This is a genomic window from Ruminococcus sp. J1101004sp1_RTP21198st1_B9_RTP21198_201120 (assembly GCF_040924245.1).
Classification (GTDB): Bacteria; Bacillota; Clostridia; order Lachnospirales; family Lachnospiraceae; genus Blautia_A; species Blautia_A faecis.
This window is the reverse complement of the sequence record NZ_JBCOMI010000021.1, coordinates 19,626-66,473: the sequence shown is the minus strand read 5'-3', so window position 1 is coordinate 66,473 and position 46,848 is coordinate 19,626. Positions and strand designations below refer to the sequence as shown.

The window sequence follows — 46,848 nt, the reverse complement described above, 5'->3', positions numbered from 1 at the left end:
GTCAGCGTCTGCTTCATCAAATTTACAACTGAGGATTGTACTCCATCCAATTCTCCGACTTCTTTTTCAATTTTTGCGGAGCAGTTCGGACAGTCCAAGCCCTTTAACAAATAACTCTTTGTAACGGGGATAATTGTTTCTTCCTGAACCTCCACACTCGGCTCATGGCTGTGGACAATCGTTTCAATCTGACTGGCTATTGTATTTGCGGCAACTGGAGCAACATTGATTGTCAGCGTCTGCTTCATCAAATTTACAACTGAGGATTGTACTCCATCCAATTCTCCGACTTCTTTTTCAATTTTTGCAGAACAATTCGGACAATCCAATCCTTTTAACGAATAACTCTTTGTAACATTCATAACGGTTTCTTCCTGAACTTCCACATCGGGCTCATGACTATGAACAATCGTTTCAATCTGACTGGCTATCGTATCTGCGGCTGTCTGAGTAACATTGATTGTAAGCGTCTGCTTCATCAGATTTACCACTGAGGATTGCACTCCATCCAACTCTCCGATTTCTTTTTCAATTTTTGCGGAACAATTTGGACAGTCCAACCCTTTTAATAGAAATATGCGTTTCATGATAATCTCCTTATAATTTGTTTAATTGTTCAATTACTCAACTATAATATTAAAAAATATTATTTCTGCCAAAGATGCTCAAATCCCTTGTCAATAATCTCTTTCACATGATCATCTGCCAGCGAGTAGTAAACTATCTGTGCTTCTTTACGGAATTTTACCAGATTCGCTAGGCGTAATGCCTTTAACTGATGCGAAATTGCAGATTTTGTTACCCCCAGTAGCACTGCAAGATCACATACACACATCTCACTCTGTTCTAGAGCGTGTAAGATTTGTACTCTAGTTCCATCTCCAAATAGCTTAAACAAAGAAGCCAACTGGATATAATCATCTTTTGGCTGCATCTTGGATTTCACATCATTCACAATATCCTCATGAATTACATCGCAATTACAAATATAAGACGTTTTTGACATATATTCACCTCCAAATAATAATAGTTGAACAATTACTCAACTATTATTATACTTATTTTTAAATTAATGTCAATAAGCTGATGTTAGTTCCCCATAAATTTTACAATTAAAACCAGCTCTTTATTCTTTTCTTAATCTTTTTTTCCCAGTATACCGTTTTGGCTTTCTTGTCACACTTCCTGTAAATTCCGATTGAGCTTTCCCTTATTGTTTCCCTTGTGTTATATCGTCCCGCCAGTGTTTACGAACTCTGATAAGGGAAAATACAAGACCAAGAAAATTATGTAAAACAGTATAACACAAAATAAAAGTGACATGGTGAACTGATTGAAATGCTTCTGATTTTTGTAGCAAATAATTGATTGAACGATAAGAAGATAAAATACGATGAGAACAATATTTGCAGAATATAATCCCGGACGAAACAGCATTGATGTTTATATCAGTGCAGGCTATATGCTTCGCATTGACTGCTGGAAAGCAGAAAAGAATTTGAGAACCACACCCGGATCAGATTGTGCATTAAACACACTTGCCATTGATGAACCACTAGAATATGCGAGACTGTATCTTGATGGAAATTTACAGATGTGGGGTAGATGCAGAAGATTCCTTGACATTATAGTAATGTTCAAAAAACGCTGAGAATAATTTCTTCTCAGCGTTTCTGACGACTATTCGGACTTATTTTTTCCAGTAATTCTATTGTTTATGTTATTCCTGCTATATTGGAAGAAGATATCAAAGCACTGATTTATTGATTGTAATTATATTTTTTTCACTCTGCAAACCCGGAAGTTATATCATCACTTTGCTGCCAGATACTATAGATCTGATACAACATTGATCGGATTTCCTTCCATAAACTGCTTTATATTATCCGCCAGAATAGAAACCAACCGCTGTCTTGTCTCAAGTCCTTTCCATCCCATATGTGGCGTCAAAAGGACTTGATCCATAGTATAAAGAGGGTTTGTTTCTTCAGGTGGTTCAGTTTCCTGAACATCAAGTCCGGCTCCTGCAATCATACCATTTTCTAATGCTTCTATAAGAGCAGCCTCATCAATAAGCGCACCTCTTGAAGTATTAATAATAAACGCTGATGGCTTCATAAGCGATAGAGTTTCTTTATTGATCATATGTTTTGTACTTTCTGTCAATGGACAGTGCATGGAAACATAATCACTATTCTTAAGCAGCTCCTCAAGCGATACATAGCAGATCCCCTTCTCATCCTCTTTCGGTGTCCTGGCATATACAAGTATGTTCATATCCAAAGCCTGTGCGATCTGGATAACTTTCCTGCCAATGTGTCCTGCACCTATAACACCAAGTGTTTTTCCATTTACCTCAACATGCGGAACCTGAAGATTTCTGGTAAAATTGTCATGATTTCCGCATGCCAGCATCTTCATCTGTACCTGCATTGCAGAACTCAGATTCAATATCATCATGATCGCAGTATGTGCCACACGTTCTGTGCTGTATGCCGGGATATTGCAGACTGTAATCCCCTTCTTTCGTGCTGCTTCAAGATCAATATTATTATATCCTGTACCTGCCTCGCAGATCAGTTTAACAGATTCCGGAAATTTCTGTATCATTTCTGCACTCACAGGCATCTCCTTTGTTACAATGATATCTGCACCCTGAATACGCTCTGACAGCTGCTGTTCTGTTGTATCATCATATACTGTAACATCAGAAGATAAAACGGAAAAATCCAGCTTCCCATCAAAATTCATTTTCTTTGCATTCAATACCACACATTTATCGTTCATACTATAAATTTCTCCTTTTAAATTACTTTAGGCTATCGAGATTGCACCTCTTTATCAGTCGGCCATGATCTCCGAAGAGCCACATAGGATATTAAAAAGTTTGCAAACCAACCTGCTGGTACAGCAAGCCAGACAAACACAATGCCAAAACGCGGTGCACAAATCAAAGCAACCGACAGACGGATCGCCAGATTCACCATATTTGCAATAAGGAACGGGCGCATGATTCCAAGACCACGAAGGACCCCATCGGTTGCCATTTTGATTCCCATAAAGATGAAGAAGTAACCGAGCCATCTCATATAACCCTCGGATACCTGATAAGCCAGGGCAGTTCCATCTTTACCAAGGAATAGTGAGGAAATCTGAGTATGCAATGTTTCAATGACTATAAAAGCAAGAACTGCAAAACATACATCTAACACCAGTGCAGCGTGATATCCTTTTTTGATCCGTTCAATTTTCTTTGCACCAAGATTCTGGGAAACATATGGGGAAACCGCATTGCCAATGGATACAAAAATCAATGAAAAAACATTCTCTACCCGCATCGTCGCCGCATAACCCGCAAGTGCCTGTGTACCGAAAGGATTTACAACAGCCTGTACGATCATCATACCGATGGACACTGTAGACTGCTGAAGAACCGAAGGTACAGCAATTTGAAGCATGGAATATAACTCCTGCCTGTCAAACCAGTCAAAGCGACTTTTATATCGACGCATCCGGCTAAGGAAAAGAAAAAGTGAAAACACCGCAGAAATCCCCTGTGCTATAAGAGTCGCAAGGGCTGCACCAAACACACCGAGACCAAGTCCTGCCACCATCCAAAGATCCATAAAAATATTTAAGATTGACGAGAATACCAGGAGCCCCAGTGGGATTTTTGATTCACCAATGGAAGTGAACATGTTGGAAAGAATGTTATACATAAACAGAAACGGAAAGCCCACAAAATAGACCCGCAGATATAACACTGCATCATTCAGTATATCGCCAGGGGTTTGTAATACTCTCATCATCGAGTGGGAAAAGCAAAAGCCAAAAACACCAAGGACTATGCTTAAAATTAAAAAGCTAAACAAGGACGTTGACACGATGGTCTTCATTTTTCCATACTCCCTGGCACCGAAATAGCGGCTCACGAGCACACCGGCACCGACACCTGCCCCCAGTGCCACACAAATGAAAACATTGGTCAGCGCTGCGCAGGCCCCGACAGCTGCAAGTGCAGAGGAGCCAACAAATTGGCCGACGATGATAGAGTCAGCCATATTGTATATTTGCTGAAAAAAACTGCCCAAAATCATTGGCATTGCAAAAACCGTCAACGCTTTAAGAGGCGTATCTGTGAGCAAATATTCATCTTTTGACATTATCATATTCCTCCAAAGCCTTTATAATTTCGCTTATTCTTTCCTTCACCAGAATCTATTCCATACATTCAAAACGCAAGTTTTAAATTACGTTATGAAACAATTATATGTAGCTACAGCTGCTAAGTCAAGCCCGCGTTTACTTTCAGCTAAATAAATGATATGATATTTAATATCCGGAGGATATTATTTTACAGGAGGGACACTTATGTACCTGAACGGTTTAGATGAACTGGATCAGAAAATCATCCAGTTGCTTATAGAAAATGCACGTATTTCTTACTCTGATATCGGTAAAGAAACCGGTATTTCCAGAGTGGCAGTAAAAGCCCGGATTCAGGCTCTGGAGAAACAAGGCATAATTGAAGAATATACAACTATAATAAACCCTCAAAAGATCAGCGGTGCTGTTTCATGCTATTTTGAAATCGAGATAAAACCAGACCATCTGTCGCAGGTGACAGATATATTACATAATAATGATACTGTCACGCAGATTTACCGTGTCACAGGAAGAGACAAGCTGCATGTACATGCCGTTGCTTCATCAAATGATGAAATGGAACACTTCCTGCACACAGTCATTGATACACTTCCCGGCGTTATCAGCTGCAGCTGCAATACGATCTTATCACGTATTAAAGATATTAAAGGATTACGGCTATAGAAGCCGACATAAAAGGCAATGATTTTTGCTAAGAAAATGCCGGTTTTGACTGGCAAATTTATAAGCTACTTTCATATTTTTAAACACGGACATAACCAGTAGATGGACCTGCACCAACTTTTGCGATATACCCACTCTTAACCAGATTCGTCAAAGTCCTTTCCACGGTAATTTTGCTTATATCAGGACAAAGCTCCATGATTTCTTTCTTTGTAATTTTGCCAACCTTGTTATCAATAACCGCTTTAATTCTATCAGGCTTAGAAAGACTCCGATGCTTCAAATACTCTACACGGCTTTCGAATTCATTGTATGCTTTCAACATGATACCCAGATAATATTTAACAAAAGGCTCATAGCTGTTTTCGCCCTCATGCCAGCCAGTAGAACTTGCTTGAAGGGCTTCATAATATGTTTCTTTTGTCTTTTCAATCAGCATTTCCATACTGACATATTTTCCAACGATGTATCCCGCCTTGTAAAAAAGCAGTAAAGTGAGCAAACGGCTCATCCTACCATTTCCGTCATTGAAAGGATGAATGCACAGAAAGTCCAGAATGAACATGGGAATCAAAACCAGTTTATCAATGCGGTCAGCTTCCCATGCTTCAAGGAAGCGAGCGCAAAGTTCTTCCATCGCTTCAGCAGTCTGAAATGCGGGAACTGGAATAAAACGTGCCTTCTGATGACCCTCGGCATCTGTTTCTGCAATTACATTATCGGAATTCTTATAACTTCCACCAGCAGATCCCTGTGAATAGGAGTACAGATCTCGATGTAACTGCAAAATAATGTTCGGTCTTGGGTTGATATATTCATAACCTTCGTAAATTGTGGAAAGTACTTCACGATAACCAGCAATTTCCTGCTCAGATCGGTTGCGGGGTTCTGCTTTTTGACTTACCAATTCTTCCAAACGCTTATCGCTTGTAAATATACCTTCGATTCGGTTGGATGCTCCCGTACTCTGAACCAATGCAACTTCTAAGAGTGTTTTCAATTCATCTACATTGGCTTCGAGAAATAATTCCTGTTTGCCTTTATGTTCATGAATGCTGCTAACCATCTGAACAATTTCAGGTGTTAACAATTTTTCAGGACTTACAATAAAATCAAAGTCTCTCATAGGAATCTCCTTCACTTCAGATTTATTTCCATCATTCTATCAACAAATGATGGAGATTTCAATAGATTTGATGGAGATAGAATATCCATATACACAATAAATATCCTCATTTCATCCATATATTATATCGTTTTATGGATTGTTTTTTCATTAAAATTACACTATTTTTTCACTATTTTTCATTACTTCATCGTTTTCGCCAACGAATTGAGCAACGCCCGCCTCTCTGGATTCAGATTCTTTTTCTCATAAAATGCTTCTTTAAAAAGCTCTGCATTTTTCCTTTGGTCATCATCCGGAATATGAGAGTACGCATCCGTAATCATATTGACCTGTGCATGGCCGGAATCACCCTGTACTGCTTTGATATCAGATAATGGTACACACAAGCACGGAAAACACTTTATGCAAAATCTTCCACAGTAAAATCTATAAATGATCCGCAAAGGCAAAGGAAACCGACAGTTTACCATGTTTGGAATTATGGCAGTTCTTTTAGGAAGTGGAGATGCATTCCATCTGGTTCCCCGTGCAGTAGCGCTTTGTACAACTGGACTTGAGAACTTTACTGTACAGATGGGGTTAGAAAAGTGGATTACCTCTATCACTATGACTATCCTAAAATCATCCCCGCCTCAGAATTTGCAACAAGTTGTTGCAAATTTTCTATATCCTTTTATTTTACAGAAGTACTTATTTTTAACTTTTTTCCTTCAGATTTTTATATTGCAAAAATCATATCACCATCTGCAGTATATCCTCTATATGTTCTGCATAATAATCAGCCCCATTCAGTTCCCCTTTCTCACCATATCCATACAGGCATCCTATAAAAGGGCTTTTGCAGGACCTGGCACATTCCAGATCCTGTCTCCTGTCTCCGACTACCAGATAAGGGCCACTATATTCCCGGATGATTTCCTGCACAATTTCTGTCTTTGGACGGAATCTGTATGATTCACAGTCATAAAAACGATCAAACCATCGTTCCATCCCAAATTCCTTCCAGTGTGCCTCACGATATGAAGCTTTACAGTTACTTAAGATCACAAGGTGATATCCCCGGTTCTTCAAAGCTGTTAGCATCTCCTCTGCTCCCGGATACCACACTGCCTTATGTTTCCTGATCTGTCTTACCATCAGATCTCCTACCATCCTGCTTGCCTGCTCTTTATAGCTCTGATCCAGTTCCGGCAAAAATGTATTCCACATCTCCTTACTGTTAAGTCCCAGCCAGCCGGCAATTTCCACCGAGCCTATCTCCCGTTCTTCGGTAACCTTCTGTTCTGTCAGCCACTGATAGGTTTCACGAAATGCCGGTTCATAGATTCCAAGGGTATGATGGATCGTTCCATCATAATCGAATATGATCGTTTTTGTCATCATTTATTTTCCTGTCTTTTAGAGCTGCTTCATCAGATTGACCATCTCAATCGCAGATAATGCACAATCATAGCCTTTATTTCCCGCTTTGCTTCCTGCACGCGCAATAGCCTGCTCGATATTTTCAGTCGTGATCACTCCGAATAAAACCGGGATTCCTGTTGCAAGTTCAACCTGTGCGATTCCCTTGGCAGATTCATTACACACCAGATCATAATGTGAAGTATCTCCACGGATGACAGCTCCAACGCAGATAATTGCATCATATTTTCCTGACTGTGCCATCTTCTGTGCTGTAATCGGAATCTCAAATGCTCCCGGTACCCATGCTGCAGTAATGTTCTCTTCTTCTACTCCATGTCTTACCAGTCCGTCGACTGCCCCTCCCAATAATTTATTCACAATAATTTCATTGAATCTCGCTGCCACGATACCAACCTTCATTCCCTCCGGTGCTACTACTTTTCCTTCTACTAAATTGATCTGTCTCATTTTTTCTTCCTCCTGATATTTGCTGTTTTTTATAAATTTATTTCTTTAAAAATATGACCCATCTTTTCCTGCTTCGTCTTCATATACTTCCGGTCATACTTTTGTGCCGGAATCTCCAGAGGTACTCTCTCATTGATCTTCAGTCCGAATTCGCCAAGTCCATAGACTTTATCCGGATTATTTGTCAGTAATCTTAATGATTTCACACCAAGGTCTGACAGTATCTGTGCCCCGACCCAGTACTCTCTGAGATCCGGTGCAAACCCTAACTTCACATTAGCCTCCACAGTATCGTATCCCTGCTCCTGAAGCGCATATGCTTTGATCTTATTGATCAGTCCGATTCCTCGGCCTTCTTGTCTCATATACAGAATAATTCCTCGGCCTTCTGCTTCTACCTGGCGCATCGCTGTCTGCAGCTGCAGGCCACAGTCACATCTGAGCGATCCGAATGCATCCCCTGTCAGACACTCCGAATGTACCCGGCAAAGCACATCCTCACCATCTCCCAGATCACCTTTTACCAGTGCCAGATGATGCTCTCCTGTAATATCATTGATATAACCATACATTTTAAAATCACCGTACTGCGTTGGGAGGTTTGCAACGGCTTCCTCCTTTACATGCTTTTCATGTATTCTTATATAATCCTGCAGATCACGGATCGTAATAAATGTAAGGTTATGCTCTTTTGCCATTTCCCATAGCTGTGATGTACGCATCATAGTTCCATCTTCTTTCATAACTTCACAGCACACGCCGCATTCTTTCAGTCCGGCAAGTCTCATAAGATCTGTTGTTGCCTCTGTATGGCCATTTCGTACCAAAACCCCGCCTTTTCTGGAAATAAGCGGAAACACATGTCCCGGTCTTCTGAAATCCTCCGGTTTTGACTGATCATCCACACACTTCATGATAGTATAGGAGCGCTCTTCCGCAGAGATACCTGTGGTTGTATCTGCGTGATCTACTGCCACGGTAAATGCTGTACTGTGATTGTCCGTGTTCTCCGCAACCATCGGCGGAAAGTTCAATCTCGCCGCAATTTCTGCACTCATCGGTGTACAGATAAGACCCTTTGCATAGGTCGCCATGAAATTAATATTTTCCCTGGTCGCAAACTCTGCCGCACATATCAGATCTCCCTCATTTTCTCTGTCCGGATCATCTGTGACCAGAACTATTTTTCCTTCCTTAAGATCCCTAAGTGCTTCTTCAATTGTGTTGTACTGATAATTTTGTGACATAGTGTATATCCTCCTGTTCTAAAACCCGAATTCTTCAAGAAACTCCATCGTAATTCCGGATTCTTTTTTCTCTTCTTCGTTTTTTCTGATGCCAAGCAGTTTTTCTACGTATTTTCCGATCACATCATTTTCCAGATTAACCAGATCCCCCGGCACCTTTTCCAAAAGAGTGGTTTCTTCTCCTGTATGTGGAATGACCGACACCTGAAAACCAGCTTCATCAACCCTTGCAACTGTCAGGCTGATCCCATCAATACAGACGGATCCTTTTTCCACGATCAGATGCAAAATCTGTGGCGATGTCTCAATTGATACCCAGATGGCATTTTCTTCCCGGAGCATGGAACGTATCACGCCAGTCCCATCAATATGGCCGCTTACTATGTGTCCCCCGAACCTGCCGTCTGCAGCCATTGCACGTTCCAGGTTTACCTGGCTTCCGGCCTTGCAGCTGCCAAGACTGCTTCTTCTGATCGTCTCTGCCATCACATCGGCAGTAAATCCGTCCGGCTGAATCGACGTAACTGTCAGACACACACCATTCACAGCGATACTGTCACCGATCCTTGTCCCTTCCAGGACTTTCCGGGCTTTCACTGCCAGGATCCCTGATTCCCCTGTCAGCTGTATATAACGGACTTTTCCTTTCTCTTCTACGATTCCTGTAAACATGATTCCTCCTGTTTTTTATCACACACCTGACATTTTATCCGGATATCCTTACCGATCTGACAGATATCTGTATATTTCAGTTCCACTGCTTCAGACGGCAGTTCAACTCCAATACCCTCTACCGGTGTCTTCCCAGCCACACCGCCAAACAGCTTTGGTGCCACAAAAGCCTGTACTTCCTTTACAATTCCAGCTCGCAGTGCACTGTCATTTAACGTACCTCCTCCCTCCAGGAGGATGCTGTCAATGCCTCTGTTTCCAAGATCTGCCATCAGCTTCTTAAGGTCTATCTGATTCTTTTCGTCGGGACAGTAAATGGTTTCAACTCCCATGGTATGTAATATTTTTATTTTCTCTTTTGCATTTTTCTGTTCTGCATAAGCCACGATCGTCCGGTACTTTTCCGCACTTTTTACAATCTGACTGCCCGGCGGGATCCTGAGCTTACTGTCACACACAATCCTAACAGGACTTTTCCAGCCTTCTACCCGGACGTTTAACATCGGATCATCTGCAAGCACAGTTCCAATACCAGCCATGATTCCCATGTACTGATGCCGCATATGCTGTACTTCTTTTCGTGCAGATTCTCCGGTGATCCATTTTGATGCTCCTGTTTTCGTTGCGATCTTCCCATCCAGTGTCATGGCATACTTCATTACCACATAAGGGGTCTTCGTAGTAATATAATGGAAAAACACCGGGTTCAGCTGATCACATTCTTCTCTCATAAAATCTTCAACTACTGTTACACCGGCTTCCCTTAACATCTGTACACCTTTTCCTGCCACTTTCGGATTCGGATCTCTGGAACCGATCACCACTTTTCTGATCTTCTGTTCAATGATCGCTTCCGTACATGGAGGTGTTTTACCATGATGACAGCAAGGCTCCAACGTGACATAAATCACCGCACCTTCTGCTGATTCTGTAAGAGAAGCAATTGCATTACGTTCCGCGTGAAGTTCTCCATACTTTTTATGATAGCCTTCCCCGATGATCTTTCCGTCTTTTACGATCACTGCCCCTACCATAGGATTGGGATTCGTCCAGCCTTCTCCTTTTTTGGCCAGTTGAATAGCCCGAAGCATATATTCCTGATCCGTCATTTCTATTCCTTCTTTCTTATTCCTGTTCTTTGCCTGGGCTACGCCGAGGCTTTTAAACATGTGCAATCGGATTCACAGACAAGTGAATGGTATAGTTATTTCGAAAACGATGTACCAGATACAAAAAAGCCTGCAGAAATATCTGCAGGGTGGAATTGATCTGTTACATATGATTGATAAATGAATGTCTGATTTTCCTATATAAAAAGCTCTGAAATGGATCATCATCTCAGAGCTCTGATACTACATTCATTCATACAAAAAATCAACTGTACTATCATCTTCTTCCATCCAGACTGTACTGTCGGCCCCGGAATCTCACCGGATCATGCCTCTCGGCTCGCGGGCTTTACCGCCGGTAGGGAATCTCACCCTGCCCTGAAGATATCTTTTTGTTTATTTTAATACTTTATCTGTTGTTTGTAAAGCAGAATTTTTATTTTACTTAGTTTACTGATGGAGATAGAATATCCATATACACAATAAATATCCTCATTTTATCCATATATTATATCGTTTTATGAATTGTTTTTTTATTAAAATTACACTATTTTTTCACTATTTTTCATTACTTCATCGTTTTCGCCAGTGAATTGAGCAATGCCCACATCTCTGGATTAGCCAATACTTTTGCCAGAAGTTCCGGATCGACTTCATCAGCAACAGAACCGTCACAAGCAACCAAACGATAACGGTTTCTGTATAGAGTTGGTTGAAGCTTCTGGTTAAAGATTTGCAAAAGTTCCCATAGTGCATTATCTTTTAATTTTGCACGCTGGTGATAGAAAGCGGCTTTTGATGGTGTTTCATCAGTGCGTCCGAAAAAATGATAAAGTTCTCTCTCTCTGATATTGTATATCCACTATAGTTTTAGATGTATCATCTTTACCATCTTGAATTGATCAGAAACTGTCATACTGACCTTTGTGGATAGCTTTAAGCCATTTTTAGGGATGTAACGATAGTATGGTTCCTCCGCAATCACCTTCACATTACCCCCGATCTTTGCTGCCAGTTCTTCCGCTGAATCCACATAAAAGAACATTTGTGCATCGGCATGGCCGACCTGTTTCATATATTTTTTCTTCATCATGGTCATTCCTCTTTTGTTCACCGTATCAAAAACAACTTCCATATTTCCAAATTGCCCAATCATACGCAGAAGGGCAATGACCTTATGTTCCTCAAAATAATGAAATAACCCGCCTGCAGTAACGAGAATAGGAGCATCAAGTACATCATTGCGAACTTTTTTGATCCAATCCTTTGCAAAGGCATCCCCGGAAATATATAATTCCCTCTCTGGTTCGGGAAGAAGTCCCCGCCGGTATTCGATTACATGAGGCAGATCCACGGCATACCAGTGTGTCTTCCCGTTATCACATCGGTGATAGGTTGTCTCCAGACCACAGCCCAGTTGGACAATCACACCGTCCGGTCTGCGTTCCAGAAAAGACCGAATAATCCGATCCATATTAGCAGACCGGGAAGCAGAGGCCAAAAGCGTATACTGGTTCTGCATATTCTGTTCAATCAAGTCTAACGGCAGCCTATTTTTCAATTCCAATGCCTTTTTATCATATAAAATTTGCGAGCAATGCTCACTAGCATAAATTCTTCCCAGCATAGGGACAAACAGGGTATCCTCCACGACTCCTAACTTGGACATAGCCAAACCTCCTGTTTTGATACATTACTTTCTGCCGACAAGCAGCCGGGAAGACCCCAGCATCATCATGGCAGCCCGACGGTGGGAGCCAAAAGCTTCCTGTGCAGTGTCAACGAGTCGTACTTCCTCATACCCCATATCCCGCAGTTTCTGCGCAAAATCTTCCATGTCACCGTACATCTTTTGTTTCATATCATCGTTAAGTGCAAAGACGCCGCCTTTTTTCAATACCCGCAGGCTTTCCAGCAGCAGTTTCTGCATATCAGCACCCATAACATTGTGATAGACATAGTTGCTGATGACTACATCAAAACTCTCATCAGGAAAATCCAGCTGCTTCGCATCACCGTGCTGAAATACACAGCGGGAAGCCACGCCCTCACTGGCAGCATTCTTCTCGCAGAGTGCTTTGCTGTAATTGTACACAGCGCCCCAGTAATCAACACCGATCACTTTTGCTTTCGGCCATGTCAGAGCTGAACGGATTGTCAATGCTCCGGAGCCGCAGCCTACTTCCAGAATCTTCCCCTCGCCGTCATAGTCCAGATGAGAAAGAACGACTCGATGAACCTGTTCCATGATTCCGCCACCGCCAAAGGCATACTGCCGCCTGATCCATGTGATCCAGATCAGCAAAACCAAAAGTGCGATTGTGATAACAGTAAACAGAACACCAAGAACAGCGACATGTAATACATAAAAAGAGAGGACAGCCAGCACAGCGGTCAAAACTCCGATTCCGCCAATGATGTAAAAGACAGGGTTGGACATCCAGCTTCCATAGTCTTCTCCGTGGGTACCAAGTCGGATATTTTCCTGCTTACAATGGTTCTTGTTCATTACATTTCCTCCTTCTTTACCCAAGTTTCCAATTCTGGCTTTCTGTCTGCAGTTTTACCATATGGGCATATACACCATTCTTTTCTTCCAGATCCTTTGGTGATCCTTCTTCTGCAACTGTACCATCAGAAAGGACAACGATCTTATCTGCTCCGGCTACGGTACGCATCCTGTGGGCGATAACCAGAACGGTTTTATCTGCGATCAGACGGGAAAGGGCTGTCTGTATCAGAGTTTCATTCTCCACATCCAGGGAAGCAGTAGCTTCATCCAAAAGAATGATCGGCGCATTTTTCAGAAATGCACGGGCAATAGAGATGCGCTGGCGCTCTCCGCCGGAAAGTTCACAGCCATTTTCCCCGATATTGGTATGCCATCCATCTGGTAATTTTTCTGCAAATTCATCTACATTGGCAAGTTTCGCAGCCGCAATGACCTGTTCATCTGTGGCGTCTTTGTTTCCGATTCGGATATTTTCCAGAATCGTATTGTCAAACAGCGTAACATCCTGGAATACGATGGAATACAGAGAAAGCAGTGTTTCCGGGTCTATTCGGGATACATCCATGCCTCCCACGGTAATCTTTCCTCTGTTAATATCCCAGAACCTTGCTGCCAGCCGGGATACGGTTGTTTTTCCGCCGCCGGACGGGCCCACCAGAGCCGTAACCTCTCCCTGCTTTGCCGTAAAGGAGACATCTTTCAATACAGTTTCTCCGGTATTATAGGCAAACCCGACATGGTCAAAGACAATATCATACCCCTGATTGGAAAGCCTATCACTGCCCTGCTGGATGGGATGATCGAGAATTTCATTCATACGGGCAATGTTGGTTCGTGTACTGATGACTGCCGCAAGATTCTGGAGTGCGCCCTGCAGAGGGTCATATAAACGGGATACTACCAGAAGGAACATAAAGAATGTAAGCACGGAGAGGCTCCCTTGCATGAGCAGAACAGCTCCCACCAGTGCAACCGTTGCAATACCAAGCTTCAGCACCAGTGACGCGGAAACCACAAAAGCAGCAAGACCAAATTCATTGAGAATGGAACGATACTCCACAGCACGGATTTTCTTTTCCAGACCTTTTAAATATGCCTGCTCCGCATTGTTCGCTTTCAGGTCACGAACTGTTTCAATACACTCCTGTATCCCGTCTGCGCAGGCCATCTTCACATCCATGGCTTTCTGATTCAGATTTTCCTGAATCTTTGCGGAAAATCCCACAATCGCAAAGGCAACCGGCAGAACCCATAAGGCAGCCAGTGACATTCTCCAGTCCGTAAAGAGCAGACCGATGGAAATCAGGATCGTAGAAATGATTGAACCTGCAAGCTCAGGGATAAAATGTGAAAAACTCTGCTCCAGGAAGGTGCAGTCCGCCATAATGGTACTGGTAAGATCGGCTAAATCCTTTTTCCCGAAAAAAGAAAGGGGGATTTTGCGCAGATGCTCTGCCAGAGTAATACGGCGGATGCCGCTTTCTTTGTAAGTGGCAAAATAGGTGGCATTGTATTGAAAGAAAGTGGTCAGCAGTATCAGGCCGATACACACCACGCAGCCTGCCACATAAAATGGAATTTTCCCACCGGGAACACCCCCGTTCATCAGATCGCTGACCAGGTAATATAAAAGTCCCACCGGGAACATAAAAGACAGATTCTGAAGGACACAGGCCAGGCAGCCTTTGATTAGGTCTTTTGCTCCCTGTTCAGACAGGGCATATTTTTTCTGCAGTTTTTTGATCATATCACTGCACCTCCTTTGTTACCTTCCATTGTACGGAAGTCTGGTAATTTTTCCACATACGGCTGAAAATGCCGTCTTTTGCAAGCAATTCACGGCTGTTCCCGCACTCGGCAACCTGTCCGTCGCAAATGACAAAGATCTGATCCACATTTGTTACGGTAGAAAGCCTGTGGGCAATCATAATCACCGTCTTTCCCTCGGAAAGTCTTGAAAAAGCAGCCTGTACGCGCTTTCGTTATCCGGGTCAGCAAAGGCAGTGGCTTCATCCAGAATGATGATTGGTGCATTTTTCAGCATTACACGGGCAATGGCAATTCGCTGCTGCTCGCCGCCGGAAAGATAGACACCTTTTGTACCGATGACCGTATCCACACCCTGTGGGAGTTTTTCCAGAATATCATCGCATTGGGCGTGATGAAGGGCAGCCAGAACTTCCTCACGGGTAGCTTCCGGTTTCCCCATACGCACATTTTCCAGAATGGATGCCTTGATCAGACGGCTGTTCTGAAATACGAAAGACACTGTGTTCATGAGTTCCTCTTTCGGGATGTCTTTCACATTAACACCACCGATTTTTACCATTCCGCTCTGTGGATCAAAGAATCGGGAAATCAGGTTGGCAAGGGTTGTTTTTCCACCGCCGGATGGGCCTACAAAAGCTACCGTCTGTCCTGCAGGAATGGTGAGTGAAATATCTTTTAATACTTCTTTTTCTCCATCATAGCTGAAATGAATCGATTTCAGTTCCACGGAAGCATTTTGCGGATGCATAGGATGTCTGGTTTCCTCCAGAGGCTTCAAATGCAAAACGCTGTCAATTCTCTGTAAAGCGTCATCTACGATCATGGCATTTTCACTTTGGAACATGATGCGTGTCAGTGTAACAGAAATAACCGGTGTAATGATAATATAGAAAATGAGATCCAGTAAAAAACTGGAAGTCACACCCTCTTGCGTAAGCAACAGTCCTCCGGCGATCAGTGTGGCAAAAACTCCGTTAATTGCAGCTGTATAGAACATCATCGGTGTCCGAAGCTGCTTAGTATAAGCAATCACCCATACTTTATACCGGTCAATGGAGTCTTTAAACTTCTTAAAGGAAAAGATCGTCTGGCCAAAAGTTTTTACCACCGGAATCCCGCGGACATACTCTACCGCTTCATTGGACATATCATCCAGCGCATTCTGGTATTCTTTCATCTTTTCCTGCATCTGCTTTCCGGTCATTGCCATCATGATCAGAAACCCCAGCACAACCGGAACAAGGCTCAATAGTCCCAGTCTCCAGTCAAACACGAACAACAGCACCAAAAGACCGCAGGGGGTTGCAATGGCATTGGCTCTGTCGGGAAGCTGATGGGCGAGATAGGTTTCGGTGGCTGCGCTGGATTCGTTGACAATCTTGCGCAGTTTTCCGCTGCCAAAACTCTCGGCAAACCCAAGAGGAAGCTTAACAATATGCTCCATGGTCTGGATACGCAGGTTTGTGGCGATACGAAATGCTCCCAAATGGGAACACATCAGCCCTGCTATGTAGACAAGCACCGCTATAACCGCAAACAATACTGCCATCCAGCCATTACCGGTCAGGTTCTGTGCCTGGCCAAAATTCGGTGCCACCTCCAATACTTCCTTGATCATTTTCCAGATGTAATAGAAGGGTACCAGAGCAATCAGGGCACTGATTGCAGAAAGCACCCAGGAAGCATAGGTCAGGTACTTATGGCTGCCTGCAATTTCCAGCAGGCGTGATAAATTGGATTGTTTTTTCAAAAAAATTCCTCCTTTTCTTTGTGTTTATGATAAAGAGAACACGTCTATGTTCTTACAATATCCGAATTTAGGTTAGCAGTAGCTAACTGTCAAACAAAAATTATAAGGCATTACTGCCCCATAATTTTCATCCATCCTGCTGTATAAAAGGCGCGCATTTCTCTAACGTAGTTTTCGGCATCTTTTAGCGGCATTTCATGAATGATCAATTCAAAAAAAGTATGAAACATGCCGGTGATCAGAATATGCTCCAGCGAAGGATCGATATGGGGAGAGGGCCTTCCAAGCTTCCTTAAAACCTCCTGATAGGCATGAGTCCCTTCCACTTCAATCTCCACCATTTCATCAATTAGCCCGGCAAATTTTGTTCCTTCCGAACAGACAAGGATCAGTTTACATTCCTCTAAATGCTCATACGCATAATGAAGAATATCGTACATGCAGATTCCCGAAATATCACTCATGACTTCCGGCTGTCTGGCAGCTGGAAGTTCAGCAAACTCCTGCTGTGCCTTTATAAAACGGTTGCGAATATATTCATAATGCTCACCAACGATGGCTTCAAAAAGTTCTTCTTTACTTTTGTAATATCCGTAAAAGGCTCCGGTAGTCATTCCCACGGATTTCACAATATTCCGCAGGGAAGCGTCTTTATATCCTTTTTCTAAAAATTCTGCTTTCGCTGCCCGATGGATATTTTCTAAAGTCGTTCCATTTCCGTTTATTTTGCACACCTCCTATATAACAGTGCTATATAACACTGTTATAATTTTAATCTTTAAAAAAGATTTTGTCAAGAGCAACAAGAAATAGTTGCATAAAAACAGCAATCCAAACATCATTCTGCACTTTATTACTGATAAAATTTTTAAATACTGGTTTTGACAAAAGTTTTATTTTTTCTAACTAAAATGATAAGCAGGGTGGAGTTTGTTATCACACCCTGCTTTGTGATTATAATGAATTATTCAAAGATCTTCTTCACTTTTTCTTTCAGCCTGTCCATGCGTCTGTAAACCGCCTTTTCGGTAATCTTCAGATACCTGGCAATTTCATGAGTGCTATACCCCTGGATCTTCATCAGAACGATCTGCAGGGTAAGCCTGTCCACTGTGATCAGTACATGATACAATTCCTGATTTTCAATATGATCCAAAAAATCCTGTACTGTTTTCGGTTCTGCCTGATCTGTGGATGCTGCAACAGTATCAAGGTATGTACCTGTTTCCTGCACACGTTCATAATATCGTCTGTCTGAATTAAATGCCTGACGGTCATAAAGACGGATTACTTCAATTATATCTTCAGAAACACCGCTGTCTCTTAAAATCTTTTCTTCTTTCTCTTTCCAGAGCTTCCATTTGCGCTCTGCTTTTCCATGGTTATATGCCATTTTCCTTACCTCCAATCTGATTTGTTTGAACATTCAGATTGGAAAGGGTGGAGAACGGCAGCCAATACCGGAAGAAGCCTTGTCCTTTTTCCCAACAAATATCGACAAACAAAAAACCGCAAAGGCTGTTAAACCTTTGCGGCAGTGAGAAAAATAAGAACTACGTTGTAGATATAAAACTTCTACATTAGGGGCGTGAGAGTGCCACCAACAGCAGAAGATTTTTTTGACAGGCTATCCTCATTCCTGTATGAAATTATGTAGGTAGTTGCTGCTGTGGATAAGCAGCGGGGCGGCTGAAGCAGACCAGCACATAAAAAATCCCTCCAAACTCAAAACGGGTTCAGAGGGAAGATGTGTAATAAGGCATGATGAAGCCGCCCACCGAAACACCGTTTTTTTATTCGGTGGGCTTATCCTTTATCTCTTTTGACCGGGCAGAAATCTCGTTTTCCTGCTTTCTAAAAACCGCCTCTTTCAACCTTTCAAAACTTTCATTACTGATCACATGTTCTATCCGGCAGGCATCGACTTCTACAGTTTCAGGATCAACACTTGCTGCGATAAGCTGTTCCGTAAAGAAGCAATGACGTTCATAAATCTTTTCGGCCACCTCCCGGCCTACATCGGTCAAATGGAGAAAGTGATCTTCATCCATTGTGAGAAAGCCGCCATCCTTCAGAGTGTTGACCGCCACACAAACACTCGGTTTTGACACTCTCATGTGCCGGGCAACATCTACGGAGCGCACCATGCCAAGTTTCTTATGGAGAACAAGGATGGTTTCCAGATAGTCCTCCCCGGACGCATGAAGTTTCATCGCTACCTCCTTTACTGCACCAGTTTCCAGCCGATGGCCTCCTGTCTGGCCGTCACAAAGTCGGCATACAAGCCCTTCTGCTGGATCAGCTCCGCATGAGTGCCGCTCTGGACAATGTGAGCATTGTTTAACACGAGGATTTGATCAGCGCTGCGAACGGTTTTCAGGCGATGGGCAATCATAATAATGGTCTTGTCATGAGTCAGTGCCTCGATAGCCCGCTGCAATTCGTCCTCATTCTCCGGGTCAACGCTGCTAGTTGCCTCGTCCAAAATAATGATAGGCGTATTTTTCAGCATGGCGCGAGCGATGGAGATGCGCTGCTTTTCACCACCAGACAAAGTGCCGCCGCCCTCGCCGATCACAGTATCATAACCCTCCGGCAGAGCAGAAATAAAGTCATGGCAGCAAGCCTTTTTCGCCGCTTCAACCACCTGCTCATGGGTGGCGTCCGGGCAGCCAAACTTGATATTATTTTCAATCGTATCTGCAAACAGGTACACGCTCTGGAACACCATCGAGATATTCTTCATCAGACTGTCCAGTTTGAAATCCCGTACATCTTTGCCGCCAACCGTAATTCTCCCGGCGTCTACATCCCAAAACCGGGCAATCAGGTTGCACATAGTCGTCTTGCCAGAACCGGACGGGCCGACAATGGCAGTGGTCGTTCCGGCAGGGATCGTAAAGCTGACATGATCCAGAATTTTTCGGTCTGCATAGGAAAAGTCCACATTATCAAATATAATTTCCGAGGATGCCGGAACCACATCCGCCCCCTTTTCATCCATGACCGGCGTATCGTCAATAGAGTTTGCCGTATCCATAGAAGCCGCCAGCATTTGCAGCAGGGAGGCCATGTTTCCGGCGTTTTCCAGATCATTGAATACCATAAAGGAAGCGACCACCAAAATCACGCCATAGGCCAATGACAGGGAACCGTTCAGCCAGAAGTAAATGGAGGCCAGGGGCAGCAAAACACTGAACACCCGGACAACAACCTGTTTCAGGGCATCATAGGGGACACTGGCTTTTGTCAGTTTCAAATTGTCCCGGCAGCTTGCCTTGATTGCGCTGTCAATGGACTGTGTGCTGTCCTTCTCCATACCGAAGGCTTTCACGATCCCCATCCCCTGGATATACTCCAGGACGGATTCCACAAGGCTTTCCTGTGTATGCTGCCGTACTCCGCTTAAGCATGCAGATTTACGGAGCGCAAGCTCCGCCGCTGCAAGATAAAGCAGGACGCCGATAGCGGCAATCAGACCGATCCTCCAGTCAAAAACCAGCAGGACGATGACAAGCGCCACCGAATTGAAAAATCCGCCCAACACAGATACCAGCACACGCGCCGCCGAATTTTCCACATCCCCTAACGTGGTGGTAACGATAGCGGTAATGTTCCCGATACTGTTCTTGTTAAAATATCCCATCGGGATGTAACGCAGCCGGTCTCCGATGTGGATACGCTTTTCCGCCACCATACAGTAGCCGGTTTCCGTCTGCTCCATCGTGGAGAAATATGTCGTGATGATCCTTCCAACCAGGGAAACAGCCATGATGCCCAAAGAAATCCAGATAAACCGGCTGTCCCGGTTATCGGATACCAGCGCCTCCACCACGATAAAGAGGGCGGCAAACTGTAAAGCCGCAAACAGGCCGGAGAGGAACGCAAACAGCAGGGATTTTTTCAGCAGTCCCTCTTTGCTGCCAGCAAACGCAATAATTTTTTTCAATGTTCCATACATTTGACACCCCCCCTTACATCTGATCCTTTGCGCCGATATGCGCCTGCCACATATCCCGGTAAAGAGGACAGGTTTCCAGTAACTTATCATGCGTTCCCTGGGCATGGATAGTTCCATCCTTGACCACCACAATATTGTCCGAACCGATAATGGTAGACAGGCGATGGGCAATCACGATCAGCGTTTTACCCACTGTCAGGGCAGAGATTGCTTTCTGCACAACTGCCTCATTCTCTGGATCGATATATGCAGTCGCCTCGTCCAAAATGACCACAGGGGCGTCCTTCAGCATGGCGCGGGCAATGGCAATCCTCTGCCGCTCACCGCCGGAAAGATGGGAACCGGCGCTGCCGACAACGGTATCATACCCTTGATCCAACTTGCGGATAAAGGTGTCACAGCCACTTTGTTTTGCTGCCTGCTCCACCTCCGCATCTGTGGCGTCCGGCCTGCCCATGCGGATATTTTCCCGGATGCTGCGGTTAAACAGGTAATTATCCTGCGATACATAGGAAATCTGGGCGGCAATTTCAGACAGCGGTATCTCCTTCAGTTCATGGCCGCCCAGGGTAATACTGCCAGACGTAACATCCCAATACCCAGCGATCAGCTTCGCCACGGTAGATTTGCCGGAACCGGACGGTCCTACAAGGGCGGTCATGGTTCCCGGCTGGATGGAAAGGCTCACATCATGCAACACTTCGTTTTCCCCATCATAGGAAAAGGAAACATGGTCGAGTCCGATACTGGTATCTGCCAGATTTACCGGCGTATCTTTATGATCCAGTTCTTCCGCGTTCAATAGCTGGCTGATTTCCTCCACATTGGTTCCCAGTACAGCCAGGTCATCCGTAAAAGTAAAGACGGACATGATCGGCCCCACAAGCCCCAGGGAGAAAATCACAATGGAGAGGAACGCAGATAATTCCAGGCTGCCGGACAGCCAGAAGGCAAACCCACAAGGCAGCACACAGATCAGCACTGAGGGAAGGATCGCATTGTAGGCACTCATGGTTTTCTGGTTTTCCCGCATCCATTCCACATAGTAATTCGCATTGTAATTCACGGCGTCCGAATATTTCTTGTATGAACCGGCCGACTGGCTGAACGCCTTGACAACTTCAATCCCGCCGATATATTCCACAATGGCGTTCGCCATATCTTTCCCGGCTTTGACCGCGCCCTCCCATTTCTTTGGGTAACTCATCATACCGACAGACATTACGGCAAGACCGACTACCAGCGTAACAAGGGACAACAGCGCCATGCGCCAGTCCATAATGAAAAGATACACGACAATTACCACCGGAACCAGGATGTTTGCGGTCATCTGCGGGATGAGATGTGCAAACGTGGATTCCATCCCTTCCACCCGGTCAACAATCGTTGTTTTATACTGACCGGACGGAGTATCCAGGATCGTCCCCATCGGAACGCGGGCCATTTTCCCTGTCAGCCTCCCCCGGATATCCCGCAGCGTGTAATAGGCCGCTGTATGGGAAATAGTCGTTGACAGACTGGAAAACAGCACTTTCCCCAGGTAGCCGCAAAGTGCGACCATGCAAGCTGTCACATAACGGGAAAAATCCTGCTCCCCGTCCAACATCATTGTGACGATATGCGCCACACAGAAATAAGGCACCATCTGACAGGCAATGCCCAAAACCGCAAGGACGACGCTGCCGATGAATTTCCCGTGATACGGTTTGCCCCAGCCCAATAAAACACTTATTGGCGACGCTTTCTTTTCTTCCTTCATTTTTCAGATCCCCCCTTTATGAAGTATTCTCTTATTTTTCTGAGGCCATCTTCATCCATTCCGTACTGGTCGATAATCGAACCATCCTCAAGATGAATGATGTCCGTACAGCAATCTAAAATCAGTTCCAGGTCATGGGTAATGACATACACAGTGATTCCGGCATCCCTGACCTGCCGCAATACATTTGCAACCTCTTTCATATGCCTGTAATCAAGGCCGCTGGTCGGTTCATCAAAAAACAGGATCGAGCGTTTTGAAGCGATTACCGAAGCAATCGCAACCCTTTGTTTCTGGCCACCGGACAGGGACATGGGATGCCTGTCCTTAAAATCCAGTAAATCTAACCGACTTAGGATTTCTTCTGCTCGCTTCTGGTTTGCTTCCTCCATACTGATCAGCACTTCATCAAGGACCGACTCGGTGAAAAGCTGATGATTTACCTCCTGCATGACCATATAGCAGGTATTCAGCCGGTCTTTCGGACGGTATTTCTTTCCGTTCCAGACAATCTCCCCACAGCGCTTCTCCAAGCCGCAGAAACAGCGTGAAAAAGTGGATTTCCCGGCGCCGTTATTCCCGATAATTCCAACGATCCGGTTCGTAGGGATTTCACAATCCATGATATGTAAGGTTTCCGGTTCGTTTTTATAGGCAAAGTGGAAATTACGAAGCGCAAGGGCGGTCTTTGCCTGCTGCGGTAAAAACGGAGGCAGGAGACGCCCCAAAGCAAACGTGCGCAGTCCCATATCGGAACGCTGCTGCTCCGTGAGCTGCTCAAATTCTGCCGCAGAATAATCATGACTCACCTGCCCGTCTGCCAGATAGATAAACCGATCCGCTAGACCGCGAAGATAATAAAGCCGATGTTCCGATACAATGATTGTTTTCCCCTGCGATTTCCAAAACGCAAGAATCTTTCTCAGATCAAGGATGGAAGCCGCATCCAGGTTAGATGAGGGTTCGTCCATAACGAGAACATCCGGTTCCATAATGGATACCCCGGCACAGGCAATCTTTTGTTTCTCCCCGCCAGATAAGTGGAAGATATTACGGTCCATCAGCTTCTCCAGCCGGAAGTCCCGAACCGTTTTTGCCAGCCGTTCCCGGATGTCTTTTTCTGGCTGTCCAAGATTTTCGCAGCCAAATGTAATTTCACTGGTGGTATCCACATTGAAAAACTGGGACCGGGGGTTTTGAAACACGCTGCCCACAACTGCAGCTGTATCGTAAAGGGGCTGTTCGGAAACCTTGGCTCCATTTACCCATACTTCTCCCGTCATCTTTCCCTCATAATAATGGGGGATCAGTCCATTAATCAGGCGGGTGACCGTAGTTTTTCCACACCCACTTTCACCGCAAAGGACAACAAACTGACCATCCTCTATATTTAGATCAATATCCCGAACACCGCCGGTATTTTCATTCTCTTCTCCATAAGAAAATGAAATATGGTCAATCTTTATCATAAGCTCACCCCCTTAAAAAGAAAAATACTGTCCCAGCAAAAACAGAGCGAAACATAAAGCACAGAGCAGGATCGCAATCATGTCCTGAACATGAAAACCAATCTGACATACGTTAGTCCGTTTGACCGGAGCGCCAAGCCCCCGCGTCAGTGCAGCGGCGGAAAGTTCATCTCCGATTTTCACAACAGACACCATCAGCGGTACAAGACGGTATTCCACCATCAAAAATGGATTTTTCCCTCCAAACCGGATACCCCTCATTTTCATTGCATCACTGATCGCCTGGTATTCTTCGCTGATCGTAGGGAAAAAACGAAAAATAACAGACAAAGGGATGACGATTTTCTCTGTCAGGTGCATACGTTCCATCGAACCGATAAACTCACTGACTGAGGTGGAGGAAAGCAGCCAGGCCCCCGTCATAATACCAGGGGCAAACCGCGTCATAATGGATGTCATCGCCAAAACCACAAAGGACAGCAGATCGCTTAATGTCGTCAGCGCTATGCGTTCCAGTGCAAAGCAGGCGAGATATAAAAGCAGGTATTTGCCTGCCGTTTTGAAGCGGCGTTCCGACAGGATCAGCACAAAGGGGATTAGGCTTAACACAGGTTTTACAAAATTCATAATCCCTTCGTTGCCGGTGCTGAACATCAATGTAGTAACCGTCAACAGCAAAATCAACTTCGTACGCGGGTCGAGCCGGATTCCTTTCCTTTTGTCCGTTGTGGCGGAAAAGGATACCCCCTCCATTATGCGATGCCCGCTTTCGCAAAATGTTTTTTCAGAAGCGTTTTTCCAAGCAGTCCGCCCAAAATGGCAAAGACAAAAATCCCGGCAACCACAAGGATAATGCTCCACATCGGCATAACCGCCATTACCCGGTCGGCATATTCCTCCCCGAAGCTGGCGGCAAAGCTGGCCCAGGAGTCCTCGACCATAAAATACATCGGAATATATGTACCTACCATCCACAGGCTAAATACAGCATAACCAAGGATGCTTTTCTTTGCACTTTTATAGTCGCCGGATTTCAAAATGAGATCCCCAAGCAGGCCGAAAATCAGTCCCACAGGAACACCCCAAAATCCCATGCCGGTAAGTCCCATCAGCAGGCCGCTCAAAACACCCATGATTGTAACCATGCCGAATTTCTTAACCCTTGTTAGGAACAGCATGAAAGGGATACCGGTAATCAGCGACCACAGGCTTCCGAGAACAGGAAGAAAGATCGGGACAAACCCAATCGGAATGGCGACACAGCAACCAATGACAAAGTAAAGAACCGTGAACAGACCAAGGTTAATGAGGTCTTTTGCTTGTAACTTGTTATTCATGATGAATACCTCCACATTCGTTTTTTAGTTAGCATCTTCTAACCTTTTATAGGATAGCATAGTACCGGCTGATTCTCTACAACCAATCATCTTTTTAGCTCCAAACAGCACCGAGTTTTTCTGTTGACTGACTTTGACTGTGATCTTATAATAGAAGTGCAAGGCTCAAACAGAGCGGTTAACAGACCAAATGACAGGAGTTAGAAAATGAAGATAGATGAAATTATCAAGAAAAGCATTGAAATTCCAGGTATATCTATAAAACGGGGCGAATTTAGCGCAGAACTCATTTTAAAGGAGAGAGACGGGAAAGGTTCCATGACTTTTTTCCCTCTGTTCCCAGGAGTTACATTGGCTTATATTTTTGTGAACTCTCCTGCCTGGACAGCCCCAGACTTTCACGATAATGGCTCCATGGAAACAGGACCTTTGCTCTTAAATTACTGTGTAACAGGACGATGCGAACTCATCCTGAATAACGGAAACTTTGTGTATGTGAAAGATGGGGAGATATCCTTAACCGAACGATTCGCCAGACAGCAATACGTTTATCCCCGCCGAATCTATGAAGGAATTGAGTTTTTTGTGGATATGGATACCGTAAATGCTCAAAGCTCCTGGGTAGAGGCTGAATTTGATATTGATTTCCACAGACTCAGAGATCTTTACTGCCCGGATGGGGGTACTTATATTGCGTCGGTTACGACTGAGATAGAAGAAGTCTTAAAAAAGCTGTGGTCATTACTGGATATTTCTGTTCCGCTGGCAATCCCACAAATGAAAATCTATACCCTTGCCCTGTTTTCACTGCTTCAAAATCTGAAAGAAATACCACCTTCCCAAGCCTGCACATTCTTCACAGAAACACAGGTAGACATTGCAAAACGTGTGGAAAAAATCATCACTTCTGATCTGCGCCAACACCATCCCGCGTGGGAACTGGCTGCACAGTTTTCCGTCAGTGAAACCAGCCTGAAGAACTACTTTCGGGGAGTTTATGGTCAAAATATATCAATTTATTTACGTGAAGTTCGTATGCAACGAGCTGCTGAATTACTCACTACTACAAACCTATCTGTATCGGAAATTGCAGAACAAGTTGGTTATTTGAATCAAAGCAAGTTTTCTTCGGCATTTAAGAAGCAGTTCAACGCTTCGCCATTAGAATTTAAGCGCCGCAAAAATTTAGAGAGAAATACTTCCAACTGACGGGTTCTAACATTTTTCACAATAAATAGTTTTATTAGAAACTCATGACAAATGAAGTCAGAGTCATTTCTTATGTTATAGGAAGTGACTCTGATTATTATAATTTACACCACTTTACAACTTTTTCATAAAAAAATATCGCACAGGGCTTTCTGATGTATAATGAATTTGCTGAAAACATTACAAAGGAAAGTGACCCTGTACAACAAAAGCATTATACAACGAAAAAACTCTGATTGGTAGACTTCATCAATATTTTTTGATTTATTTTGAAACTTTTTCTGTTCCGACAGCAGATACCTTATTTTTGCTGATATTATCCATACTGGCCTTAGAATCCGCACATTCCATCCGGTTTCTATATCAGCATTTTTTATCCAGAATAACGGAGAAATCACTGAATGTATTTTATTATGCGTGTTCCTATGCAAAGGTTGATTATTCCAGATTTATGAATACTACTGTCAGGATTGTTTTGAAGCTGATACCGGATTCATTGCAGACGCAGCCTGTATTTCTGTGCGTGGATGATACGATGGTATCTAAATTTGGCACAAAATTTGAAAATGTTTCAAAACTGTTTGACCATGCCGCACACAACGGTTCCAACTATCTGAATGGACACTGCTTTGTGAGTGTCATGCTCTGCGTACCTGTCTGGAATGGGGATAAAGTATATTATCTTTCCGTTCCTCTTGGCTATCGTATATGGCAGAAAAAAGAGTCTAAACTGGAACTGGCAGCCTCCATGATCCGGCAGGTTATGCCTGAATTTCACAGCAAAGATCATGTCATCATCCTTTGTGACAGCTGGTATACAAAACAGAACCTGATATCCATCGTTGATGAATATCCGAATCTGGATCTGATTGGCAGTGCAAGGATTGATTCTGTCATGTATGATCTTGCACCTGCACGGACCGGTCATCGGGGATGTCCTGCCAAACATGGAAAACGTCTTTCTGTTGAAACAGAGTTTACGTTTTCCAATGAAAAGACCGGTGATTATTATACCGGTGTCCGCCGGGTTCTCACTAAGATCTTCGGCAACAAGGAAGTCCTTGCCTATGTCACTGCCACAGAAAAAGAACATGGTACAAAACGACTGTTTTTCAGTACCATTTTCCCGGAAGATCTGCAGATTTTCTGTGCATGGCAGGAAAAAGCACCATTGAATCAGACCGGAAGTGACCGTATGAAATACATTCCACTGTTGCTATATTCGTTTCGCTGGAATATTGAAACAAGCTACTATGAACAGAAAACGTTCTGGTCTTTTTGTAACTATATGGTGAGAAGCTGCAAAGGAATTGAAATGCTGGTCAAATCTGATTAACATCAGTTACTGCGCCATGAAGATTCTACCCTATCAGAACGAACGTGGCGATAAAAATACCTGTCTGGAATTTCATCCTACAAATTCCAAACAGGTATCGTATGTTTTATCTCTTATTATTCTTTAGACTCCATATCATATCCGCCAATCATCAGATCAATGCCACAATTCCCCCGACAATCACTGCCAGCGGCAGACTCATTACCAGACTGAGGAAGAACCACTTCCAGTGGAATGCATAATCATGATACGCTTCTGTCATATCCTCTGTTCCCGGAATCACCCACCATGTTCCATGACAGAACCAGATACTGTCGATCACCAGTGCATCAAACAATGAAAATGCGTTAAAAAATATATAAGACTGTATGAATCCTGCCCCAAATGTATACTGCTTATTCACTCCACAGGTAATCACAATACTCAACACGATCATTCCAATCAGTCCAATAACTTTGTTCCTTTTCGCATTTGCATTCATCTCTTCCTGTGTCGTAATTCCTCTCTCAATTGCACGTTTCTGAATTGCCGGCGGATAATTATAAAGCTACTTCCTTGCCCCCTGCACTTTGAACAACCCCAGCATGAAAACCGAATATACCAGACTATAAACAATTGCTTCTACTACTATCTTTGCTGCCATCTTATTCACTTCTCCCTTCCTTCTCTTTACTTTTCATCCTGTATAACCATATAGTTGTATATACATTCGAATATCATATCGACATTCGTCTCAAACACCTCATCAATGAAAGTATCTCTGTTCTGTGCCATGCTGTAAATGGTTTTGAAAAAATTAATGATAATCCGGATATCAAGGTCCGGGCGGATACCATCTATACAGGCCAGATACTGCTGCACTTCCAGTTCATCGTGTTCCTTGCTGAACAATCCGTCTTTTGTCCTGTGCGATTTTAACCATACCCAGTCATCCAGCGTAAATTCCATTAAAATATTATTTTCTTTCCGGAATGATTCCCGGAAAATCCGGACTGCCTGTTCCAGAGTAAGTTTTCCATAAGATTTCACTCCTGAAATCATCTGCTCCTTCCAGACTTTCTCCTGTTCTTCGATCAAGGCTGACACATATGTTTCCTTTGATTCAAAGAAATGATAAAAGGTTCCTGTTGCAATCTCTGCTCTTTCTGCAATCAGGGATACTTTCATCTTCTTCAATCCTACTTCACGGATCAGATCATAGCCAATCGTAAGCAGACTGTTTCGAATTACTTTTCGCTGTTCTTCTGTAAAATTGGCTGGCATTTTATTCCCCCTATCATATACGCCAGTGAATATTTTATTATTTTATTCACTGCAATAAATATACCACTGGAAAGAACTCCAGACAAGTATTACTATATTTTATGAGAAAAATTATCTTTTTCCTATACATGGTAGAGTAGGCGGATGAAATTTTCATCCGCCCCTCATCAAACCGTGCATGAGGTTCTCCCTCACACGGCTTTCCGACATTCTTCTTTCTACAGCATTACGTCATGCTCTAGCCATTTTCTTTAATCCTTTTTCATAAATGCTATTTCTTACAAATCCCACCTTTGACATACGATTACGTCTCTGGTGTTTCTTGTTATACCATCTTGTAAAAGTGCAAATAATGTACCAGTCTAGAGCCTGCATCCACTTTTCGTTTCTCTTGGTGGAATAATAATTCTTCCATCCTGTGATTTTCGGATTCAGATTCTTTATTAAATCCTCTTCCTTTGCAACTAGCAGACTTCGTCTATTTACATTCCTCTTGACTTCGGCTTTCATTTTCTTCATGGCTTTTCTGTTTGGGTACTGATACGTTTCCTTGTACAGTTGTCCTTTGCGTGTTTCCGTTGTCATTCTTCTGTGGTGCATTCCGAGAAAGTCAAATCCCTCTTTTCCGTCCCACATGCTGACTATCTTTGTTTTCACTGGATGTAGCTTTAAATCCAGTTTTACCATGATATACTGCAATAAATTCAGTGCGTGATTTGCACTTTTCTTATTCTTGCAAATGATTACCGTATAACTGTTATATTTTGTTATCAAATTCTCTGTAAACCCTTGAAAACACTGGATTTGTCGCAGGTGAGATTTCCCTTATTGTTTCCCTTGTGTTATATCTTCCCATATAAGTTTACGAACTCTGATAAGGGAAAATACAAGGGCAAGAAAATTATATAAAACAGTATAACACAAAATAAAAGTGACATGGTGAACTGATTGAAATGCTTCTGATTTTTGAAACTGATGATTGAGCGATAAGGAGATAAGATACGATGAGAACAATATTTGCAGAATACAATCCACAGTGCAACAGTATTGATGTTTATACCAGTGCAGGCTATATGCTTCGCATTGACTGTTGGGAAGCAGAAAAGAATTTAAGAACCACACCCGGATCAGATTGTGCTTTGACGTCTCTTGCAATTGATGAACCATTAGAATATGCAAGGTTATATCTTGATGGAAATTTGCAGATATGGGTAGATGCAGAAGATTCTTTAGAACTTTAATAGTTAAAAGGCATAGGGTAGATATTCGTAGCAGCAGACATTGTAGGAATATGTATAAACTGGCATGTATGCGGTGCTGTGGGAAAGAATCTGTCCTTATCTGCCTGATAGAGCGAGTCGGTGGCAGTCTTATCCGCTCATCTATGAGCCGTTTTTCATCCTCCGTGACATAAAAATTCATCTAGATATTCCGTTTTCGGTTCGCCATGCACTGTCTCCGTTCTTCATAAGAGTTTGGGATAATCCTAACAAGCATTCTTCATTTTCGGGCAAGAAACCTGAAAATACGAAAAATCGCAAGCGTGTATTCGCTTGCTGTGCTTTCCATCGAAGCCTTACCTTCTATTTTCTATCTACTAAATACTACAATCTGGAAAATGGTAAAATGGCTGTATCCGAAAAGGAAAATAGAAAAATGCCACGACTGAACCTCCGTTATAGAGTGATCTGTCGTGGCATTGCATTGTGAATTTATTTTTGCTGAGCCATTTTCCGATACTCAATGGGCAGGAGTCCCGTACTCTTACGAAACAATTCCGCAAACCGGCTAGAAGTAGAGTAGCCGATCATTTCCGCAATCTGTCCTATCGTGAAATCCGTATCAATCAGCAAATGCTCTGCCTGGCTCATGCGGCGCTGTTGAATATACTCTGTGATTGTGCAGCCCTGCAGCTGCTTAAAAGATGTTTTCAGCTTGGTGGTTCCCATACAGGCGATTTTTGCAAGCCGCTCCAATGGGATATCAAACGCATAGTGGTCATTGAGATAAGCAGTCACATTTTCCAATTGTGCTATATCCTGGTCGGATAGATGTTTCTCCTTGCGGGAGAGAATTTTTTTCTGTTCTTCCACCACAAGGGATACGGCCTCAGCCACTTTCGCTTCATAAAATAGTCCTGCGGCAATCCCATCCCCACGGTAGACCTTTACCTCATGGAGCAGCTTTGCCATAGCCGGGAAGTCTGTGGTCTGATCAACCTGCCGGAAAGCTGCAAGTGGGCTGATATAGTCCCCCGGATATTGTTTTTGCAAATAATCCTCATAGTATGCAGGCATGACTTCGATACCAATAGACCGGATGGGGATTTTTTTATGGATGATTGCCTTGTATGGCTTATAGCCGCCAATAAAGGCTTTGATACATCCGGCAGACATCCGCCGGTAAGGATTTAATTCTTCGCCGGAGATGGATTCATACTGAGTAATACTCAGAGCTTCCGGCAAATGAAATTCCATGAAGAAATCCTCATGGAAATAAAAATCATGGATTTTAATGTCGTACAGATCTTTTTTCGCATAGACCCAGTAAAAGCCTTCTCCAAATTCAGGCAATAACTGCCAGCATTGTCCGGCAGAATTGAAGTGGTTATTGCTATCTACCGGGATAAAATGGTTATCTGTTAAAAGCGGCTCATAGTAATCCGCAATAATGTTATTGTTCAAATGACGGCCTCCTTTGCAACGATTGGACGGAGTTTTGCAACGAAAAGACGAATGTGTCTGTAATGTATTGCAGCCCACCCGTAAAGTTAGTATGATATAGGCCGTGGTTAGCAGCAACTAATCATAATATAACAGATTTCAGACGGTAGGTCAACCGTTCTTGAAAGCAGGAGGAAAAAATATGAGTAATCAAGTAAATGCAAAGGCAGGATTGTCTGTCAAGGACTTAGTAACAACGGGAATTTTTACTGCGCTTCTGTTCGTATTCATCATGGTAGGAGGCGTCTTTTTTGCTACCAACCCGGTGCTGACCTTTTTCATGCCCGCCGGGAGTGCTTTGCTTGCCGGACCAATTTATCTGCTGATGATCGCAAAAGTACATAAACGCTGGAGCGTCACGATCATGGGCGTTATCATGGCCATTATCTGGTTTGTCACTGGTATGCACTGGGCGTTTGCGTTGGGCTATCTCATTATGGCTGTCGTAGCTGATTTTGTTGCCGGTACAAAGCAGTACAAGAGCAAGAAGATCAACAGTCTGTCCTATATCCTTTTCTCCTTGGGCGGAACAGGGTCGTACCTTGTTTTCTTTGCTGATCCCCAGGGGTGGGCGCAGACCATGTTGGGAAATGGAACCGAGCAAAGTTATATCGACACCATGCAGACGACCGCAAATGCGGGAATCTTTATCGCCATGTTTGCCGCTCTCCTTGTAACAGCTTCTATCAGTGCATTTGTAGGCTGCAAAATGTTGAAGAAGCAGTTCGAAAAAGCGGGTATTACAGCATGATGGGTAACACCGTCCAGAAAGGGCTTTGGCTTGACCCGCGGGCCAAGCTCTTTCTTATTTTGATGTGTGTACTGAGTTCCATGTTCGCACCTTCTCTTACCTATCAGTTTGCGCTTGTCCTGCTGATTGCTGTATTAGGAGTGCTTTGTGGAAAGTGGAAATATGCCGTAAAAGGGGTATGCTTTTATGCGTTAGTCTGTGTACTGACAGTCTGGATCATGGCGGCTATGATGGGGACGCTGCAGACCATGTTTGTTGCGTTCCTTGGGCTATTTCACAAGGTTTACGCCTGCGGGATGCTGGCAGGGATAGTCTTGTCTACAACAAAGGTCAGCGAATTTTTATCCGCCATGAACCGAATCCATGCCCCGAAAAAATTTGTCATCACATTTGCGGTCATGCTGCGCTATATTCCAACCGTCCAGGAGGACTGGCATTTTATCAAGGACGCCATGCGGATGCGGGACGTATCGCCCTCCCTAGGCGGATTCCTTTCCCATCCGGGAATGACAGTAGAGTGTATCTATGTTCCGCTGATGATGATGGCCTCCAAGGCAGCGGACGAGCTTTCTATCGCTTCTGTTACCCGCGGGATCGAGAATCCCAATCCCCGGACCTGTCTTGTCCAGATAAAATGCGGGATTGCAGATTGGACGGCGATGTTGATTGCGGTTGCTTTCTTTATTTTTGAATTATGTAAGCGGGGAGGTGTGATCAGGTGATTGAGTTTGAAAATGTATCATTTTCTTATGAGGGACAGGAGCATGACAGTCTGCATGGAATCAGCCTGAAAATTGCAGACGGGGAATGTGTCTTGTTCTGTGGCCGCAGCGGGTGCGGAAAAACAACGGTCACAAGGCTGGTAAACGGTTTGATCCCACAATTTTACCAGGGAGAACTTCAGGGGCGCGTGCTAGTGGACGGACAGGAAATCAGTGACCTGCCCATGTATCAGATCGCTGCAAAGGTGGGGTCTGTGTTTCAAAATCCCCGGACACAGTTTTTCAATGTGGATACGGACAGTGAGATTGCCTTTGGAATTGAAAATGAAGCCAGGCCGGTAAAGGAACTGGAGGAACGGGTAGAACAGACAACAAAAGATTTGCATATTGAAAAGCTACGGAACCGAAATATTTTTGAACTGTCGGGCGGGGAAAAACAGAAAATCGCGTTTGCGTCGGTCTATGCCATGAACCCGGAAATCTATCTGCTGGACGAACCATCCTCAAATCTGGACATGGCTTCCATCCAGGAATTGAAAGAACATCTGCGGCTGATAAAGAGCCAGGGCAAAACCATTTTGATTGCGGAACACAGGCTCTATTATCTGATGGAGCTGGCAGACCACATTGTTTATCTGGAAGATGGGGAAATAGCAAGGATTTTTACGCCAGAGGAATTTCTCCGTTTGACGGAAAACGAACGGGAACACATGGGGCTGCGGGCAGTTGACCTGACAAGGGTTCTTCCTCCAGCCACCCATCCTACGGTTCTCCCTCCTACATTAGCAATCCGTGATGTTAAGCTGCGTTATAAAAAGAGGACGATTCTACACCAAATTGCTCTTTCTGTCGCAAAGGGAGAAGTCATTGGGGTTGTCGGTCATAATGGAGCCGGAAAAACCACGTTTTCCCGTGCTCTGTGCGGGCTTCATAAAGACTGTGAAGGTGAGTTCCTTTGGAATGGTCAGCCGCTAGAACACAAGTTGAGGCTGAAACGCTCTTATATGGTGATGCAGGATGTGAACTATGAATTGTTTGCAGAAAGTGTGGAGGCAGAATGTTCCTTCGGAATTCGAAACCCGGATCAGGATTTAGTAGAAACAACCATGGCGGAACTGGGGCTTACAACCTACCGGGAACGCCATCCCAACACGCTTTCCGGTGGACAGAAGCAGCGGGTGGCTGTGGCAGTCAGCATGATCTGTGGAAAAGATTTGCTGGTGTTCGACGAGCCCACCAGCGGACTGGACTTTGACAGCATGGCGCAGGTGGCGGGATTGATCAAACGGTTATCCGAACAGGGAAAAATCATTTTTATTGTCACCCATGATTTTGAATTTGTCTGCCGTACCTGCTCACGTGTCTTGCATTTTGATGAAGGGGAAATGCCGGATGACATCCCTGTTGTGATGGATTTCCTCCCAAAGATCCGGGAACTGTTCTCTGTTTCAGGGGGAAAGGAGATGTGAAGTGATGAAACAGAAAAAGGAAAACAGGATTACATTGCTGCTTCAATGGGCTGGTGAGCAAAAAATCTGGCTGCTACTGGCAATTCTGCTGGCTATGGCAAGCGGCCTATGCATCATTGTTCCGTATATTGGGATTTACCGTGTGATGGATGCCGCTTTCCAGCATATCTGCACAAACGAGCTTGTCGTACAGACGATCATGATGATTGCCGTTTCTGTGGTTCTGCGCTTTGTTTTATTTGGGTGTTCCGGCGTGGCTGCTCATAAAGGTGCTTACGGCGCTTTGTTCAAGGTACGCTGCATGGTAGCGGAGCATCTGGCAAAAGTTCCTCTTGGTACGCTGAATGAGAGGCGGACCGGGGATATCAAAACAGTACTGAATGAAGATATTGAAAAATTAGAGTTGTTCCTGGCTCATAACCTTCCAGACCTTGTGTGCTATATGGTAGGGCCGGTAGCGATTTTTATCTATTTAATGACAGTAAATATCCCATTGGCACTGGTTTCCCTGTTGCCGTTGATTCTGGCCGTTGTGGTAATGGGGGTTATGTTTCGGAATACGGACGATTTGATGAACCGGGCGAACCGATCTATTACAACGCTCAATTCCGTTATGATCGAGTATATCAGCGGTATGAAACTGATTAAAGCGTACAACATGGGGAGCAAGTCGTTCCAGAAATTTTCCGGCGCGATCCAGGAGGAAAACGCCATGTGGAATGAAACCTCCCGGAGAATGGGACCTCCTTACGCAACTTTTGTGGTTCTGATCGAATGTGGGATGCTGCTGATGGTTCCCTTGGGCGGAATGTTCTTCCTGAAGGGCTCCCTGGCGGCCAGTGCTTTTTTGCTGTTCGTCTATGTCGGCTCCATGTATCTGACAGAGATTCGGCCTTTGCAGGAGTTGGGGACAAACTTTGCGAATGTCCTGGGCGCCATTACCAAAACAAAAGAAATATTGGATGTTCCTGTTTATGAAGGCGGAAAGGACTTCCCGAAAAACTATGAGATTGAACTTAAGAATGTACGTTTTTCCTACGATGGGAAAACGGATGTCCTGCAAGGCGTCAACCTCAAGATCAGGGATGGGGAACGCATGGCACTTGTGGGACAGTCCGGCGCGGGCAAGAGTACCGTGATTGAACTGATCTCCCGGTTTTATGATGTGCAGGAGGGGGAGGTGTTGATTGGCGGTATCAACGTGAATGAACTGAACTACGATACCATTCTGAAGAATATTGCCATTGTATTTCAAAAGACATTCCTTACCCGTGACAGTGTCCTGGAAAACATCCGCATGGGTTCAGACGCCAGCCTGGAGGAAGTACGGGCTGCCGCCAGGGAGGCGCAGATTGATGACTTCATCATGTCACTGCCAGATGGTTATGACACAAAGGTAGGCAGTTTCGGCTCCCGTTTCTCTGGTGGAGAAAAACAGCGGATCGCCATTGCAAGGGCAATTCTGAAAAATGCCCCCATCCTGATCCTGGACGAAGCGACAAGCGCCTCTGACCCGGAAAATCAGATGGAAATTGATAAGGCCATCCAGAACCTCTGTAAAGGCAGGACGGTCATTGTGGTAGCGCACAGGCTGAGCGCCCTGAAAATGTGCGACCGTGTGGCTGTGGTAGAGAACCATACAATTACCAACGTCGGCACCCATGAGAAAGTACGGAAAGAGAACGCTTACTATCAGAAAGCATGGGAGGACTACGAAACAGCGCGGGGAATTACTTATCAACTGGAAGGAGGCGGGCAGAATGAATCCGAATAACGTATGGAAGAAGAACAGGGATTTTTATATTGGTGTTGCCGGGACGGTTCTGGAGGGGGTGCTCTCTGGCAGTTTGTTCATGCTGCTTTATTCCGTCATGCGGTTTTTATGGGATGGTCAGTTTGACATGAATCGTGTACTGGCACTAACGGGTATTATCGCTGTCATCTTCCTGTTCCGCATTTTGATATACAGCTATGGCTATACCAAAGCACAGATCGGCGGTGCCAGAGTCAGTAAAAATATCCGCCTGTTTATGGGCGACCATCTCAAACGTATCCCGCTCTCCCGGTTTACGAGGGGGCAGACTGGCGATTATATCAATACAATTACCAGTGATGTAAATAATTATGAAAAAATTCTGACGCATAAGATTGGGGACATTGCAAAGAATTTTGCCTTGTCGCTGATGCTGATCGTTTTTGTGATGACGATTTACTTTCCTGCCGGATTGATTCTACTGACTGCTGACTTGCTTTTGATTCCAGGATTATGGCTTTCCTTCCGGCAGGTAGCGAAATATGGAAAAGAGAAGAACGATATTTGTGCGGAGAATGTCAGCAGCATTGTGGAGTATGTATCCGGTATCCAGACTTTCCGGGCCTATGGCGTTGGCGGTCTGAAAAACAAAACCGTGATCCATGCCATGCAGGAGTTTAGCAGGATCAGCTTTGTGTATGAAGCAAAGGTTCTCCCGATTGGTGCGGGATTCGGTATTTTGAGCTGGCTGTCCTGTCCGGTTGTGATCTGGACGGTCTATGGCCCCTGGGCAGCCGGAACTTTAGATACCGTGTCCTATCTTTTGATTTGTATGCTGCCTTTGTTCTGTGCAAAGCTGGCAAATTCCATTTTTGTAGACCTCACCAGCTATAAGAATCTGATGATCTCGAAAAATAAAATCATGGCTGTGATGAAGGAACCGGAAGAAACTGGCAGCATGAAGTCGTTGCAGGCAGCCTCCCATGAGATTGTATTTGACCATGTGGACTTTTCTTATGTTCCCGGGGAACCGGTGTTAAAACAGGCTTCCTTTACTGTGCCGAATCAGAAGCTGACCGCCATTGTGGGGGATTCCGGCTCCGGCAAGTCTACCATCCTGAACCTGATTGCAAAATACTATGAAGTATCTGGCGGCACGATTTCCATAGGGGGCAGACCAATCAATCATGTAGCTGCGGAACGGGTATTAGACCAGATTTCTATGGTGGATCAGGATGTGTTCCTGTTTGATGATACAGTGCGGGAGAATATCCGCCATGCCCGCCCGGATGCTACGGACGCAGAAATTGAAGCGGCCTGCCGGGAGGCAAACTGTGACGGCTTTATCCGCAAGATGGAGAAAGGTTATGATACGCCGATTGGGGAAAATGGTAATCTCCTGTCTGGCGGTGAACGTCAGCGCCTTTCCATAGCACGTGCCATTTTGAAAAACAGCCCAATCCTGCTGCTTGACGAGGCAACGGCCTCCCTAGACATTGAGAATGAGCTGGCGGTAAAACAGGCGATTGCAAACCTGCTGAAAGAGAAAAAAACCGTGGTGATGATCGCACATACCCTGTCCATAGTAAAAAATGCCGATCAGATTCTGGTGGTTTCCGATGGTCGGATCACCGAAGCTGGTACGCACAAAGAATTGTTAGCAAAGGACGGAAAGTACGCTGCCATGTGGAATGCAGAACAGCAGCTTTCGCATTTTCGATATGAACAGGTTCACAAATCTTGATGCTAACGGAAATATTCGCTGGAATAAAATAGAGTAAGCGATGAATAACCACCCGTGTACGACTTCCAGGAGACCTCAGATAGGAAGGTCCCCTCGATTTTCCGGCAGTATTTTTTCTGTATCTGTTATTCCTGAACAATTTTCCTTTATGAATTCACTCCACGGCATCAGCTGCTTTATGCCTGCGGGCTCATTTTTATAGTCCGGCATATACAGCAAGAGTGTATAGAGATATTGATAAATGTTCAGGTTGTTTGCCGTGGCTGTTTCAATCAGGCTCATGACGATTGCGCTTGCATTTGCACCGTCAACTGTATCATGAAACAGAAAGTTTTTCCTCGCTGTTGCGTAAGACTTTGCCCTCCGTTCCGCTGCGTTGTTTGAAATCTCACATCTTCCATCAAGAAGATAGTTCATCAGTGTTTCTTTGTGGTTGAAGGCATAGTTTACTGCTTTTTCAAGTTTGCTTCCGCCTGTCGGATTCAGGCTTCCCAGCCATGACCAGAATTCATTCCATATTTCCGGTTCCTTTTCCTGGCGTTTCTGTTTCCGTTCCTCTGCAGGCAGTTCCTTATAGCAGCGTTCCAGGAAAAACAGACGGTTGCAGAAAGCTACTCCTTTTTCTGCCGGAAGAAGGCCGTTGTCATCTGACATTCCGGAAGAAGGCTCTTTTAGTTCCTCTTCTGAATTGATATCCAGAAGCTTCAGCTTTTTCCGACGTCCTGTCGGGACATCTTCATAAAACTTCCTGCGGCAGTGTGCCAGGCAGCATACCAGAACCACATCTTCAATCCTTCCATATGCGGAATAACCGTCACAGTGCAGCAGCCCTTTGAATCCGGACAGGAATTCGATCGGGTTTTCCCCGCCTCTGCCGGGTCGGTAATCGTAAAGCACGATCCCCGGAAGCCCATCGCTTCCACTCAGATAGATCCACATATAAGATTTTGAGGTACCATGCCAGGTCCTTCCCTTCTTCATGAAGGACCTGGCATGGTACCTCATCCGCATGGATCACTTCCCGGTCTAAAAGCTTCTGGTGAAGTGCTTCATATACAGGGGCAAGGTATTCCAGAGCACAGTAGTTGTACCAGTGTGCTCTGGAATACCTTGGAAGAGGGACTCCTTTCTGAGACCAGTCTTTTTCCTGGCGGTAGAAGGGAAGGTACAGACAGCTTTTCTGGTACATGACCATTGCCACCATATCCGGTGATGCAGGACTATGCGCAAGTAGGGCAGCTGGTGTTTTGGTAGCCCTGATCGTTGTATCATCCCCTTCACGGCAAACCGGACAGACCAGGGTTTCCTGAAGATACCTGACACGTTCTACTTTCGCAGGGGTGATCCTCAGTTCCTCACGGACAGTTTTGTACCCCAGGTGTTCCATAGGTGCATCACAGTCCGGGCAAAAACGTTCCGATTCTGGTACGTCACATTTGATATCCCGGATGGGGAGCAAAGCGTACAGATCATCACGTACGGATTTCTTTTTTCTGGTACGTTTATGTTCTTTGACCACGACAGTTTCTTCTGGGTCTGTACCCTGTGCAGACAGATCCACGGATCTTTCCTGCTTTACTTTTTCGCTGGAAGTACCAAAAAAGCTTTCTCTTAAACTCATCCAGGGTTTCATTCAGGTTTGCAATGGTACTTCTAAGATCTGTCACCGTGTTGCGGAGTTCCTCAACAGTGGCACGCAGATCAGAGATCGTCTGGTCCTTTTCTTTCAGGCATTCTTCCTGGTCCGCATTTGTTTTCATAAGCAGCTGGATCATATCCTCAGGATTTACAGGCATTGGCTTTATCCGTCCTTTTCTTTTTTATCTTTATTATAAAGGAAAAGAAAGATAACCGCAAACCAGCCGGATTTTCGCTTCGTCATTATGACGGGGGATAACTTTCCTGAAAAAGGCAAAAAGCTGTAAATATCATGCCACTTTGCTTTTTTTTAGGAAAGTTATCCACAGATAAAAAATCAGAGCCGTACCTGGAGTGGGAACATCCACAAATCCAAAAACCGCAGGAAGAGGACGGTGGATAAATGCCCATTGTCTTTGACCTGAAACAGAAATAAAAATTTATAAAATCTCTGTTTTTCACAAAGGTTAAAAATCCTTCTTCCGCCCACTGACCCTGATTGCCTTTGGCTGGTCGATGGAAAGGCCTTCCATAAGCCACCGGAATTCCTGCCTGGAAAGAAGCCTTGCTTCAGAAGCATTCCTCGGCCACTGGAAACGTCCGATTCCATCCAGCCTTTTCTGCATCAGGACGAATCCTGTTTTGTCAAAGTAAAGGGCTTTGATTTTACGGCTGTCCCTTCCGCAGAACAGATAGACAGCATTGGCGTATGGATCCAACTGATAGATGTTGCGGATGATCGCCATCAAACCATCGAAGCTCTTTCTCATGTCGGTCCTTCCGGTGATCAGGAAAATTTTTGATACACCGGAGATGTCGTCTAACATAATGCCCGCAGCGCAGAGAATGTATTTGCGATCGTTTCCCTGGCTGCCCTGTTTGAGATATCAAGCTGGATTCCGTTCATCCGGATTGTGATGACAGTATCAGGATGAATCCCCTCTCCACCTGCTGTTTAGGTTGGCAGGATACAGAATTTCTGCTCTGCGAAAGAAACCGGAACAACTTCCTGTTTCTGGGGAAGCGTATCCTCCCGTTCCGTGATTTCACATGCCTTGGCCCGCAGGCGGCGTATATGATAATAAAACTTGCTTGGCTGGATATGATGCTCTTCGCACCAGATTTTATCCGAAAGACCGCTGGTACGGCACTCATGAATAATATTTAGCCATTCCTCATCAGATCGGCGCGGATGTCTTTTCAAAGTAAATCACTCCCTAATTATAAGAATTATTTGGAGTGTTTTTTTACACAGGACCTTAATGATGTGAAGTAAAATAGTCCGAATAGTAAAGTCACATAGAAGATGTATAGAAGTTCCACTCCATGAGAGAATTATCTCATGAAAAAAGAAAACTGTCTAAACGGTGGGTTATTCATCGCTTACGTTCTTTTTTCTTGCATTGTTTTGCTTCTCCTATGTGTATTTTTGTGTAAAGGAAAAAGAACAATAAATAAAAAATGTATAGTGCAGTGGAAACACTATACATTTCAAAAATTTCTTTTTCGCTAAACATACTTTGGGATTCTGGAAATATACTGTATGCAATACGTCCGGATAAATAAATTGAGATAATTTTGTCTTAAATCATGGTTGGAAGGTATTTTTTTATTTCTTCCAAGATAAAGCAAGCAGACTCATATTGTTTAGCAGCATCCTCTGCTGATGCGATGTAGAATTCACTGTAATCGCTATCTTCTCGGACTGTTTTAATCCTTCCCAGCCTTTTTCCTACTTCTCTTGATACCTTTCCTGATGCTACGTACATTTTGTTAAAATATGCTACAGCATCTTTATGTCTTTTAAAGTCTACTCCTTCAATGGCCAGCACAGCCTTTACTGCATAAAAGGCAACATAATAAGAACGGTTAATACAGTCCTTATATAGATGATATTCCAGGCACATTTTAGCAGCTGTCAGAGTTTCTTCCGCTTGTTCCATGCGGTATACAGAAAGAGCTTGTCGTTTTTCATTATCCATTAACTACGATCCCCTCCTGTTCTACATTATAATAATAAGGAAGATCATTCTTCCAATAGTTAAAATGATCTATATTTTTTATAACTGGTGAAATATCTACCCTGTATTTCATAAGATATTCGAATGCGCAATCTGAAACCTGATCATAAAATGAGTTTATTTTATCCACAGGAGTATTTACCAAAACCATTACATCTATGTCTGAATTCTGGTTATAATCACCCCTTGCATAAGAGCCATATAAGCGAACCATACGAAAATCATCTTTAAAAATGTTTCTCATATCTCGCTCAAATTCTTTTAATATAGTTGAAAGTTCTCTTCTACGCATATAGTCACCTTCTCCCATTTTTTGGATACTTTAATTATAATCCTTCCCATATAGATTGCAAGACTATAATTTTTGTAAACAAGAAAAAAGGCTACTTAGAATTCAACCTAAATTTTTGCTTCACGTTCAGTGTAACCATATTTTTCTGCAATGTCTCTGTTTGATTCGAAATAAAAATATTTTAGAACGAATATTCTTTGGCTCACCTTTTGTTTCCGAAAAAAAGACTGACCAATTTTCTAATCTCTTCATCGTTTCTGTCAGAAGCATACTTTTCATTCGGCAATATGCTCGTAAATTTATCTAGTGCGATAATTACTTTAGCTGACCGCTTTTTTGCTTTTTAGATACCTTGAGGTATCTATAGAAATCATTTCTGGCAACTTTAGCAACATGAGCCCTAAAATTGACTGACTGTGTAGGTGGATTTTGTTCCATATTCCTAAATATGTGTCATTCAGTCATCGTCCCATTGGAAACTTCAATTATCGTTGTCTCACTCTGTCGAAAAACAACTTTTCCTATCGAAGCTAAGAGTTCGCTATTGATTTCTCCATATTTCTCATACTCACAGCTTCCGATGAATAAATAAGAAATCTTATACTTTTCTATCAAAGATTTTATTTGATCAGCGTTGCTTGAAGTGTATATGGTCTGTACGTCCTCTTTTCTCTGGTTTTCTTCTTCCAGATCATTTCTCCACAGCCATTCATGCACATACCAGCCTAAAACCGTTGGCAGTCCTGTCATTGCAGAAACACGGTTATCATAATCCTGGTAACTGTCACCGCTGGCTTCCAGAATGATAGGCTGGCCCTCGACGTTATCATTCAGCCAGCGGATCGCGGCGGCGTCATCGGAAATTGCAGTTTCCAGATAATTTGTTGCATTTAGTGTCTGATATGCATTTCTTTTCGGGAATCCGGTAAACCAATGGGTGATCGCATTTTCCAGGTAGCCGCAGGTTGAGATCAGAACAAGGATCGCAATGATCCCTGTCAGGGACTGAAGCCTTGGACACCTCAGAAGCCCTTTACACATGACAGTACTGTCAGCGCCATTGCATCTTTTTATCCTGTTTACTGTAAAGAATACCAATATATACGCCATCATAATCCCAAACATGATATACGCCTGATAAGTGAGCTTGAACATAGTGTTAGCTCTTGGGGCTGTTTTTTCATAAATGTCCCGTACATAAACAAACTCAGGAATAAAAATCAGCCCTATAGCACAAAGTACAAGAACCAGACCATACAGATCCGAATACTTTATATTGCTAAAAAAGCTCCGAAATTTTTTCTCTGGAAATGTTCCTATGCGTCTCAGAATCCCGATAACAAATGGCACGCAAACCAGAAGCGGGAATGCCCATAATACAGAAAACTGGTAAAAAGCGGTATGTATTTTTACAATTCCAATTCCCTGGACCATTACATTTTCAAAAGTCAGATGAAATGGGAGAGATGCAAGAAACGCAGCCGCCAGCAGTTCAATCCACTGTATCACACTCCATTTCAAAGCCTGGCTTATACAAGAGCCAGAGGAATAACGTTTCAGATTTCCAAAGAGCAATGTTCCGCAGATTACAACGTAGTAGATCATAAAATCCCATGTATTAGAAAAAAGGAACATTCCAAGAAGCAGCCCAAGGAGTCCGATTTCTCTCTGCCTCCAGCTTTTTCCTGAGTTTGTCTTTATCCAGGAATAAAGGATTCCCAGTACCGTCAGGACCAGAAAGACATTGATCACATGGGCATGAAGATCTCCCAGAACAAAAGAATAAGATGGAAACTCATGGATCGTCTCATCCCCGGTCACAGCCGGATCAAAGCCGATATAGCGGGTAGAACTTGGGAACCAGTAATCTGTTTTTATTTTCAGGAGCCTGAGGATGATCCCATAAATAATATAGTGGAGATTTCCACTCATGGACACTGCCATCCCTGCCAGAATACCGCCAAGACAGAAAGACCATTTTCTCCCAGTCTTTAATTTGTCTTTTAGCATCTGACGCACCAGACTAAAAGGAAGAAGAAAGGCAAAAGCAGCAACCATGGTCCTCATCAGATTATAAGTGACCTCTACATTTGTTCCGGTCAGCTTCGTAAGGAATACGGCAAGATACTGTCCGCCATAATAATAATTAAAGGGCTTTCCGGCATACCACATATCCTGGGCTGGCAGAGTGGTACTTCTCATCATGGCCTGCATGAAACCAAAATCCATATATTTTTCCGTCCCATGGGCTGCTGGATGGAATCCGGCCAGATATGTCCAGAAAAGGAACACCAGGAAAAACAGAATCTCTTCCCGGTAGACCAGGGCTGCCTGTTCCCATGGAAGTGAATCCGGGAACCTGTTCTTACATTTGATTCCATATAAAAGACTTCCAAGGCAGCAGATAACCGTGAGGATCACACAGGTGATTCCTGTAAATGGAGAGATCTTCAGACAAGCCAGTAGCCATTGTACATATCCGCATACCGCAACCGCCAGTACCTTGGAAAACATCCAGCCGTTATCATCAAATCCTCGAAACATCCTGGATGTTACCGGCATAAATACCAGTCCCAACAGAAACAGCATCTCCCACCAGGTTAAAAATGCAAAGAAATCAGAACCCAGGAGCCAGTAAGCAGTGCCTGCCAATAAAACAACCGGGGCAATCTTTATCAAATAAATTCGTTTCGCATTCAAGCCAGTATCCTTCCTTTTCCTGTTTTTATTATTCCTTAGTTAGAATATCATTTTCTTCAAGCGTTCCTGTAAATATGGAATATGCTCCTGTTACCTCGCAGCTACCGGAAATTTCCCCTTCATATTCAACCGCTACAAGATCTCCTGTCTTGATCTCTCCACTTTCAATCCATCTTTTTACCCTTATATCATCTGTATATACCTTATATTCTTTTCCGGCTTTGGGGCTCCTGCATAAAGCTGTATTATCAACGATCATATATCCATCTCCAATTTCCGTGACAGTTCCGGATATGGTTGGCACACTACTGCTGGATTTTGTTTCCGTGGAATGCTTTTGTACGTAACGGATGATTTGTCCTGCTGCTTCTTTTCCAATGAAATAGCTGTATTCATAGTCTAAAATATTGGTTGCGAAATAGCCGTCTTCAGAAATGTAGATCACCCGGTTATAAACACCCAGCGTTTTCGAGGTTGCGGTGAAAGCGAGATAAATACGGTTCTCTCTTTCAAAGAAATCACTTGTATTATCAAGTTTTGCATCACTGCGACCCGCAAGAATCTGCCAGATCTCATCATCATTATCTAGCAAAAGTTCCTCTTTTTCCTCATAATTCTCACATTTTGTCACGTAGTTTAACTCTATATTTTGAGAAAGACCATACAGTTCCAGCAACTTTCCTAAAGTATCTGGAGCAGTGCTTTCATCAGCTGCATAAACATAAAATCCGTCTTCATTCCCTGCAGCAATCATCAGTTCTTCTGATATTCCATGAATCTTCCACACCTCAAATGTTTCCGTATATTTTTTTTCGGTATCAAGATCAAGGCCTTCTGCTATACAGGAGCCAATCTCATCCCCTAGTGTATCTGTGTGGATTGGATTCTGGCTTTTTACGGTAAACTGTTTTCCATTTAACTTAATAGCAGGATACTTTTCAGCTGCAGTCTTGTATTTCCATGACCATTCTATGGCTCGTTCTGTTTTAGAAACATGATATTTATATTTGCTTTCAGCTGTTGCGTCATTCTTTAAAAGATGCGGAATCAAAATACCTGCGATTACAAATAGGGTAAGACAAGCCGCAGCCGTCATCCATTTCATTACAGGATTATGCCTTTTCTTTGGCGGTGCTTCCAGTGTAGCAGTGATAAGCTCATTATCAATATAACCAATGGCATCTGCAATTTTGGGTATGTTCATAGATAGATTTCCTCCTTGATCAGATATTCTTTTAATTGGGCTCCGGTGTGAGCCAGCATATGTGTTACTTTGCGTTCAGTAAAACCACATCTCTCTGCAATAGCTATGTTAGATTCAAAATAAAAATATTTTAGAAGAAACACTCTCCGGACCACTTCTTTTTGTTTATTAAGAAAAATACTGATTGATTTTCCAATCTCTTCGTCATTCCTGCTCGGAGCATACCTTTCATCTGGCAGTATATCTGCAAGTTCATCCAATGCCATAACCATATCAGCGGATCGTTTTTTAGCTTTTTGTTTTCTAAATTTATCTATGGAAATACTTCTGACAATTTTGGAAATATAAGCCTTAAAGTTATCCGGCCTTGTAGGTGGAATTTTGTTCCACACTCCTAAATATGTGTCATTCACACACTCTTCCGAATCCTGGAGGTTATTTAGGATATTATAGGCAATTTTATGACAAAGTTTTCCATATTTTATATCTGTTTCTTTAATTGCCTGCTCGTTTCTTTCAAAATAGAGTTCTATGATTTTTTTATCGTCTATGATATTCCCCTCCTCAAAAATGTTCTCAATTATAAAGTCGTCTTTTTTTGATGAG

The 46,848-nt window shown here is 43.7% G+C and carries 46 protein-coding genes, 2 pseudogenes and 1 riboswitch; of the genes and pseudogenes, 11 read left to right on the top strand and 37 right to left on the bottom strand.

Annotated features, from left to right (window positions below):
• Both AB5618_RS14600 and AB5618_RS14595 read right to left on the bottom strand, forming a co-directional pair.
• The coding region (locus AB5618_RS14600; RefSeq protein ID WP_368366859.1) for a copper ion binding protein at window positions 1–587 on the bottom strand (587 nt) is incomplete at its 3' end.
• Between the two features lie 59 nt (window positions 588–646).
• Window positions 647–1,006 carry a helix-turn-helix transcriptional regulator gene (locus tag AB5618_RS14595; RefSeq protein ID WP_015512809.1) on the bottom strand — a complete coding sequence of 120 codons (360 nt, stop codon included), beginning with the start codon at window positions 1,004–1,006 and terminating at the stop codon, window positions 647–649.
• A 387-nt stretch (window positions 1,007–1,393) separates the two neighbouring features.
• Here AB5618_RS14595 and AB5618_RS14590 point away from each other — a divergent pair, with 387 nt between their 5' ends.
• Window positions 1,394–1,651 carry a DUF6061 family protein gene (locus AB5618_RS14590; protein WP_072522455.1) on the top strand — a complete coding sequence of 86 codons (258 nt, stop codon included), beginning with the start codon at window positions 1,394–1,396 and terminating at the stop codon, window positions 1,649–1,651.
• Window positions 1,652–1,830: 179 nt separating this feature from the next.
• Here AB5618_RS14590 and AB5618_RS14585 read toward each other — a convergent pair whose 3' ends face one another.
• Together AB5618_RS14585 and AB5618_RS14580 are read right to left on the bottom strand one after the other, a co-directional pair.
• Window positions 1,831–2,787, bottom strand: a complete 957-nt coding sequence (locus tag AB5618_RS14585) for a 2-hydroxyacid dehydrogenase (protein WP_148462638.1) — start codon at window positions 2,785–2,787, stop codon at window positions 1,831–1,833.
• A gap of 32 nt (window positions 2,788–2,819) precedes the next feature.
• Window positions 2,820–4,163, bottom strand: coding sequence for an MATE family efflux transporter (locus AB5618_RS14580; RefSeq protein ID WP_117855163.1), 1,344 nt, complete (start codon window positions 4,161–4,163; stop codon window positions 2,820–2,822).
• A 208-nt stretch (window positions 4,164–4,371) separates the two neighbouring features.
• On the opposite strand from AB5618_RS14580, the gene AB5618_RS14575 reads away from it, so the two are divergent.
• Entirely contained in the window at window positions 4,372–4,830 is a 459-nt protein-coding gene (locus AB5618_RS14575; RefSeq protein WP_148462639.1) for an Lrp/AsnC family transcriptional regulator, read from the top strand.
• A 79-nt stretch (window positions 4,831–4,909) separates the two neighbouring features.
• Here AB5618_RS14575 and AB5618_RS14570 read toward each other — a convergent pair whose 3' ends face one another.
• Window positions 4,910–5,956, bottom strand: coding sequence for a Fic family protein (locus AB5618_RS14570; RefSeq protein WP_117855166.1), 1,047 nt, complete (start codon window positions 5,954–5,956; stop codon window positions 4,910–4,912).
• A 182-nt stretch (window positions 5,957–6,138) separates the two neighbouring features.
• Window positions 6,139–6,345: a hypothetical protein gene (locus AB5618_RS14565; RefSeq protein WP_044929370.1), complete on the bottom strand. Its 207-nt coding sequence runs from the start codon at window positions 6,343–6,345 to the stop codon at window positions 6,139–6,141.
• Window positions 6,346–6,385: 40 nt separating this feature from the next.
• Here AB5618_RS14565 and AB5618_RS14560 point away from each other — a divergent pair.
• Window positions 6,386–6,574, top strand: a pseudogene (locus AB5618_RS14560) (hypothetical protein); the annotation flags it as partial.
• Window positions 6,575–6,691: 117 nt separating this feature from the next.
• On the opposite strand, the gene AB5618_RS14555 reads toward AB5618_RS14560, so the two are convergent.
• The 17 genes and pseudogenes from AB5618_RS14555 to AB5618_RS14475 all read right to left on the bottom strand — a co-directional run bounded on the left by AB5618_RS14555 (window position 6,692) and on the right by AB5618_RS14475 (window position 25,417).
• A complete protein-coding gene (locus tag AB5618_RS14555; RefSeq protein ID WP_004844981.1) occupies window positions 6,692–7,342 on the bottom strand; it encodes an HAD family hydrolase in 651 nt (216 codons plus the stop codon).
• 15 nt (window positions 7,343–7,357) lie between these two features.
• On the bottom strand, window positions 7,358–7,831 hold the full coding sequence (ribE, locus tag AB5618_RS14550; protein WP_004844980.1) for a 6,7-dimethyl-8-ribityllumazine synthase: 474 nt from the start codon (window positions 7,829–7,831) through the stop codon (window positions 7,358–7,360).
• Between the two features lie 29 nt (window positions 7,832–7,860).
• Window positions 7,861–9,078, bottom strand: coding sequence for a bifunctional 3,4-dihydroxy-2-butanone-4-phosphate synthase/GTP cyclohydrolase II (locus AB5618_RS14545; RefSeq protein ID WP_055230843.1), 1,218 nt, complete (start codon window positions 9,076–9,078; stop codon window positions 7,861–7,863).
• A gap of 18 nt (window positions 9,079–9,096) precedes the next feature.
• Complete coding sequence (ribE, locus tag AB5618_RS14540; RefSeq protein WP_004844978.1) at window positions 9,097–9,750, bottom strand: riboflavin synthase; 654 nt, start codon at window positions 9,748–9,750, stop codon at window positions 9,097–9,099.
• Window positions 9,732–10,859: a bifunctional diaminohydroxyphosphoribosylaminopyrimidine deaminase/5-amino-6-(5-phosphoribosylamino)uracil reductase RibD gene (gene ribD, locus AB5618_RS14535; protein ID WP_148462640.1), complete on the bottom strand. Its 1,128-nt coding sequence runs from the start codon at window positions 10,857–10,859 to the stop codon at window positions 9,732–9,734. Before ribD ends, ribE (AB5618_RS14540) begins: the two co-directional genes overlap by 19 nt.
• Window positions 10,860–11,134: 275 nt before the next feature.
• Window positions 11,135–11,249: riboswitch (FMN riboswitch) on the bottom strand.
• A gap of 472 nt (window positions 11,250–11,721) precedes the next feature.
• The gene (locus AB5618_RS14530) at window positions 11,722–12,528 is read right to left on the bottom strand and encodes a class I SAM-dependent methyltransferase (protein ID WP_148462642.1); all 807 of its coding nucleotides are present in this window, start codon (window positions 12,526–12,528) and stop codon (window positions 11,722–11,724) included.
• 24 nt (window positions 12,529–12,552) lie between these two features.
• On the bottom strand, window positions 12,553–13,368 hold the full coding sequence (locus tag AB5618_RS14525; RefSeq protein WP_148462643.1) for a class I SAM-dependent methyltransferase: 816 nt from the start codon (window positions 13,366–13,368) through the stop codon (window positions 12,553–12,555).
• 16 nt (window positions 13,369–13,384) lie between these two features.
• Window positions 13,385–15,118 carry an ABC transporter ATP-binding protein gene (locus AB5618_RS14520; protein ID WP_148462644.1) on the bottom strand — a complete coding sequence of 578 codons (1,734 nt, stop codon included), beginning with the start codon at window positions 15,116–15,118 and terminating at the stop codon, window positions 13,385–13,387.
• Between the two features lies 1 nt (window position 15,119).
• Window positions 15,120–16,891: pseudogene (locus AB5618_RS14515) on the bottom strand (ABC transporter ATP-binding protein).
• A gap of 110 nt (window positions 16,892–17,001) precedes the next feature.
• Window positions 17,002–17,616: a TetR/AcrR family transcriptional regulator gene (locus AB5618_RS14510; protein WP_368357142.1), complete on the bottom strand. Its 615-nt coding sequence runs from the start codon at window positions 17,614–17,616 to the stop codon at window positions 17,002–17,004.
• Window positions 17,617–17,855: 239 nt separating this feature from the next.
• The gene (locus tag AB5618_RS14505; protein ID WP_148462647.1) at window positions 17,856–18,284 is read right to left on the bottom strand and encodes an ECF-type sigma factor; all 429 of its coding nucleotides are present in this window, start codon (window positions 18,282–18,284) and stop codon (window positions 17,856–17,858) included.
• 400 nt (window positions 18,285–18,684) lie between these two features.
• Complete coding sequence (locus tag AB5618_RS14500; protein WP_148462648.1) at window positions 18,685–19,104, bottom strand: metal-dependent transcriptional regulator; 420 nt, start codon at window positions 19,102–19,104, stop codon at window positions 18,685–18,687.
• Window positions 19,105–19,115: 11 nt separating this feature from the next.
• Window positions 19,116–20,852: an ABC transporter ATP-binding protein gene (locus AB5618_RS14495; protein ID WP_148462649.1), complete on the bottom strand. Its 1,737-nt coding sequence runs from the start codon at window positions 20,850–20,852 to the stop codon at window positions 19,116–19,118.
• 13 nt (window positions 20,853–20,865) lie between these two features.
• A complete protein-coding gene (locus tag AB5618_RS14490; RefSeq protein WP_148462650.1) occupies window positions 20,866–22,611 on the bottom strand; it encodes an ABC transporter ATP-binding protein in 1,746 nt (581 codons plus the stop codon).
• A complete protein-coding gene (locus AB5618_RS14485; RefSeq protein WP_368366858.1) occupies window positions 22,608–24,080 on the bottom strand; it encodes an ABC transporter ATP-binding protein in 1,473 nt (490 codons plus the stop codon). Before AB5618_RS14485 ends, AB5618_RS14490 begins: the two co-directional genes overlap by 4 nt.
• A 12-nt stretch (window positions 24,081–24,092) precedes the next feature.
• Window positions 24,093–24,833: an energy-coupling factor transporter transmembrane component T gene (locus AB5618_RS14480; RefSeq protein WP_148462652.1), complete on the bottom strand. Its 741-nt coding sequence runs from the start codon at window positions 24,831–24,833 to the stop codon at window positions 24,093–24,095.
• Window positions 24,833–25,417 carry an MptD family putative ECF transporter S component gene (locus tag AB5618_RS14475; protein WP_148462653.1) on the bottom strand — a complete coding sequence of 195 codons (585 nt, stop codon included), beginning with the start codon at window positions 25,415–25,417 and terminating at the stop codon, window positions 24,833–24,835. Before AB5618_RS14475 ends, AB5618_RS14480 begins: the two co-directional genes overlap by 1 nt.
• A 207-nt stretch (window positions 25,418–25,624) precedes the next feature.
• Here AB5618_RS14475 and AB5618_RS14470 point away from each other — a divergent pair, with 207 nt between their 5' ends.
• Window positions 25,625–26,626, top strand: coding sequence for an AraC family transcriptional regulator (locus AB5618_RS14470; RefSeq protein WP_148462654.1), 1,002 nt, complete (start codon window positions 25,625–25,627; stop codon window positions 26,624–26,626).
• A gap of 307 nt (window positions 26,627–26,933) precedes the next feature.
• Window positions 26,934–27,962 (top strand): transposase, encoded by a 1,029-nt coding sequence (locus AB5618_RS14465; protein WP_330602413.1) that lies wholly within the window; start codon window positions 26,934–26,936, stop codon window positions 27,960–27,962.
• A gap of 151 nt (window positions 27,963–28,113) precedes the next feature.
• On the opposite strand, the gene AB5618_RS14460 is transcribed toward AB5618_RS14465, so the two are convergent.
• From AB5618_RS14460 to AB5618_RS14450, 3 genes are all read right to left on the bottom strand, one after another.
• Window positions 28,114–28,443, bottom strand: coding sequence for a hypothetical protein (locus tag AB5618_RS14460; protein WP_148462655.1), 330 nt, complete (start codon window positions 28,441–28,443; stop codon window positions 28,114–28,116).
• A 188-nt stretch (window positions 28,444–28,631) separates the two neighbouring features.
• Entirely contained in the window at window positions 28,632–29,225 is a 594-nt protein-coding gene (locus AB5618_RS14455) for a TetR/AcrR family transcriptional regulator (protein ID WP_148462656.1), read from the bottom strand.
• Window positions 29,226–29,456: 231 nt separating this feature from the next.
• Complete coding sequence (locus AB5618_RS14450) at window positions 29,457–29,912, bottom strand: group II intron maturase-specific domain-containing protein (RefSeq protein ID WP_226837918.1); 456 nt, start codon at window positions 29,910–29,912, stop codon at window positions 29,457–29,459.
• Between the two features lie 317 nt (window positions 29,913–30,229).
• Between AB5618_RS14450 and AB5618_RS14445 the strand changes: the two genes are divergently transcribed.
• Window positions 30,230–30,466 carry a DUF6061 family protein gene (locus tag AB5618_RS14445; RefSeq protein ID WP_148462658.1) on the top strand — a complete coding sequence of 79 codons (237 nt, stop codon included), beginning with the start codon at window positions 30,230–30,232 and terminating at the stop codon, window positions 30,464–30,466.
• 471 nt (window positions 30,467–30,937) lie between these two features.
• On the opposite strand, the gene AB5618_RS14440 is transcribed toward AB5618_RS14445, so the two are convergent.
• Window positions 30,938–31,909, bottom strand: a complete 972-nt coding sequence (locus AB5618_RS14440; RefSeq protein ID WP_148462659.1) for an AraC family transcriptional regulator — start codon at window positions 31,907–31,909, stop codon at window positions 30,938–30,940.
• 181 nt (window positions 31,910–32,090) lie between these two features.
• Between AB5618_RS14440 and AB5618_RS14435 the strand changes: the two genes are divergently transcribed.
• Genes AB5618_RS14435 through AB5618_RS14415 form a run of 5 tightly spaced genes read left to right on the top strand, consistent with a single transcriptional unit; the run spans window position 32,091 to window position 38,387 of the window.
• The gene (locus AB5618_RS14435) at window positions 32,091–32,699 is read left to right on the top strand and encodes an MptD family putative ECF transporter S component (protein WP_008688119.1); all 609 of its coding nucleotides are present in this window, start codon (window positions 32,091–32,093) and stop codon (window positions 32,697–32,699) included.
• Window positions 32,696–33,421 (top strand): energy-coupling factor transporter transmembrane component T, encoded by a 726-nt coding sequence (locus tag AB5618_RS14430; protein WP_148462660.1) that lies wholly within the window; start codon window positions 32,696–32,698, stop codon window positions 33,419–33,421. The genes AB5618_RS14435 and AB5618_RS14430 overlap by 4 nt, the downstream gene beginning before the upstream one ends.
• Complete coding sequence (locus tag AB5618_RS14425) at window positions 33,418–34,890, top strand: ABC transporter ATP-binding protein (RefSeq protein ID WP_148462661.1); 1,473 nt, start codon at window positions 33,418–33,420, stop codon at window positions 34,888–34,890. The genes AB5618_RS14430 and AB5618_RS14425 overlap by 4 nt, the downstream gene beginning before the upstream one ends.
• Before the next feature lie 4 nt (window positions 34,891–34,894).
• A complete protein-coding gene (locus tag AB5618_RS14420) occupies window positions 34,895–36,664 on the top strand; it encodes an ABC transporter ATP-binding protein (protein WP_148462662.1) in 1,770 nt (589 codons plus the stop codon).
• A complete protein-coding gene (locus tag AB5618_RS14415; protein ID WP_148462663.1) occupies window positions 36,651–38,387 on the top strand; it encodes an ABC transporter ATP-binding protein in 1,737 nt (578 codons plus the stop codon). Before AB5618_RS14420 ends, AB5618_RS14415 begins: the two co-directional genes overlap by 14 nt.
• 75 nt (window positions 38,388–38,462) lie before the next feature.
• On the opposite strand, the gene AB5618_RS14410 is transcribed toward AB5618_RS14415, so the two are convergent.
• The 10 genes from AB5618_RS14410 to AB5618_RS14365 form a co-directional block, all read right to left on the bottom strand.
• Window positions 38,463–39,314, bottom strand: coding sequence for an IS66 family transposase (locus tag AB5618_RS14410; RefSeq protein WP_243880076.1), 852 nt, complete (start codon window positions 39,312–39,314; stop codon window positions 38,463–38,465).
• Window positions 39,202–39,948, bottom strand: a complete 747-nt coding sequence (locus AB5618_RS14405; protein WP_272092323.1) for a transposase — start codon at window positions 39,946–39,948, stop codon at window positions 39,202–39,204. Before AB5618_RS14405 ends, AB5618_RS14410 begins: the two co-directional genes overlap by 113 nt.
• On the bottom strand, window positions 39,890–40,183 hold the full coding sequence (locus AB5618_RS14400) for a hypothetical protein (protein ID WP_243271375.1): 294 nt from the start codon (window positions 40,181–40,183) through the stop codon (window positions 39,890–39,892). The genes AB5618_RS14405 and AB5618_RS14400 overlap by 59 nt, the downstream gene beginning before the upstream one ends.
• 309 nt (window positions 40,184–40,492) lie before the next feature.
• Window positions 40,493–40,852 carry an IS66 family insertion sequence element accessory protein TnpB gene (tnpB, locus tag AB5618_RS14395; RefSeq protein WP_148462664.1) on the bottom strand — a complete coding sequence of 120 codons (360 nt, stop codon included), beginning with the start codon at window positions 40,850–40,852 and terminating at the stop codon, window positions 40,493–40,495.
• Between the two features lie 128 nt (window positions 40,853–40,980).
• A complete protein-coding gene (locus tag AB5618_RS14390) occupies window positions 40,981–41,229 on the bottom strand; it encodes a hypothetical protein (RefSeq protein WP_243243702.1) in 249 nt (82 codons plus the stop codon).
• Window positions 41,230–41,608: 379 nt separating this feature from the next.
• On the bottom strand, window positions 41,609–42,007 hold the full coding sequence (locus tag AB5618_RS14385; protein ID WP_148462665.1) for a HEPN domain-containing protein: 399 nt from the start codon (window positions 42,005–42,007) through the stop codon (window positions 41,609–41,611).
• Window positions 42,000–42,338 (bottom strand): nucleotidyltransferase family protein, encoded by a 339-nt coding sequence (locus AB5618_RS14380; protein ID WP_173736142.1) that lies wholly within the window; start codon window positions 42,336–42,338, stop codon window positions 42,000–42,002. The genes AB5618_RS14385 and AB5618_RS14380 overlap by 8 nt, the downstream gene beginning before the upstream one ends.
• Window positions 42,339–42,791: 453 nt before the next feature.
• Entirely contained in the window at window positions 42,792–45,038 is a 2,247-nt protein-coding gene (locus AB5618_RS14375) for a DUF2298 domain-containing protein (protein WP_148462667.1), read from the bottom strand.
• 28 nt (window positions 45,039–45,066) lie between these two features.
• Window positions 45,067–46,242, bottom strand: a complete 1,176-nt coding sequence (locus tag AB5618_RS14370; protein WP_148462668.1) for a hypothetical protein — start codon at window positions 46,240–46,242, stop codon at window positions 45,067–45,069.
• Window positions 46,239–46,848, bottom strand: a 610-nt coding sequence (locus tag AB5618_RS14365; protein WP_368366857.1) for an RNA polymerase sigma factor, incomplete at its 5' end; no start/stop codon positions are given. The genes AB5618_RS14370 and AB5618_RS14365, both read right to left, overlap by 4 nt.

Bases quoted from the DNA above. Each gene is read 5' to 3' on its own strand.
- AB5618_RS14595 (WP_015512809.1), bottom strand. From the start codon at position 1,006: ATGTCAAAAACGTCTTATATTTGTAATTGCGATGTAATTCATGAGGAT.
- AB5618_RS14580 (WP_117855163.1), bottom strand. From the start codon at position 4,163: ATGTCAAAAGATGAATATTTGCTCACAGATACGCCTCTTAAAGCGTTG.
- AB5618_RS14570 (WP_117855166.1), bottom strand. From the start codon at position 5,956: ATGAGAGACTTTGATTTTATTGTAAGTCCTGAAAAATTGTTAACACCT.
- AB5618_RS14435 (WP_008688119.1), top strand. From the start codon at position 32,091: ATGAGTAATCAAGTAAATGCAAAGGCAGGATTGTCTGTCAAGGACTTA.
- AB5618_RS14490 (WP_148462650.1), bottom strand. From the start codon at position 22,611: ATGAAGGAAGAAAAGAAAGCGTCGCCAATAAGTGTTTTATTGGGCTGG.
- AB5618_RS14480 (WP_148462652.1), bottom strand. From the start codon at position 24,833: ATGGAGGGGGTATCCTTTTCCGCCACAACGGACAAAAGGAAAGGAATC.
- ribE (WP_004844978.1), bottom strand. From the start codon at position 9,750: ATGTTTACAGGAATCGTAGAAGAGAAAGGAAAAGTCCGTTATATACAG.
- AB5618_RS14525 (WP_148462643.1), bottom strand. From the start codon at position 13,368: ATGAACAAGAACCATTGTAAGCAGGAAAATATCCGACTTGGTACCCAC.
- AB5618_RS14545 (WP_055230843.1), bottom strand. From the start codon at position 9,078: ATGTCACAAAATTATCAGTACAACACAATTGAAGAAGCACTTAGGGAT.
- AB5618_RS14460 (WP_148462655.1), bottom strand. From the start codon at position 28,443: ATGAATGCAAATGCGAAAAGGAACAAAGTTATTGGACTGATTGGAATG.
- AB5618_RS14585 (WP_148462638.1), bottom strand. From the start codon at position 2,787: ATGAACGATAAATGTGTGGTATTGAATGCAAAGAAAATGAATTTTGAT.
- AB5618_RS14485 (WP_368366858.1), bottom strand. From the start codon at position 24,080: ATGATAAAGATTGACCATATTTCATTTTCTTATGGAGAAGAGAATGAA.
- AB5618_RS14500 (WP_148462648.1), bottom strand. From the start codon at position 19,104: ATGAAACTTCATGCGTCCGGGGAGGACTATCTGGAAACCATCCTTGTT.
- AB5618_RS14445 (WP_148462658.1), top strand. From the start codon at position 30,230: ATGAGAACAATATTTGCAGAATACAATCCACAGTGCAACAGTATTGAT.
- AB5618_RS14370 (WP_148462668.1), bottom strand. From the start codon at position 46,242: ATGAACATACCCAAAATTGCAGATGCCATTGGTTATATTGATAATGAG.
- AB5618_RS14475 (WP_148462653.1), bottom strand. From the start codon at position 25,417: ATGAATAACAAGTTACAAGCAAAAGACCTCATTAACCTTGGTCTGTTC.
- AB5618_RS14430 (WP_148462660.1), top strand. From the start codon at position 32,696: ATGATGGGTAACACCGTCCAGAAAGGGCTTTGGCTTGACCCGCGGGCC.
- AB5618_RS14495 (WP_148462649.1), bottom strand. From the start codon at position 20,852: ATGTATGGAACATTGAAAAAAATTATTGCGTTTGCTGGCAGCAAAGAG.
- AB5618_RS14505 (WP_148462647.1), bottom strand. From the start codon at position 18,284: ATGGCATATAACCATGGAAAAGCAGAGCGCAAATGGAAGCTCTGGAAA.
- AB5618_RS14575 (WP_148462639.1), top strand. From the start codon at position 4,372: ATGTACCTGAACGGTTTAGATGAACTGGATCAGAAAATCATCCAGTTG.
- AB5618_RS14420 (WP_148462662.1), top strand. From the start codon at position 34,895: ATGAAACAGAAAAAGGAAAACAGGATTACATTGCTGCTTCAATGGGCT.
- ribE (WP_004844980.1), bottom strand. From the start codon at position 7,831: ATGAGACAGATCAATTTAGTAGAAGGAAAAGTAGTAGCACCGGAGGGA.
- AB5618_RS14455 (WP_148462656.1), bottom strand. From the start codon at position 29,225: ATGCCAGCCAATTTTACAGAAGAACAGCGAAAAGTAATTCGAAACAGT.
- AB5618_RS14450 (WP_226837918.1), bottom strand. From the start codon at position 29,912: ATGGTAAAACTGGATTTAAAGCTACATCCAGTGAAAACAAAGATAGTC.
- AB5618_RS14530 (WP_148462642.1), bottom strand. From the start codon at position 12,528: ATGTCCAAGTTAGGAGTCGTGGAGGATACCCTGTTTGTCCCTATGCTG.
- AB5618_RS14555 (WP_004844981.1), bottom strand. From the start codon at position 7,342: ATGATGACAAAAACGATCATATTCGATTATGATGGAACGATCCATCAT.
- AB5618_RS14590 (WP_072522455.1), top strand. From the start codon at position 1,394: ATGAGAACAATATTTGCAGAATATAATCCCGGACGAAACAGCATTGAT.
- ribD (WP_148462640.1), bottom strand. From the start codon at position 10,859: ATGACGGATCAGGAATATATGCTTCGGGCTATTCAACTGGCCAAAAAA.
- AB5618_RS14385 (WP_148462665.1), bottom strand. From the start codon at position 42,007: ATGGATAATGAAAAACGACAAGCTCTTTCTGTATACCGCATGGAACAA.
- AB5618_RS14470 (WP_148462654.1), top strand. From the start codon at position 25,625: ATGAAGATAGATGAAATTATCAAGAAAAGCATTGAAATTCCAGGTATA.
- AB5618_RS14520 (WP_148462644.1), bottom strand. From the start codon at position 15,118: ATGATCAAAAAACTGCAGAAAAAATATGCCCTGTCTGAACAGGGAGCA.
- AB5618_RS14380 (WP_173736142.1), bottom strand. From the start codon at position 42,338: ATGCGTAGAAGAGAACTTTCAACTATATTAAAAGAATTTGAGCGAGAT.
- tnpB (WP_148462664.1), bottom strand. From the start codon at position 40,852: ATGTTAGACGACATCTCCGGTGTATCAAAAATTTTCCTGATCACCGGA.
- AB5618_RS14400 (WP_243271375.1), bottom strand. From the start codon at position 40,183: ATGCCTGTAAATCCTGAGGATATGATCCAGCTGCTTATGAAAACAAAT.
- AB5618_RS14415 (WP_148462663.1), top strand. From the start codon at position 36,651: ATGAATCCGAATAACGTATGGAAGAAGAACAGGGATTTTTATATTGGT.